Source organism: Asanoa ferruginea, from assembly GCF_003387075.1.
GTDB classification, from domain to species: domain Bacteria; phylum Actinomycetota; class Actinomycetes; order Mycobacteriales; family Micromonosporaceae; genus Asanoa; species Asanoa ferruginea.
In genome coordinates this window covers 7,929,758-7,984,749 of the sequence record NZ_QUMQ01000001.1, presented here as the reverse complement: position 1 = coordinate 7,984,749, position 54,992 = coordinate 7,929,758, and the positions used below count along the sequence as shown (strand labels likewise).

Here is a 54,992-nt window from a genome sequence, read left to right as displayed (position 1 = left end):
AACCCATCCAGAAAGGCGTGGTTATCGTGACGAACATCGCGGGCAAGGCCGTGCTCATCACCGGTGCCAACCGGGGCATCGGCCAGGCGCTCGTCGCCGAGGCGTTGGCAAGAGGAGCGAGCCAGGTGTACGCCGGAACGCGTGCGCCCATCGAGCACAGCGACAGCCGGGTCAGGCCGGTCACGCTCGATGTCACCAGTGCCGAGCAGATCCAGGCGGCGGTCGACGCGATCGGGTCGCTCGACCTTCTGATCAACAACGCGGGCATCGCGGGCTACGACGACCTCAGCGACGCGGAGGTCATCGCCCGCCACCTCGAGGTCAACCTCTACGGCACCCACGCCGTGACGCGGGCGTTCACCCCGCTGCTGGCCCGCGCCGGGGGAGCGGTGGTCAACAACCTGTCCATCACGGCGTTCGCGCCGCTGCCGCTGATCCCGTCCTACTCGATCTCGAAAGCGGCCGCGTTGGCCCTGACCCAGTCGTTGCGGACGTTGCTGGTGCCGCAGGGCGTGCGCGTCCACGCGGTGCTCACCGGCTTCGTCGACACCGATATGACCCGCGGCGCCAACAGCCCGAAGGCGACTCCGGCCTCGGTGGCGGCGGCCATCTTCGACGGCGTCGAACACGGCCAGGACGACATCTTCCCCGACGCGATGTCGCGCCCGATGGCCGACGGTTGGCGCACCCTCGCGGGCAGCGCGCTCGAAGGCCCCTACGCGGCGCTGGCGGCGGAACTGCGAGCGGCCGCCTAATGGCGCGGTCCATCCGCGGCCCCGCACCGCTGGGTCTGGTGCTCGCCCTGACCGTGGTCGGCGCGCTCGTGGTCGCGCTCGACCAACTCGTGGTGGCCACCGCGCTCCCGACCCTGCAACGCGACCTCGGCGCCTCGCTGACCAGTCTGGAGTGGACGGTCAACGCGTTCAGCCTGAGCCTGGCCGCCCTGATGATCCCGGCCGCGGAACTGGGCGACCGGCTCGGCCGCAAACGCACCTATCTGCTGGGCCTGGTGGTGTTCGCGCTGGCCTCCGCGGCGTGCGCCCTGGCCCCGAACATCGGCGTGCTGATCGCGGCCCGGGTCGTGCAGGGCGCGGGCGGTGCGATCATCATGCCGGCGGCGCTTGCCCTGCTCACCGCCGCGGCCCCGCCAGCCCGGCGCGGCGCGGTGATGGGGATCTACGCCGCGTTCATGGGACTCGCCGTCGCCGGCGGACCACTCGTCGGCGGCGCCGTCACCGAGGGCCTGGCCTGGCAGTGGATCTTCTGGATCAACGTACCCGTGATCGCATTGGTGTTGCCCTTCATCGCCACGAGGCTCACCGAGATGAAGGGCGTCCCGCGCCGCCCCGATGTCCTCGGGCTGCTGCTCGTGGCCACGTCGACGTTCGGCATCGTGTGGGCGCTGGTCCGCTCCGGTCCGGCCGGCTGGGGCAGCGGCGAGGTGCTGACCACCCTGATCGGGGGTGTCGTTCTGCTGGCCTTCTTCGTGGCCTGGGAGCTGCGCACGACGCACCCGATGCTCCCGATGCGACTGTTCACGGTGCGCGAGTTCACGGCGGGCAACGCGTCGGCGCTCATGCTGACGGCGTCGCTGATGAGCACCGTGTTCTTCCTGGCGCAATACCTCCAGGTGGTGGGCGGCTATTCGCCGCTCGAAACCGGGGTGCGCTTCCTGCCGTTCACCCTGCCCCTGTTCTTCGTGGCGCCGGTAGCCGGCCGGTTGCAGGACCGGATCGGGCCGCGCTGGCTGATCTCGGTGGGGCTGAGCCTGCAAGGGGTCGGGCTGCTCTGGCTGGCGGTCAACGCCGATGCCGACCGTGGCTATCCCGCCTCGGTCGGGGCGCTGTTCGTCGCGGGCCTCGGCGCCACGATGGCCATGCCGGCACAGCAGAGTTCGGTCATGACGTCGGTGCCGCCGGCGTCGATGGGCAAGGCCGCCGGAACGTTCAGCGCCATCCGTCAGCTCGGCGGGGCGCTGGGGATCGCGATCCTGGCGGCGGTGTTCGCGGCCCAGGGGGACGACCGGTCGGCGCAGGGGTTCGCCGATGGGTTCGCTGCCGCGATGGTCACGGCTGCCGGTCTCGCGTTTGTGGGTGCGGCCGTCGGGCTTCTCGCTCCCAGCCGTCGGCGGGCGCCCACGCCGCCGCCGCGCGGCGCCGCGGTCACCGAAAAGGTCGGCGTCGGCTGAGGCCGGTTTACTTGAGGGCGGCGGTGGCGCTCTAGTGGCGCTGCCGGGCGGCCAGGTCGCGGAAGCGGTCGACCGCGCGGCCGCGCACGGCCGAGCCGTGTCCGAACACCGCCACGTCGAAGTCGAGGTCCGCCAGCCGCGCGACGCTCGCCCGCGCGGCTGGCGGGTCGTCGGTCATCGCGCGCGGGGTCGCGCGGACCTTGCCCGCCACGCTGCCGGCCGCGTCGCCGGCGAACAGCACACCACCACCGCGGTCGAGCAGGTAGGAGACGTGACCGGGCGTGTGGCCCGGGGTGTGGAAGGCGCGCATCCCCACGACGGGCACCGGGCCATCGGCGAGGAGCACCTCGTCGACCGGCGCCGGCTCGGGATCCTTCACGACCAGCCCCACGATCTTCTGGATGGTCGACGGTGCTGGCCGCTGCGCCCCGGTGATGACCGGAACGTCCAACGCGTGCGCCACCACCTTCGCCCCCGACTGCCGCCGCAGTTCGGCCAGGCCGCCGACGTGGTCCATGTGCTGGTGCGTGACGAGGATGGTGGTGATGTCGCCAACCGCCCGGCGCGCTTCGGTCAGGGCCCGCACAATGGTCGGTGCCCGCCCCGGCAGGCCGGTGTCGACCAGCACGAGCCCGTCGTCGACCACGATGACGTGCAGGTTGACGAACCCGACCCGAAGTTCCAGGACCCCGTCAGCGACCTCACGCATGCGCTCATCGTCCCACCAAAAAATTCTTGACGCCCGGTGTCGAACCGCGAGCTCCTTGTTCGACGCGTGAGGGACAGGAGCCATCACAGAAAACAGGAGCACGCGATGCAGAAGATCACTCCGTACCTCTGGTTCAACGGCCAGGCCGAGGAGGCCGCCGCCCACTACGTGTCCATCTTCAAGAACGCCCAGGTCGTCGACGTGGTCCGGATGGGACCGGATGGCCCGGTGCTGACGGTGACGTTCGAGATCGACGGCCAGCGGTTCATCGCCCTCAACGGCGGCCCGCAGTTCACCTTCACCGAGGCCGTCTCGCTCTACATCAGCTGCGCCGACCAGGCCGAGGTCGACGAGCTGTGGGAGCGCCTGTCCGAGGGCGGCGAGAAGGGCCAGTGCGGTTGGCTCAAGGACCGCTACGGCCTGTCCTGGCAGGTGGTCCCCGACGCACTCGGCGAGCTGATGAGCGACCCCGACCCGGAAAAAGCGGGCCGCGTGGGCCAGGCGATGATGGCCATGACCAAGATCGACATTCAAGGACTCCGCGACGCGTACGACGGAGTCGCATAACCCCACCCGGGCCGCGAGCGTTTCCGCGCTCGCGGCCCGGTCTTGTTTCAGGTTTCCTGGTCTGGCCAGGGATCGTCGACCAGCCCGTCAGCGATGGCACGCCGCGACTGTCCATCGTTGCGGTAGCGCAGCGGAACCACCGACAGCGGCAGCGGCCGCCCCGTCGATCGCGACCGCGCCCGCACGGGCCGAACAAGCCGCCGAGGACCGGGCCCGGTGGCGATCCAGTCCGCCAACGGGACCTCGGCGTCGCCGAACGGGTGCCCGATCACCACCAGCACATCATCGATATCGCTTGGCTCTCCGGCGACGTCCACGGCCCGATGCTACGACCGCCCGCCCGTGGGCAGCGACGTGGTCCGCCGGCGTGATCGCTAGGCGGGGTTCGAGGCGGCGGTGAGCACCGCGAGGATGTCCTGTTCGCGGGCCAGGAACCGACGGGCCGCCAGACGGCCAAGGCCGACGGCCAGCGCAACCCCGGTGGCGATGCCCACGGGAACCGCGAGCCAGCGCAACCAGCCGAGGTGCCCGACCGTGCCGCTGATGAGCAGCGCCACCGGAGGCAGGGCGGTGGTGACGATGAGGATGATCGTCGCGTAGACCTTGACCACCCACGTCGGGGTGGGGCCGCCGTCTTCCCCGGGCGGCTGCACCGCGGTCACCGACGCCAGCGGAACCAGGCCGGCGGCGCCGCCGATCAGCGCGGGCAGGGCGCCCAGCAGCCACGGCCACGCCCAGGTCTGGCCGCTGACCGCGGTGAGGATCGCGCTGATGCCCACCGCGTAGGGCCCGACGAGCAAGAGCCACGCCGCCTGCCGGCCGCGGACGTCGGGCCGCCCGCTGCCGGGGGTCAGCACGGTGAGGCGCAAGGCCAGACCATCCGAGCCGTAGAGGTTCGCGCCGGCCGCGCCGGCGATGGCCACCGTGATCGCTCCGGCGAAGGGCAACAGGATGCTCGTGCCCTGGGTGGCTTCCGGGACCACGCTCACGCCCAGGCCCACCAGGAACGCGATCATGAGGAAGGTCGCGCGGGCGGGGTCGCGTACCCATTGGCGGAGTTCCTTGCCCATCACCGCGCCGGTCGGGGTGGCCGGGAGCAGGCGACGGCGCGGACGCCGGGACCGGCGTGCCCGTCCCGCGCCGACCCGGCCGTCGAGGCGGCGCGACAGCAGCGCCGGCCAGATGGCCACCAGGGCGGCGACGAGACCGGCCAGGCCGAGCAACGGCAGCACGGTCAGCGTCAGGTTTCCGGCGCTGGCGGCCGAGACCGCGTCGGCGGCCCAGCCGGTCGGCAGCGCGCGCACCGCGACGGTCAGTGCCGGCGCCGTGCCGTGCGTCAGCGCCGAGGTGATTGTCGGCAACAGCGTGCCGCCGATCGCGACCAGGCTGATCGCGAGGGCGACCACGGTGGTGCCGATGTCGCGTGTGCGCCGCGAACCGGCCGGCAGCAACGCCCGCACGACGGCGACCAGCACGCTGCTCAGCACGACGGTCAGCAGCACGCCGACCGCGCCGACGACGGCCGCGCCCGCGCTGTGTCGGGCGCCGATCACGACCAGCGAGCCGAACGCTGCGAGCAGGAACACCTGGGCGGGATCGAGCAGACCGAGGATCAGCAGGGTACGGGCGAGCTTGGCCCGCGGCACCGGCAGCAACCGGAACATCTCGTAGGGCACCGTGGCCCCACCGCCGGCGAATGCGGCGAAGCCGACCCGGCCGACGATCCACACGAACATGACGGCGGCGATCGCGTCGCAACCCGCGGCCGTGTCCGGATAGGTCGCGAAGCCGAGGAGGAACGACGAGCCGGCCGACAGCAGCCCGAACAGGAGGAGCACGATGCCGGCCGCGATGCCCAACCGGGTCGCGGCCTGGTGCGCGAGCATCGCGGCCCGCATGCGGATCAGGAGGCGAACCACGACAACGCCCCCGTCTCGTGTCCGGCGCCGACCAGGTCCGCGAACGCGTCGTCGAGGCTCGCGCCGCCCCGGATCTCCTCGAGCGAGCCGGCCGCCACGATCCGGCCGCGGGCCAGGATCGCCAGGTGGTCGCAGAGTTGCTCGACCAGGGCCATCACGTGGCTGGAGAACACGACCGTGCCGCCTGACCCGGTGAAGCCCCGCAGGATCGACCGGATGGTGGCCGCGGACACCGGGTCGACGGCCTCGAACGGCTCGTCGAGCACCAGCACCTCAGGCCCGTGCAGCAGCGCGACGGCGAGGGCGATCTTCTTGCGCATCCCGGTCGAGTAGTCGGCGACGAGCCGGCCGCCGTCGGCCTCCATGTCGAGCACCCGCAGCAGCTCTTCGGTCCGCGACCGGACCAGGCCCTCTTCCAGGCCGCGCAGCAGGCCCATGTAGGTCAGCAGTTCGGTGCCGGTCAGCCGCTGCGGCAACGACTCGCCGTCGGGCAGGACGCCGAGCCGGGTCTTGGCCTCGACCGGTGCGGTCCAGATGTCGTGACCGAGCACAGTGGACGTGCCGGCGTCGGGGCGCAGCAGCCCCACGGCCATCGACAACGCGGTCGTCTTGCCGGCGCCGTTGGGGCCGACGAGGCCGAAGAAGGATCCGCGCTCGATCCGCAGGTCGACGCCGTCGACCGCGAGCTTCTCGCCGAACGCCTTGCGCAGCCCACGCAGCTCGAGCGCCGCACTGCCTGTGTCCATGCTGTCCCCGCTGTTCATCGTTGCCGCGCCGCCTTCACGAAGAAGTCGACGAGTTCGGTGCTGAACGCCGCGACGTCGAACGCGGCGTTCTGCTGCATCAGCCCGGTGGAGGAGTCGATCGCGCCGCGCAGCGCGACCGCGGCCGCGCGGCCCGAGAAGGCGCCGAACTCGCCAGCCTGCTGGCCGCCCTCGAGGAGCTTCTGCAACGCTGCCACGGCCTCGTGCTGGGACTGGCCGAACAGCTCGGGGACGCCGGGTGTCGAGCGGGCGTTGGCGAGCACCTCCGTGAGCGCGACCATCTCGTCGCGGTGATTGTCGAGAAACGCCAGATTCGACGTCACGTAGATCCGTAGCGCCGCCGTGAACGACCCGGCCGCCGCCACGCGCGGGGTCATCCACGCCTCGGCCTGCGCCAGGACATACCGGACAACCTCGTGGAGAACCTCGGCCTTGCCGGCGAAATGGTAGGAGATGACCCCTTTGCTGATCCCGAGATGGTCGGCGATCGCCTGTAGCGAGGTGCCGCCGTAGCCCTTTCCGGCAAGCACCGTCACCGCGCCGCGGACGATCTGCTCCCGCCGCGCGGCCTCGGTGAACGATCCAGACCGTTGACCGGCCGGCTTAGAATCTGACCGCATGGCCAAAATCTAGCACGCGCGGCCTGGTGACGGCCCTGTGCAGCGCGTCACCTGGCTACGGCAGCGTTTAGCCGCCGTCAGTGGTTGGGAAAAAGATCGGACACCAACGCGAGGAGGGGCCACGGTGGGTGTGCAGGACTACGTTGTAGCGATCGTCTCCGGCGCCGTGATCGGGATCGTTGCCCGCATCCTGCTGCCGGGCCGCCAGCGCATCGGCCTCATCCTGACCGTGCTGATCGGAGTCGGTGCGGCGCTGGCCGGCACGTGGGCGGCTGACCATTGGGATCTGCACAGCACCAACACCTTCGACCTCGCCGGTCGAAGCTTCGACTGGCTGGTTCTCGCTGTCCAGGTCGGCATCGCCATCGTCGGTGTCGCCGTCGCCGCCTTGTTGGCCCGCGCGTTCTCGACCGACCGCCAAGACGACTAGACCGTTCCGCAGGCGACCCGACCCCGACTCAGTAGGGGAGCGCGCGACCGAGATGCCGGGCGTACGCGAGATGGGCCGTGAAGATGGCCGTCAACCAGCGGGCCATCATCTCGTCGGCGCGCAGCAGCTCCGACGTCTCCGCCTCGAAGGACTCCCGGTCGTAGTGGAACGCGGACGCGACGCCCGGCTGCTCGGCGAGCGCCTTCTCCAGCACATCCTCGGGGATGCTGCCGAGGCTCGGCTGGACCAGGAAGCCCACCTCGTCGGCGAATCCGAGCCCCCACTCCAAGCCATTGCCGGTCGAGACGTAGACCTGCGCCGTCAGCGCCTCGCGGCTGATCGGGTATTCCTCGCGGGTCTCGGCCGGACCGGCCAGCGCGATCAGCTCCGCCGGGAGCCGGTCGACGACGGCCGCGACCGCGGGAAGGCCGGCGAGCTGGTCGCCGCGGTAACCGACGCTGCCCTGGTCCGCTGAGCCGGACCTCGGCTCGACGCCCGGCACTGCGAACGGCGAAGAAGTCATTCCTGCGTCCTCACATACGGGGTCCGGAGGTGCGGGCCGGGCACCAGGCCCGGCCCGCAACGCCGCGATCAGTCCGCCGGGAAGTGGATAGTGTAGGGGATTTTGTTGGCCTTCAGGCAGTCGTAGAGCTTCTCGGCCATGCCGAGATCGTTGACGTTGGGCTGACCGCTGCCACTCGCCACGAAGTGCCAGTGGATCTTCTTGATCCCCTTGCCTTTCATCTTGTCCTGGTTGGCTTCCTTGATCGCGTCCTGGTTGGCGGGATCCTGATACCAGGCGTCCTTCTCGCACTGGTCGACCTGCTCCAGGATCCGGTCATCGGCGAACGCGAAGCCGGCCTTGACCTCGTGGAAGATCCAGCCCTCGTCGGTCTCCTCGGCGTAGTCGACTTCGCGGGGGCCCTTGAAGTCGGGGCTGTCCGGCTTCTTGATGCCGAACTTCCGCTGGCCGGGGCGACCGATGCCCGCCATCATGGCCGCGAAGTTGACCTCGCCGCTCTCCCAGCCGTAGGCCCAGTCGACCTTCGGGCCGTTCTCCTGCAACCCGTCGGTCATCATCTCGTGCAGCCGCTTGAGGTCGGTCCGCTTGCCGTTCAGCAGGCGGTCGAAGTTGGCCTTGGAGACCCGGCTGCCGGCTGCCGCCGCGACGAGCCCGGTTGGTTGCTCGACCTGCTCGACGACGAGGTAGTTCCAGACCTCCGGCATGATGAGCTCGTAGGTGAGCTCCTTGACGGTGTCCGGGATCTTGTCGTACTTGGCGACGTAGCGCGCCGCTGCCATGAGCCGGTGCGCGTATTTGTTGACGAACTTGGCGACCTTGGCCGGGAGCGAGACCGCGTCGCCGACGTAGGGGATGACGCCGAGGATGCTCAGCCCGGCGCTGACCCAGTCGGCGTGGATGAGCGCGGCGATGGTGTCGCGGATGTCGGCCAGGCCGCCGAGAATCCAGCCGACCACCGGGATGACGCTCAGTCCGCCGCCGCAGAGGTTGCCGGCGAGCCACGCCATCGAGTCCTTCTCGGCGAAGTCGCCGGCGAACATACCGAGCAGGAAGTCGCTGACGTAGGACCATTTGCTGATCTGCTCGTCGAACTGGCTCGGGTGCAGGCCCTGCGACTCGGCGTTGGCGATCTCGTAGTCGTCGCGCAGGCCGTCGTTGTCGGTGTCCTGGAAGAGCGCGCTGATCAGGTAGTCGAGTTCGGTGCCGTCGGAGAGGCCGTCGCCGTCGGTGTCGGCCTTGGTCGGGTCGGAGCCGTTGTCCTCTTCGGTGAGGTCCGGGACCCCGTCGCCGTCGGTGTCGACGTCGGTGGGCACGGGTTCGATCGGTGGGACGTCACCGGGCGACGGCGGCGCACGCGGCTGGTCGGCCACCAGGGGGTTGCTGCCCCGGCTCACCTCGGTGCCGTCGTTGACCCCGTCGCCGTCGGTGTCGGGATTCGTGGGTGTGGTGCCGATCCGCTGCTCGTCGAGGTTGGTCAGGCCGTCCTGGTCGACGTCTTCAGCGGCGTCCGAGATCGTGTCGACGTCGGTGTCGTAGGCGTTGGGTCGGGTCCAACCGACGAGCTCGGTGATCTCGAACTTGTCGGTGAGCTGGTCGCTGTCGGAGTCGATCAGCAGCGGGCTGGAGCCGAACCGCAGCTCCACGCCGTCGACCACACCGTCGGCGTCGTGGTCTCCGGTGTAGGTGATGCCGAACTGCTTGAGAACCTTGAAGCCGCTTGCCCACGCCTCGGCCGCGTGCTCGATGGCGTCTTCGACGTCGGCCTCACGCAGTTCCTCGTCGGTCTCGGCCAGGTTCTCCCGGGCCTCGCGCAGATCCTTGAACGCCTTGTCCAGCCCCGGCGGGACCGGGGTCGGCTTCGGGTTGGCGCGGAACGGGCCGATCGTCGCCTCGGCGTCCTGAATGGACGCGTCGGCGAGCTGCCGGATGCCGGTCAGGCTCTTGACCAGCGCGGCGATGTGGTCCTGCTCCTTGGTGCCGCTGAGCCCGTCGTCGAGCCGCTCCTCGACGAAGTCGCCGAACTTCTCGACGTTGCCGAACGCCTTGTCGGCGTCTTCGAAACCGTTCAGCCGGGCGCCGTCGAAGTAGCGCGTGTCGACGTCGGCCCGCACCTGGTCGATCCGGCTTTCCTGCTTGTCCTCCCCGTCCCTGATGTAGGGCCGCAGCGCCGCGACCGCCTCAGTGACGTAGACCTTGACGTCGCGGGCGTACTTGGTGCCCGGGATCGCCTTGACCGCGACTTCCCAGCGTTCCGTGTTGGCCGCGGCCGGTGCGCCGAAGAACGCCAGCTGCGCGGCGACGGTCGCCGTGACCACGGCGGCCAGTCTTCGGAACGTCTGTCCCCGATGTCGCATGGACTCATTCCCCCATTCATGGAATCCGATGGATCCACAGGGGAACGTAGTGGCCGGGTCGCCGGCGTAGGGGGCAGATCAGGGATCGAAGACTGTCACAATGTCGACCCTGCTGTCAGGCGGGCTTGCGGTGCATGCGGTAGTGGAGGATCAGGAACGGTAGGCCGAACACCGTGAAGGCGTGGTCAGCGACCAGGTCGCCGCCAGGGGTGACGAAAACGTCGAGCCGCTCCGCGAAACCGTGCACGCTCAATGCCGTCAACCGTCGGGTTTCCGGGTCGACGTAGGTCAGGTAGTGGCCCGGCTGGTCGCCCTGGCCGCGGCTGCTCAACGTCAGCCCGCCGTCGGCACGGGCCCGAGGTTCCAGCGTCGCCGTGAAACTCGCCTGCGGCAACGGGAAGCCGACACTCACGTACCCCCTGTTGCCGTGTCGATAGGTGGTGTAAATGCCGACGTAGATCGGCTCGTCGGTGTCGGCGAACGACCGGATCCAACCGCGGACGCTGACCGTCGCGTCGTCCGGGCGCGTGATCGTGTCGATCCGGCTGAGGATGCCGCGTTGGGTCTCGCGCTGGTTCATCGGCACGTTGGCCTGGCCGAGCGGCCGCGCCACCAGCGTGCGGTAGAGCAGGTAGCCGGGGCGCACCCAGAGCCGCCATTCCGGCACGATGTCGAGGGTGAAGCGGGTCGTGTGCTCGTAGAACTCGCGCACCCGCGGGTCCACGTCGCCCGGTGTGAACGCCGGGCCGGCCAGGTCGTCGAGGCTGGCGACGATGCCGACGTCGGGGGTCGCGGGGTGGTAGTCGCCGCCCATGACCGTCGCCAACTCGCGCACGTAGCCGGTGCCGACGTAGCGGGTGCGGGCCTCGAGCGGCACCACGAACGGCAGGTCCGCCGGCTCGACGTTCTCGGCGAGCAGACTCACCTGGGCGTCTCGGAAGATCAGAGCCGACGTGGTACGGAAGACGACCACCGTGACAGCCGCGACCACCGCGGCCGGCACGTCGCCCCAGATCGCACCCAGCGCCCAGCCGACGCCGGCGCCGAGCAGCGGCCCGAGCACGACCTTGTGCGGACGGATGCCGAGCAACCCCACGAGCGCACCGGCGAGGACACCGACGACGACCGGGCCGAGGCCGGTCAGCCGCCCTACCAGCCAGCCGAGCGGGGCGACGAGGGCCGCGCTGGCGACGATGCGTGACCACAGCGCGGGAATCTCGTCAGGCTTCTGGAGGGCCCGGGCGACCACGTCGGTGGCCGCGAGCACCGCGGCGCCGGCCACCGCGCCGACGACGATCGCGGTGGCGCCCCAACCGGCCGTCAGCGCAGCGCCGCCGAGCGCGCCGATCGCACCGGCGAACACCGCCGAGCCGCGCCGGTCCGGGCCCTGGCGCCTACCTTCGGTTTGCATACCCAAGGTCTACCGCACGGCCAGGTCCCGGCCGCGCCCCGGCTCGTCGGACGACCAACTACGCGGCAGGCATTGATTCGGGCCTATAGGTGCCCCTACGCTGAGCGGGTCGGCGAACGCACAGCGCTATCCCCACCGTCCCCTGCTCCGGGAGCGCCCGCATGAGTCGCATTCGCCGTGCCATCGCCCTCATCGCTGCCCTCGTGCTCGCGGTGACCACCGCGATCGTCGGCCCAGCCAGTCCCGCCAGCGCCGCGCCGCGGTTCCGGGTGCTGGTCTTCTCCAAAGTCACGAACTTCTATCACGACTCGATCCCGGCCGGCATCGCCGCCGTGCAGCAACTCGGCGCGGCGAACAACTTCGAGGTCGAGGCGACCACCGACGCCGCCGCGTTCACCGACGCCAACCTGGCCAGGTTCGACGCGCTGGTCTTCAACAACACCAATTCGACGCCGGAGTCGGGCGCGTTGCTCAACGCCGCCCAACGCACCGCCCTGCAGACCTTCGTCCGGGCCGGCGGCGGCTGGGTGGGCCTGCACGCGGCGAGTGCCAGCGAGCGCGACTGGACCTGGTATGACGGCCTGGTCGGCACCATCTTCGACGTACACCCGGATTTCTCCTCGACCGGCGGCGTCTTTCCCGGCCGCATCAAGGTGCTCGATCGCGCGCACCCCTCGACGAAGAACCTGCCGGAGCTCTGGGAGCGCAGCGAGGAGTGGTACAACTGGCGCACCAATCCCACCGGCCGGGTGCACACCCTCGCGCAGATCAAGGTGCGCGACGGCATCAACGGGCTCGACGAGGGCGTCGACCACGCCTACTCGTGGTGTCAAAATTACGACGGCGGCAAGTCGTGGTTCACCGCCGGCGGGCACTCGATCTCGTCGTTCAGCGAGCCGTTCTTCCTCGACCACCTGCGCGGCGGGATCGAGTGGGCGGCCGGCGCGGTCGCCGGTGACTGCAGCGCGACCCAGAACAACAAGTTCCAGCGGGTGCCGCTGGTGACACAGAACCTCGCCGACCCGTTCGAGCTGGCGGTCGCCCCCGACCGGCGGGTGTTCTACATCCAGCGGACCGGCGCGGTGAAGGTGATCGACCAGAGCACGCTCGCGGTGACCACGCTGATCGACTTCGCCTACACCCCGGCGCAGACCAGCCAGTCCGACGGGTTGCTCGGGCTCACCATCGACAACAACTTCGCGACCAACAACTGGCTCTATCTACTGTGGTCGGACAAGACGCTCAACCAGCTCAACCTTTCCCGGTTCACGGTGACCGGGTCGACGATCGCGCTCAGCTCGGAGAAACGGCTGCTCACGATCCCGACCTGGCGTGGCGAGGCGCGGGCCAACTCGCACATGGGCGGCTCGATCGCGATGGGTAAGGACGGCAACCTCTACGCGGGGATCGGCGACAACACCGACCCGTTCGAGTCGAGCGGATTCGCCCCGATCGACGAGCGGTCCGGCCGCCGGGCCTTCGACGCGCAGGGCACCGCCGGCAACACCAACGACCTGCGCGGCAAGATCCTGCGAATCCGGCCGCAGGCGGACGGCACCTACACCGTGCCGGCGGGCAACCTGTTCGCGCCGGGGACGGCCCGTACCCGATCAGAGATCTATGCGATGGGCATGCGCAACCCGTTCCGGATCACCGTCGACCCGCACACCAACGCGGTGCTGGTCGCCGACTACGGGCCGGACGCGACGGCGGCAAACCCCAACCGCGGACCCGAGGGTACGGTCGAGTTCAACCGGATCACCAGCGCCGGCAACTACGGCTGGCCCTACTGCGTCGGCAACAACACCCCGTTCAACGACTTCAACTTCGCGACCTCGACGTCTGGGCCGGTCTTCAACTGCGCCGCGGTGGTCAACAACTCGCCCAACAACACCGGCCTGACCAACCTGCCGCCCGCGCGCCCGGCCCTGGTCTGGTATGCCTACTCCGCCTCGACCCAGTTCCCCGAGGTGGGCACCGGCGGTGGCGGCCCGATGAGCGGCCCGGTCTACGACTACGACCCCGCCAACCCGCGCCTGTCGAAGTTCCCCGAATACTTCGAGAACAAATGGATCGTGTACGAGCTGACCCGCAAGTGGTGGAAGACGCTGTCGATCAACAAGACCGCACAGACGTTCAGTGACCCACGCTTCGGCCCGACCGCTGTCGGCGGCCTCCAGTCGATCAACACGATCTTCACCGGGATGAGCTGGGTCCAGCCCTTCGAGGCGGAGTTCGGCCCGGACGGCTCGCTCTACGTCATGGACTTCGGCGCCGGCTCGGGCAGCGGCCGAGGCGGCACCAACGAGGGCGCCGGCATCTACCGCATCGACTACGTCGCCAACGGCGTGCCACCGGTGGCGGTGATGACCGCGAGCCGCGACTCGGGCGCCGCGCCGCTCGCGGTGACCTTCTCCAGCGCCGGCTCGTCCGGGGCCATCAGCTACGCGTGGGACTTCGACGGCAACGGCAGCGTCGACTCGACGGCGGCCAACCCGTCCTTCACCTACGGTGTCCGCGGTTTCTACACCGCCCGGCTGACCGTTACCGGCGCCGGCGGGCTGACCGCTATCGCCACCACGGAGATCACCGTTGGCAACACCCGGCCGACTGTCACTGTCAACATCCCCAATGGAGGCTTCTTCGAGTTCGGCGACCGGATCCCTTATACGGTCACGGTCACCGATCCTGAGGATACGACCGTCGACTGCAATAGGGTCGTCGTGCAGACGCTTTTGGGCCACGACTCGCACGCGCACCCGCTCGACAACTATGTCGGCTGCTCGGGCACGCTGATCACCGAGTCGGGCGGCGGCGACGGGCACGGGCCGGGCGCCAACCTCTACCAGTTGGTGAGCGCGCAATACACCGACGGCGGTGGGACGGGCGGGATTCCTGCGCTGACGGGTTCGACGCAGGTCGCGTTGCAGCCACGCAGCATGGAGGCCGAGAACTTCGACGCGCAGTCCGGGGTCAGCGTCCTCGACCGGGCGGCGGCCCAGGCCGGTCGGCGCCTCGGTGACGTCGACAACGGCGACTGGATCAACCTCGGTCCGGTCAACCTGACCGGCATCAGCGGCGTCACGGTCGGCGCTTCGTCGGGCGGCACCGGTGGGGCGATCGAGTTCCGCGCTGGATCACCGACGGGCACGCTCATCGGCACGGCGACGATCAACAGCACCGGTGGGTACGACAACCTGATCTCACCGACGGTGGCCCTGACCAACCCCGGCGGCACGTTCCCGCTCTACCTGCGCTTCGTGAAGGCCGGCCAGACGGGTGATCCAGACATCATGGCGTTGGACTGGCTGCGCTTCAACGGCCGCGGCGTGAAGGCCGAGACCGGGGCGACGCTGACCGTCTCCGGCACGCCGACGACCGGCACGCGGCCCTTGACAGTGGCGTTCTCCAGCACGTCGACGCCGCCACCTGGCCGCACCATTGTGGACCGGGAGTGGAGGTTCGGCGACAACACGGCATCCGTCCACGCGGCGACGGCCAGCCATGTCTATTCGCGCGCCGGCACCTACACGGCCTGGATGACGCTGACTGACAGCGTCGGGGCCACCCACTCGAGCAGCCTGACCATCACCGTGAGCTGAGGGGAGCGCTGTCAGGACGGCGCGGCGAGGCGGGGGATGAGCATGGCGAGAACCTCCGCGTAGGCGAAGCCGAGGACGAACGTGGAAAGCAGTCGCTCGACGCGTGGAAACAGGTCTTCGGGCAGGCCGGCGTCGGCGAAGGCACGGTAGACCCCGCGCGGGCCCGCAGCGCCTCTGGCGTGCTGCGCGCCGGGAACTGCTCGCCGGCAAGACGGTGCCGCTCTTCGCCGCGTTGCTGGCGCAACAGGCCGTCGTGCTGGCGTTCGCGGCTGTCGGTTATGGCCCCGACGTCGCCGGCGCGGGTTGGGCGTCCGCGATCGTCGGCGCCGCGTGGGCGGTGTGCGTGCTCGGCTTGGGCACCGCGCTGGCGACGCTGGTCCGCAACCACGGCCAGCTCAGCGCGGTCAAGGACATCGCCGCGCTGGTGCTGGCCGGACTCGGCGGCGCGCTGGTCCCGACCTCTTTGCTCCCGCCGTGGGCCGCCGTTCTCGCCGGCCTACTGGGCTCTGCGGGGGTACGCCGACGCGCTCGCTCCACGGCCCGCCGTGGTGGTGGTCGTGGCAACGGGGTTCGCCGGGTTCGCGCTCGCCACGGCTGGTGCGGCCGTTTGATGCCGGCGACTGTGGCACAGTCCTGGGTGTGCCGGTGGACGGGCTGCCTGACTGGTTGCCGACCTGGTGTCTTGAGCATCTGGGAGGCCCACCTGCCGGCGTGCTGTTCCGGTCGCACCAGGTCTCGATGGTGTTCGGTGTGCGGCTGGCCGATGGCAGGGACGTGGTGGTCAAAGCACGCCCCGACGACGGCCGGACCGCGTCGTGTCTCGCGGCGCAAGCCAGCCTCGCGGAGCGCGGGTTCCCCTGTGCTCGGCCGCTTACGCGGGTGGTCGGCGTCGGTGCGCTGGCCGTGCACGCCGAGGAGTATCGGCCCGGCGGCGAGGTGTTGCAGGGGGACTCGCCGGATATCGCGATGCGCTGCGCCGAGGTTTTCGCCCGGCTGATGGCCCAACTTGCCGGCGTGACCGTCGCGCCGCCGCTGCCGAATCCGCCCTGGGTGCGCTGGGACCACTCCGATGCTGGGGTGTGGCCGGCGATCGACGTTCTCGACCGCCGGCACCAGGGTGTCGTGTCCGAGCACATTGTGCAGACGGCTGAGCGAGCTCGTCGGCGGCTGCTGGCTGCCGGCTTGCCGTGCGTGCTCGGTCACGCCGACTTCGAGGCACAGAACCTGCGGTGGCAAGGTCGGCAGGTGTGGGCGGTGCACGACTGGGACAGCCTGGCGTGGCAGCCGGAGGCGGCTCTGGTGGGAGCGGCGAGCGGGTCGTTCGCCAGTGCCGGGCCGCCCACGCTGGCGCCGGTCGACAGCTCCGAGGCGTTCCTGGTGGCTTATCAACAGCTTCGCGGGCGCCCGTTCACCGTGGTGGAGTTGGATATCGCGTGGGCGGCCAGCTTGTGGATGGCTGCTTACAACGCTCGGGAGATGGCACTGTGCGGTGGCAGCCCAGCAGGCGGCGATGCGCTGCGTGCACAGGCCGCTGAACGCCTCCGCCGGGCCAATGCCTGACGGCTGTCGGTTTCTTGCTCTCGTTAGCGCCGGTTTCCTTGCTCTCGTTAGCCCGGTCGACGGGCTTCGTCGTGTTTGACCGCGGCGTCGAGAAGTGCGCGAGCCGTGGCTTTGACGGTGTCGGTGGCCTGCTCGGGGGAGTAGCCGGCGATGTCGACGAGCCAGATGAGGGTCTCGATGCCCGTCGCTGAGCGGATAGCGGTGGCCAGCCGGCCGATGTCGATGCGCGGGTGGCTGTCGCGCAGCGGTGTCAAGGCTTCGGCGATCCACCCGATGGCGCGTCCCTGCCTCAGCACGGGTTGGTCGGCGCCCGGGTCCAGTGCGAGCCGCAGGGCGGCGCGGAGCTGAGGTTCCCAGGTGAAGTTGTAACGGGCGAACTCGGTCACGAGCAGGTCGAGGCGCGCGGTTGCGTCGGTAGGCGCGTCGGGCGGCAGCAGGCTGTCGGGCGAGATGGTGGGCTGTGCGGCGAGCAGCAGGCTGCGCTGGTTGGGGAAGTATCGGTAGGCGGTCGTGCGCGAGATCCCGGCCCGTTGGGCGGCGTCCTCGACCTGCGGCGTGAGCCCGGTGGCGAGCAGGTCGCGGGCGGCGGCGACCAGCGCGAGTCGGGTGCGTGACTTCTGCGCCGTTCGCCCGGTCGACTCATAGGGCATCGCCATCCCATAATGGTACCGTAGTCCCACGAGTCGCACCGGGAGGAGCCCACGATGGACCCTTACGACCCGACCATCACCGACCCCGCGTTCTACAAAGTGATCTTCGAAAACGCGCGGGTACGCATCCTGGAATACCGCGACGAACCCGGCGACCTCACACACGTCCATCGGCATCCGGACAGCGTGATGGTCACGCTCAGCGCCTTCCGTCGCCAGGTCAGCTCCGGCGCCCGCAGCGTCGAGGTCGACCTGCGAGCCGGCGAGGCCCGCTGGGTCGGCGCCCAGGAACACGTTGGCGAAAACATCGGCACCACCGCGACACACAGCATCTTCATCGAGCTCAAGGAACCGGCGCCGCCCACGGCCGTTGGTTCCCCACTGGGGCCCAACTAGCTCCCTTGTCGGATCGGGGTGGTGGTGTTCGTTGGAGGGGTGAGGCCGCCACGAGGCGCGGCCACTTCCCGCAGGAGACACCGTGACCGCGACGTACACCTTCGACGTCTTCTCCACGCTCGACGGCTTCGCCAACCACAGCGGCGACTGGGGCGGCTACTGGGGCAAGCAGGGCCCGGAATTCCTCGCGCATCGTGCCGCTGCCTACCGCGACCCGCTGCGCATGGTGTTGGGGGCAAAAACCTACTCGTCGAACGCGCCGTTCCTTCGGCCGGGCTTCGACCGCAGCCTGTTCGACGAGTGGATCACGCGGATGTTCGACTCCCCGGTTACGGTGCTGTCCGGCCGGTTGACCGAGCCGCTCGATTGGCCGGACACGACCGTCGAGTCCGGCGATCCGGTCGAGGTGGTCACCCGCCTCAAGGCCGAATCCGACGTGCCGCTGCGTTCGCACGGCAGCCTGACGCTCAACCGCGCGCTGCTGAACGCCGGCCTGATCGACGCCATCGAGGTGACGGTCTTCCCGGTGATCTCCGGGACGACCGGCGTGGACCGGATCTTCGACGGTGTCGACGACTTCGACCTCGAACTGCTCGATGCCCGCACCTTCGACGACCACACGCAGGTGCTGACCTATCGGCCGACCCGACACGGCTGACCGGCGGTTATCCGTACACGAGGCCCATGGTGTCGGTATGGCCTGGCCAGCTGAGGTTCAGGTGCCAGCACCCAGCCTTTGGAAGATCGATGATGGACGGTCCAGGACCGCCCTGAACGCGGCGCGTCACGGAGACGTCCGAGCCGTCGAGCTTCGCCTCGATCACGAGGTCGCCGGGCGTGGGTTGCACCTTGGGCACCCAGAGAATCTTGTTGGACGGTCCCTCGGGTCTGGAGACGGCAAGCGGATAGCCGAAGATCGCGGCGACGAGGTCTCCCCGGTCGCCCATGACGTGCGGCATGCTCGAGTCGCCCGAGAATCCGGTTCTAGCCCATTCAGGCAGCGGGCCGGTATCGACCGGGGAGGCGCAGGCCGCCCGGGTGGCGGCGGGCGTTGCCTGCGCGGGCGACTCGTTACTTTCGCACCCGGCGAGGACGGCAACGGTCGAGACGAGCAGGACGATGGTCAGCAGAGATCTCACACCCGAAAGAGTCGCGGTGGAGGGATCAAGGTTCCCGCCCGCGGCGGGTCATTCCTGCGCGGCGAGGCGGGGGATGAGGACGGCGAGAACCTCCTCCGCGTAGGCGAAGTCAGCGTCGGCGGCCTCCCGGTCGGTGAACCTGCCGCCGGCCTCGGAAGCGGCGAAGCCGAGCACGAACGTGGAAAGCAGTCGCTCGACGCGTGGAATCAGGTCTTCGGGCAGGCCGGCGTCGGCGAAGGCACGGTAGACCCCCGCGCGGGCCCGCAGCGCTTCTGGCGTGGCGGCCCGGCGGGCGAGCAGCAGCCCGAAGACGTTCGGGTGGCGCCGCGCGGTCTCCCGCAGGCCGGCGGCCCGCCGGTGCAGTTGCTCCTCCCACGACGATTCCGCGTCCGGGTCCGGCTGCTCGCCGAGCAGGCGTTCGACCAGGCCGTCGAGCAGCCCCTGCTTGTCGCCGACGTGGCGGTAGAGCGCCATCGGCGTCACGCCGAGCCGATCGGCCACCGCCCGCATGGTGACGGCCTCGAGGCCGTCGCGGTCGGCGATCTCCAGCGTGACGTCGAGGATCGCGGCGCGATCGATCTTGGGTCTTGCGGGCATGCCGCCAGCATAGTATACGTTGTAGATATACGTCGTATATCTTTGTGGGAGGCGACATGCTGCTGGCCGAGGGACTCCATAAGCGCTACGGCCCTGTTTCGGCGCTGGCCGGTTTTGATCTGCGGATCGCGCCGGGGGAGGTGGTCGGCCTCGTCGGCCGCAACGGTGCGGGCAAGTCCACCTTCGCGGCGATCGCGTCGGGACTCGTCCGCCCCGATCGCGGCCGCGTGTGCGTCGCGGGGCACGACGTGACGCGCGAGCCGCGCCTGGTTCGTCCGCTGCTGGGACTCGCCGCGCAGGAGCTGGCGCTCTACCCCGGCGCGACCGTGATCGAGAACCTGCGCTTCTTCGGTGGCGTGCAAGGGCTGCGTGGCCGCCGGCTGCGCGAGGAGATCGAGGAGGTCGGTGTGGCGATGCGCCTGGACGACCTGTGGCGCCGCCGGGTGCGCACCCTTTCCGGCGGTCAGCAGCGCCGGGTGCACGCCGCCGTCGCCCTGCTGCACCGGCCGGCGGTGCTGCTCCTCGACGAGCCGACCGTCGGCGCCGACCCCGCCAGCCGGAAAGCGTTGCTGGACACGGTACGCGGACGGGCGCGGGCCGGGGCGGCCGTCTGCTACACCACCCACTACCTGCCGGAACTGGAGATCCTCGACGCAACCGTCGCGCTTGCCGAGGCCGGTCGGGTGGTGGCCCGTGGCACCCGCGCTGACCTGCTCGCCGCCCTGCCCCGCGCCGCCGACGGCCGGGCACCGACGCTGGACGACCTGTTCCGGCAGTGGACGGGCGCACCGACGGAGGCCCTCGATGCGGCCTGACACCCTCGCCGGCCCGCGCCGTTTCGGCGTCGTCGCGCGCCATCAAGCGGTACTGCTGCGGCGTGCGCCAGGCCCGTTGCTGGCGTACACGGTGATGCCCATTGTCTTGACGATCTTTCTCGAACCGATCCGCGCCAGCGTCGCACCGGCCGGAACCAGCGGCATCGACGCGGCCGCACCTGGCATGCTCGTCATGTTCTCGCTGTTCATGGTGGGCGTCGTCGGCGACAGCCTGATCAACGAACGCGAGTGGCGCACCGGGCAACGGCTGCGCACCACTCCACTGCGCGCTGGCGAACTGCTCGCCGGCAAGACGGTGCCGCTCTTCGCCGCGCTGCTGGCGCAACAGGTCGCCGTGCTGGCGTTCGCGGCTGTCGGTTATGGCCTGGACCTCGCCGGCGCGGGTTGGGCGCTCGCGATCGTCGGCGCCGCGTGGGCGGTGTGCGTGCTCGGCTTGGGCACCGCGCTGGCGACCCTGGTCCGCAACCACGGCCAGCTCAGCGCGGTCAAGGACATCGCCGCGCTGGTGCTGGCCGGACTCGGCGGTGCGCTGGTCCCGACCTCTTTGCTCCCGTCGTGGGCCGCGGGGCTGGCCCCGTTCTCGCCGGCCTACTGGGCGATGCGCGGCTACGCCGACGCGCTGGCTCCACGGCCCGGCGTTTCGGCTACGGCCGTCGTGGTGCTGGTGGCGACCGGGTTGGCTGGGTTCGCGCTCGCGGTCCAATCGCTACTGCGGCCGCACGCGTAGCGTCGACACCATGCCTGCGCCGCACTGGTTCTTTCGCTTCATGTATGACCGTGAAAGTGCGGCGTGGGAGCGGCGACGCGACGAGTCGGAGCAACGTGAGCTGGTCGGGCGGACCGTCGATGAGCTCGCCAACGTGGTCGCCCCGCCGGGACCCGTCGCCGATCTCGGTTGCGGGCCTGGCGCGCACGCGCTCGCACTCGCACTGCGCGGTTACGACGTCGTCGGTGTCGACGGGTCACCTCGGATGGTCGAGGTCGCGCGGACCCGAGCCGCGCGCGACGAGATCGCGGTGAGGTTCGACGTGCACGACGTCGGCGCCCCGCTCCGCTTCGGGGACGCGTCGCTGGGAGGTGTCCTCGCGGTCCTTGTCCTACAGCACCTTGCGCATCCGGCGGCCTTCATCGCCGAGATCCGGCGGTGCCTGCGGCCGGGTGGGCATCTGTTGATCACTGCTCCGGCCCGGAGCAGCACGCCGGTGACGTCGCCGAACCTTTACTGGCGGCTGCGCGCGACGTGCTACCACCTCGTGCCCGGCGTCATCCACTTCTACGACACGTACTCCCTCCCTCGTCTGATCGAGGGCCAGGGCCTGACCGTCGTCGCGTGCAAAGGCGAGCCCGGCCGCGTCAGCGTGTTGGCCCGCGCTTAACGTGCCCGGGCGTACGCGAAGAGGAAGTCCGTCGCCGGCACTGCGAACGCGACCGCGACGACCGCGAGACGTGGGATTGACGGACGGCGGGCCAGGCCGGCATACAACGCGACCAGCAACGGGGCCGCGACCGTCTGCACCAGCCAGGAATCACGCGCGACGAACACGTCAAGGTGGCAGCACGCCAGCCAGACCGCGTTCGCGACGGCCCACGAGACCAGCCCGGCGCGATAGCACGCCGGCGCACTCCAGCGCACGGCCGCGGTCGCGTAGCCGGCCGCGCGGTCAGCGCTCAGGTCCATGACGGTCGTAGGAAGGTAGAGCGCGGTGACGAGGAGGAGCCCCAGCACCACCAGGATGGGCTGGTAGTCGAAGACCGGACGGTGCAGCGACCAACCGGCGAGCGGGCCGAACACGCCGACGACGACCGCGTTGACTGCCACATCCGCGCCGGGCCGGCCCTTGAGCCGGATCGGGGGAACGCTGTACATCCAGCCGAGCACGAGCACGACCGCGGTGCCCGCGACGAACACCGGGCCGGCGACGGCCGCAGCCATGACGGCGCCGATGCCGGACCAGTGGACGCAACGTCGCAGATCGGCTGGGGTGAGCACCCCGGTCACGAGTGGGGCGGCGGACTTGCGCGGGTTGTGCCGGTCGCTCGGCAGGTCGTGCAGATCGTTGAGCGCGAACACAAAAGTCCACACCAGCGGGCCGAGGAGCAGGCCCACCGCGATCGTGGCCGGCACGTCACCGCGGGCGGGCAGCCAGTCGCCCGTAGCGAGCACCGCGCCGAAGGCTGCCCCAGCCCAGCCGAGGGGCCAGAACCACGGCCGCGTCAGCCGTACGACGGCCCATACCCGTACCACGTAGTGGTGTCGAAGAGGTCCAGAAGGGACAGTGACTTGCGGTGTGGCCACGGCGAGGGGCATGCCATCGACGCTAGGCGCGCCGGCCGCGGCCCCACCTCACCCCTGCGAGCCATCCAGCTCCCCTCCGCGGGGGAGATTGGGCAACTAGGATCGGCGCCATGATCCGGACGGAGACTCTGGTGCGGCAGGGTGACGAGTGGATCGTCGACGACGCCACGGAAACGCGATACCAGCTGGCCTCTGTCAGCAAACAATTCACCGCCGCTGCCGTCCTGCTGCTCGTGGCAGACGGCAGGCTGGCCATCGACGACCGCGTGAGCCGTTGGATCGACAGCAGCCCGGAGCAGTGGCGAGACATCACTCTGCACCACCTACTCACCCACACGTCCGGCCTCGGCACCTGGCACGACTACCCCATGATCGACCTCGCTCAGCGAGTTGAGCCCAGCGAACTACTGAGAACCTTCGCCGGAGTACCACTCCAATACCCGCCAGGGCAGAGCTGGAGCTACAGCAGCCCGGCGTACGTGCTGCTGGCGCACGTTGTCGAACGAGCCGCCGATACGCCCTACCGAGAATTCGTGGCAGACCGCATCTTCGACCACCTTGGTTTGGCCAACACGTTCGCCGGAGCGCCCGGCGGCCGGCCGAACCTGGCGCCCGGCCACGACATCGAGGGTCAACCGCGGCCGACCTGGGAACTGGACGTGGTTGGCATGGGGGCAGGAGACGTATGGTCGACGGCCAAAGATGTGCTGGCCTGGATCGATGCCCTCCAGGCCGGCCGTCTGCTGCCCGAGCCATATCGCACGTTGATGCTGACCGAACGAGTGCCGACCGGCAAAGGCCCGGACGAGAGCGGTTACGGCTACGGCGTATTCATTGGTGAGGTCAATGGCAGGCACTGGTGGCACCACAGTGGCGACAACGCCGGCTACAACGCGTTCGCCGCCAACATCCCGGAACTCGCCCGCCGCGTCGTCGTCCTCACCAATACCGACGCGATGGACGCCAGCACCATTGAGCCTCTGCTCGCATAGATCGACCGCTGCGAATCAGCAGTAGATCGACTGGCCGACGCCAGCGCGCATGCCCAACGTCCACGGCGAAGGCACTGCCGAGGGCGACGACGACAGCCCCTGCGAAAAGCCCCACACGCCCGACCCGCCGACCGCTCAGGGCGCCGAACGTCGTCCAAACTGGGACAGGCCATCAGTAGCACGGGCACGGGCTCTTACCACGAGGGCGAAGCCGAGGCCGCTGAAGGCCAGGCCGCCGACGACGATCACCCAGGGCTTCCGGTAACGACTTTGAGGCTCAGGCCGTCCCCATTCCCGCGAAGCCAGGTCGAGAAGGTTGCGGCGGCGGCCGCTGGCGACCGGCAAAGTTGGTCCTGCGGTGCTGGTCATCGCGGTTCTCCCCAACAGAGATGGTGGCAACGCAACCGACGTCGCCACCATCCCAAGCCGCCGGCTCACGGCCTTCCCCCGCCAGCGGGAATCGCCTCCCTCCGGCGGGGGAGCCCCGCAGAGGCACCCCCGCCGGCATCCTGCTTCACCTCGCGGGCACGGCCTGGCCGCGGTGCACACCCCGCCGCCCCAGGCCGGCGATGGTGACCAGGCTGGCGATCACCAGTGCTGTCACCGGCACCAGCAGGCCCGTCCGATAGCTGTCCAGCGTTGCCTCCGGAGCGGTCGTGTCAGTGCCGGCCACCGCGACCACCACCGCCGTCGTCACCGCCAGCCCCAGCGCCGACCCGAATTGAAACGACGTGGTCAGGATGCCGCTCGCCAGCCCCTGCTCGTCCGCTCGACGTCGTCGGTTGCGGCGATCGTCAGCGGCCCGTACGCGAGCCCGAACCCGAGCCCGATTGCCAGCAGCCCGGGCAGGAGCGTCAGGAAGCTCCAGGTCATGCCGAGCGGTAGGAACCACGCGAACGCGAGCGCGACCAGCACGAGCCCGACCGCGATCACCCGGTGGATGCCGAACCGGGCGACGAGTCGAGGCGTCAGGGTCGGGGCGAGGATCGCGTCGATGCCTATCACCGCGAGTGCGAGGCCGGTCTCGATCTCCGACCAGCCGCGCAGCTCTTGCAGGTAGAGCACGGCGAGGAACTGGAAGCCCATGAACCCGCCGACGAGCAGGAAGGCGCCCACGTTGGCCCGTGAAGCGGAAATCGTCGCTTGAACGTAGTCACCGCGCCCGAGAACGCGGCCAGGACGGCCGCCGCGAGGGGTCACGCAGGGTTTGGGTGGGTAGCGTGCCAGGGACAGCGGGCGCGGCATTGCCGCGCCCGCTGGTTTACGTCAGGGCAGGTCGATGGGGCGTAGTACCCGGTCGATGCTGTGCGCGATCTGCCGGTTGCCCTTGTTGATGTCGAACGCGACCACGCGCGGGTCACGGTCGCTGCGGTCGGCGTCAACGAGCCTGATTCGGCGCCAGTAGTAGCCGTAGACGTCGACTTTGATGGAGGACTCCGCGGCGGTCGTCAGAGTCGCGCCGTCGGCCTTCAGCGCTGCGGCACGGTTGATCGTGACGCCCGGCACCACGTGGTAGAGCAGCACGGACTCGACGGTGTCGATGCCCAGGCCAGCCACTGCCGTAAACGATGCCTTCTCGCTCGGTAGGCGCCTGGTGTGCTGGAGGTCGGCGACCAGCGTTTGGAAGGCCCGATCGTTGGGGATGAACGCGGTCAGGGCCGTCTTGCCGTCGGCGAGCACACCGACTGCGCTGGACGGTTTGGCCTCCAATACGGCCAGCACCGCGGCGGTCAGGATGTCGTAGTCGCTGCCGTTGCGATCGAAACCGCCCTTGTCCGCGGTGAGCACCGCGGCCAGCGACCGGGTGCCCAGCGGCTTGGTCTTGCCGTGCGCGTCGGCCGGTGCGGCGACCAGAGCGGAGGCGACGATCGCGATGGCCGCGATGGCCGTGGCTCGATTGAACTTCATCTTCGTGCGTCCTTTCCGGGTACGGAGTGATGGCTTTGACGCCACCACCCCGTACTTCGGACGCATCGCCCAAGATGGATGCACCTAATATGTCAGCGTCCCGCGCAGCAGGCTGTGGCCGGAGTGCCCGGCGTCGCCGTCGTGCGGTTCGTCGCTGATGTCGACCAGTCGATAGCGGTTCATGTCGATGCCGGGCGGCAGCGTCAGCAGCGCGGAAGACTTGTCGGAAAGGTTGCCGATCGCCGTCATCCTGGTGGGGTCGTCGGGGTCGATGAGCCACACCTCGTGGAAGCCGGTGGTCAGCGGCAGGTTACGCACGTCGATGCGCATCTCGCCGTCGGAGAGCACCCGGACGGTGCCGGCAGCCGATCCGGGCACCGTCGGCAGGGGCGACAGCGTCGCTCGGGCGGTCACCCGCTCGGCCGGCGCGCGCAGCACGAACCGGTCGACCGCCACCGTGCCGGCGACCGCGAGGACCGCGGCCGCGGCTGCGGCGAGCACCGGCGTCAGCCAGCGCGGCCGTGCCCGACCCGACCGCTTCACGAGCTCGCGGACCGGCGAAGGCGCGGTGGCACTCCCTGCGATGTCGGCCTCGACGCGCTGCCAGATCCGCTCGGGCGGTGGCGGCAGGTCGCCCATGTCCTGGCTCTCCCGGCCAAGTTCGGCGACGGTGCGCAACGCGTCGAGCTCGTGCCGGCAGACGGCGCATTCGGCCAAGTGGCCGAACTCGCCGGGGCCCTCGTTCTCCTCAGCGAGAGCGAGTAGAACCAGCCGATCGGGATCCAGATGCTGCACCGTCCACCTCCCAACGCTGTCGCAGGTTTGCCAGCCCACGGCGAATATGGCTCTTGACCGTGCCGAGCGGAAGCCCGGTGACGGCCGCTATCTGTGGATGAGTCAGATCGTCGAAGAACGCCAGCTCCAACGTGCGCCGCTGCTCGGCGGGCAGCCGGCCCAGCTCGTCGGCGACGACCAACCGGTCTACGACCCGCTCCGGAAGCTCCGGCTGCTCCGCTGGGGCGACCTGGGCACGCACGGTCTCGGCGACCCGGTCGTCCCGCGCCGTCGACCGGATCCGGTCGATCGCCTTACGCCGTCCGATTCCGAGCAGCCAGCCCAGGATAGTGCCGCGCTGCGGGTCGAACGTGTCCCGCCCGTTCCACGCGGCCACGAACGTCAGCTGCGTGACGTCCTCGGCGTCGGCCCGGTTGCCCAGCAGTCGCTGCGCCAGGTAGAGCACGGCGGAGCCGTGACGTTCGTACGCCGTCCGGAGGGCTTTCTCATCACCCCCACGTAGGCGTTCGGCGAGCTCGTCGTCGGAAATCATCAACCCCCCTCCCGAGCAGCGGTCCTCCCTGTATTTCGCTGTGCAGCCCGACCGTAGTGCCTGTCCCGCTTCGATGAACGGGCAAATGAGTCTGGGGTACCCCGCGATCATTGGCCGAGTCGAAGACAGCCATAACGACGTCAGCTACTTGTCCTTCGCTGCCGCTGGCGTGGATGGATGCGCCGGCCGGCCAACATGACCCAAACCTCTCCACAGCTGCCAGGTGGCATGGGGGTCGGCTCAAGCGCCCGACAACGTAGGCACGGCGGTTACCACGATGTTGTCGCGGTAGTGGCGGGTTGCTTGGTCGAACGGACCTCCGCAGGTGATCAGGGAAAGGCGAGGTTTTCCGTCTCGGGCGAAATAGCGGTCGAGTGGGATTCGGGATTTGCGGTACTCCTCGCGCCCGACGACCGTGTACCGCCGGTGTTTGCCGTCGTCTCCGGTGACGGTGATCAGATCGCCGTCGCTGAGCTGGCGCAGGCGGAAGAACGCGCCTCTGCCCTGGCTCGCACTGTCGACGTGGCCGGCGATCACGGTCGACCCAGCTGAGGCGTCCAGGCCGGGGCCGAAGCGATACCAGCCGACCCGGTCGACGCTCGGTGGCACGTCGAAGTCGCCGGTGCGGGGGTCCACGCCGGTCGGCACGACGGTGGCGGTCACGCCGATCGCCTCGATGGTCATCTTGACCGGAGCGATCGGAGAGTCGCGGCGAGGTAACGCACCGTCGTTGACCGGCACCTCGGTCGTGGGCCGGGCCGCGCTCGGGGTGGCCGACAAGGACCGCACCGTGTCAGCACCTTCGTCGGGTTCGGGTTGTGCGCCGCATGCGATGACGGCGGTTGCCACGAGTAGTGCGGCGCCGGCGGCCATGGCCGCCGGCGCCCACCGGGATCGGTATGTCATTTGCGCGCGGTGGCGTAGCGGACGCCGCCGGCCGCGAGCAGCAGCACACCGGCCGCGACGGCGATGTACCACCACGCGGGCGTGCTGGTGTCTGCGAGGCCGCCGGTGCCGCTGGGCACGCCGCCGGGTGCGGAGTGCAGGCCGTCGATGGTCTGGGAGACCAGGGTCAGGGTCTGCTGTTCGGCTGACCCGATGGCGTAGACGATTGTCGCGGTGCCTTCGGCGAGGTCAAGGTCGGCCGGGCCGATGACCGGCTCGGATTTGCCTGCCAGGACGACGTCGGACTTGACGGTCCCGGCGGCGATGTCGGCCTTGGCTTCCTTGGGGTTGGTCAGGTTCTCGAAGACCGGTTCGCCGCCTGCGCGCACGTCGACGGCTGGTGCGGCGGCGGTGTGCCGGACGATCAACCGGGCCTTGCCGGCGCCGGTCTTGGACGTGTCGTTGACGAACGGCGTGATCGTCGGGTCGCCGTCGGCGGTGAGGTGAGCGACGATGCTGATGTTGGCGCCGCCGGGCACCTTCGCGCCGTCGGCCTTGACGATCGCCTGGCCGATCGGCTCGCCCGGCTTGGTGAGGGCGAGATCGTAGCTACCGGCCGGAAGTTTCAGCGGACCGGCGACCTTGCCCGGCTGGAAGTTCTCCAGGGTCTTGTCGCCGTTGACGTACACATCGACGGGCTGACCCGGGATGCCGTGCACGACGAATACCGACGATTCCGCCGCCGCCATGGCGGGCATGGCGGTGCCGGCGGCGAGCGCGCCAAAGGCCAACGCGGTCGCGGCGGCAGCCGCGGCGAGCCGCCGCGGCAGGATTGTGGTCATGCTGGGTTTCCTCTCGATAGCCAGGCTGACGAGAAGGACTTCGTTCTAGAGCGGCCGGCCGGATGCACGGGCTGCGGAGAAAGTTTGTCGCCGGTGAGGTAACGGCCTGGCCCACAGGTGCCAGGCGGCCGACAACGCTCACCTCCTAGAAGGCTTCAACGAAAGGGAGAGACGGATGTCCGAATCGCGAATCCACGCTTTGCTTCGGCGCACCGTGTAACCGACCTGCGGCCACCACCTTGATGCCGTTCCGGGTGCTCGGGCAGCAAAGAGATGCGGTCTAAGCTGATCCCACCATGAAAAGCACCAGCTCCATCCGGGTGGCGATGCTCGGCACCGGTGCGTGGGCCCGCCGCGCGCACCTGCCTACGCTCACGGCGCTGCCCGGTGTCGAGGTCGTCGCCTGCGCGGACGCCTCGCCCGACCAGGCCGCCGAGGTCGCCCGATCCTTCGGTATCCCGTCGGTTTACCCGGGACTCGACGAGTTGCTCGACGCCACCCCCGAACTCGACCTGCTCGTGATCGCCGCGCCCGATGACGTGCACGCCCCCGCGATGCGGACCGCGCTGGCCCGCGGGATCGCGGTCTTCTGCGAAAAGCCGCTGGCCAACGACTACGCCACGGCAACGGAACTGGCCGACCTCGCCGACGCTGCGGCCGCACCGGCGACGGTGGGCTATTCCTTCCGCTACAGCCCGGCCGTCCAGGCCCTCCTGGCCGACCTCGAATCCGGTGTGCTGGGCGATGTCTGGCTGATCGAGGTCGCCGAGCACAACTCGCAGTTCCATCCACTGCTCGGCAAACCCATGAACTGGAAGGGCGACCCGGACTACGCGGCCGGGGGCGCCCTGTTCGAGTACGGCTCGCACGTCCTCGACCTCTGCCTCTGGCTGCTCGGGCCCGTGAGTGCGGTCAGTTCCGACCTCATCCGCGTGCGGCCCGACGCCCGCCTGGACGACATCGCCACCCTGCAGCTGCGTTTCGCCGGCGGTGCGTCCGGCACGCTGCTGTGCAGCTGGCTGTTGACCGGCGGCTACCCGGGCATCCGGATCCGGTTGCACACCTCGATGGGACTGGCCGAGGTGGAGCTGAGCGATACGCTGCCCGATGCCGAACGCTACGTCCGCTACCATCCGGACGGCTCGGCGATCGCGACCCCCGAGCTGTCGCGGCTCGCGGACGGCGACACCGCGTACACCCGCCGGCATCTGATGGACCTGCTCGGCCAACTGACCGGCGACCACGAGCGCGCGAGCACCATTTCACCAACCGCCGGTGTCCGTCCATCGAGGACACTGCCGACCGTACGGCAGTCCGCGCGGGTACAGCAGGTGCTGGAGGCCGCACTGTCGGCTGGCGACCACTGGGTCCACATCCCCTGAGTAGCGGCTTCGCGAGGGGACGAGTTCGGCGGCGCGGTGCGTGCAAGGACTTCGACGGGAGGTGTCGGAACGGCCGACGGTGCCGTCGCTACGCCGGCTTGGCGGCCTTGGCGCCGCCCCAGAGGGCGCCGGGGTTGGCGCGGCGCGGGTAGAGCTCGAGCATCCGGTCGTACAGCTCCGCCGCGGTGCGGGAGTCGTCCGCGGCTGCGGTGAAGCTGCGCAGGTAGGCGGCGGTCTCGGCGAGGATTTTCGGGTCGTCGGCCGCGTCCGGCTTCTTGTGGCCCGCGACGACCGCTACCGGGTCGAGCGTGGCGAGCCGCTCGGTGGCCTGCGCCCACTGCTCGCGCGTCTCCCGCGTCGTTTCGGCCGTGTACTGGTGGGTGTCGTTGTAGACGACGTCGCCGGCGACGATCAGGCGCAGGTCGGGGACCCACAGCGAGGTGGAGTCGGCGGTGTCGGTGAACCCGGTGTCGATCACCTGCAACTGGTGGCCCTCGAGCTCGAACTGGTGGCCGTCGACCGGCTCCGGGAAGACGATCTCCGGGATCTGGCCGGGGAACAGCTTTCCCCAGAATCCGTCGCGCCACCGGGGCTCACCCTGGGCGTGCGCTCCCGCCACGGATCCGGCTGCGGCGATCGCCTTCGCGTCCGGGAACGCCGCCAGGAGTTGACCGATGCCGAAGAAGTGGTCACCGTGGCCGTGGGTGATGAAGACGTAGGTCAGGTTGCGGCCGAACGACTTCACCCAGTCCACCAGTTCGGCGTTCTGGTCGATCGACGTGTACGTGTCGACCAGAACCGCGTCGTGTTCGCCGTAGACGAGGGTGGCGCTGTTGGCGACCCACTGCAGATCCTGCGGCCCGTGCGGCAGGTCGCGGGTGACGCCCTGCCGGGTTGCGGTGCGCACGGCGTACGTGAGGCTTGTGTTGTTGGTCATCGGTATCTCCTGGATGTGAGGCCGGGTCAGGCGCCGCTGACGGTGAGCGTGTCCCGCAGGACATCGGCGAGGTGGGTGCCGGCCAGCTCACGACGGATCGCGTCGTCGACGCGGGCATAAACGGGTGTAAGTGCCGGGCGGATGCCGCGGGCGACCGGGCAGGACTCGCTGGGTTCGTTGCGGTGCAGCGCGAACGCCGCTTCCGCACCGAGTGCCTCGTTGATGTCCCACAGGGTGATGTCTTCCGGAGCCCTGGCCAGACGCCAGCCGGCGCCCGGGCCGCGCTGCGTCTCGATCAGCCCAGACTTGGCCATCTCGCTCATCAGCCGTCGGATCACCACCGGGTTGGTCGCCACGCTCTTCCCGATCTGCTCGGAGGTGGTGAACTTGCCGCCCATGCGCTCGTTGAGAGCCATCCACGCGAGGGCGTGGGTGGCGATCGTCAGCTTGCTGTTGGCACTCACAGGAGAAATGTAACAGGATCAGTTACATTTGCCCAACGCGGTCCCCACGCAGCAAGGCGGCAGACCCGGATCTCCGGGTTCAGTAGTAGATCGACTGGCCGACGCCGCCGCCCGCGGCGATGACGTCTCCGTTGACCGCTACGGATAACGGCGACGCCAGGAAGGTCACCAGGGCGGCGATGTCGTCCGCGTGGATGACCCGCCGCAGCGCGTTGTCGGCCAGCATTCGGCGGGTGGCCTCGTCCTCGCTGATGCCCTGGCGTTCCGCCGCCGCCTTGACCAGCGCCGGAATCCGCTCCGTATAAGTCGTCGACGGGTGCACGGCCGTCACATTGACGCCAAAAGGACCCAACTCCTCCGCCAAGTTCCGGGTCATCGCGACCACAGCCACGTTCCGCATGCTCGCGATCGTGTCGCCGGTGCGCCGGGCCGCCAACCCGGAGACGGAGATGATGCGGCCCCAGCCCGCCCGCTGCAGGTGCGGCGCCACCGCGCGGGCGCAGCGCAGATAGCCCAGCGCCTTCGTGTTCATCTCCTCGTGGAACCGCTCGTCCGTGATGTCCGCGAGCGGCAACGCCCCGCCACCCCCGGCCGGGCGGGCCGCGCAGTTGACCAGGATGTCGATCCCGCCGAGCAGTTCCATCGCGCCAGTCACCATGTTGTCGACGGCCTCGCGATCGCCGATGTCCGCGACCAGCGGCACCACCCGAACCCCGACGGAGTCATGAAGCTCCCGCGCCGCGCCACCGAGGGTTTCCCGACCGCGGGCCACCAGGCCGATGTCGCAGCCCTCCCTGGCCAGCGCCCACGCGATCGCGTTCCCGATCCCTCGGCTGCCGCCGGTGACGACCGCCCTCTTCCCGGCGAGCTGCAGGTCCATGCCGGACATTCTGCCGGCATAAGCCACGACCAAGGCAGCGACAATGGTCGGCATGTCGTTCCCGGTCGCCTTGCAGGACAGCGTCCACCGGTTCGCTCGCTCGCTGGAGGTGCCGCGACGGCTCGCCAGCCTCCACCCACGCACAGCAGGCAACGCCGGGAACTATTCGGCGCTACCACCGGCCATCGTTCTCGGCGTCATCTCCGCGTTCGAAGGATTCGTCGAGGACTTCCTGGCCACCGCGTTACACCAACGGGGGTACGGCCTCGGACAGATCGCCAAGCGCGTCTCCATGAACAACCCGACCCTGGCCGACTTCCGGCGCAGAGCCGCCGCCGACTTCCCGGACACGGCGAAGTGGATCAGCGCCGCGCCCGGTGTCCAGGTCTGGAACCGGCCCACGGGAAGCAGCCGCCCGGAGATCGAGACGATCAGCTTCGACGAGGCGGAGCGGCGCGCGGACGGGTGGATGCAGGTGCGGCACTGCCTGACCCACGGCCTGGTCTCCGGCTGGCGTGCCGAGGTCTGGCCCGGCCCGTTGCGTGGCACGACCTCGGCCAGCAGCGTGCTGCGGCCAAGGCCGGGCGGCCGCCACGCGATCGGTCTCATCGGCGCGATCTCGTGTGCCCGCATCCACCTGCACGGCGCCCGGGTGGTGGCCGACGCGGTCGCGGCCGAGCTGGACACGACGCTCGTCTGGGATCGACTGCCCGAGTTCCCGCTCGACAAGGAGGGGGCGGTCAGTCCACGAGGACCAGTTCCGGCTCAACGGGCGGCGGCGACACGGGCGAGGCAGAAGGACGCCGGCGGAAGGTCCACCAGCGATACAGGACGTAGTTGAAGATCAGGTTTGTGCCGCCCGAGGCCACCCGGGCCACGACCAGGCCCATCCCGAGCGCCCCGAACAGGGTCACGCCGATCAGGGTGAGGAGATAATCACCCACGACCTGCGGCGCGAACCGCACCAACTGGCCCCGCACACTCTGCCGCTCCGCGTGGAACGCGAACTTGCGGTTGAGGGCGAAGTTCAGCGCGTACGTCACCCAGAACGCGATGCTCACCGTCGCCGCGGTCGGTAGTGGAGTGACCGCGTGCAGCACGGCCAGCAGCGAAAGGTCGAATGCGAAACCGAGCGCCGCCAACGCCAGGAACCGGGTCAAAGAATGGCGATAGATCTTCGAGGCCCGACCCACGCCGCACACCCTAGCCGCGCAAACTGTGGATCACCGGCGCGGGTCGACGTGAACTTTTGGTGCCGCGCCCCATGCGGGGGAGCGCCGGCCGGCCAGCACGTCGGCCGCCTCGGCCAGGCCGACCGTCGCCGCGACCAGCGGCCGCGGGTCCACGACGCCGGTCGCATACAGCTCGATCGTTCCGGACAGCCCGCCCGACGCGCTCAACACGCCCACCGCGGTCACGTCCCGCAACACCAGGTCGCGCGAGTCGACCAGCGACGCCTCCTCGGCGATGCCGATGTAGACGACCCGGCCGCCGGGCTCGACCCGACGCGCCGCGAACGCCGGCATCGAGGCCGCATTCGTCGCGTCGACAACGGAGTCAAAAGCCAACGAAGACGGCAGATCAGCAGAGGTCCAGGTGTGTGCGAACCCCAACCCGCGCGCGAACGCCAGCGACGGCGAATCCTGGCCCAGCAGGTGGACCTCGGCACCCCGCGCCGCCGCGATCTGCGCCACCAGCAGGCCGATCGTGCCAGGACCCAGCACGAGCAACCGGGTGGTCGCCGTCACCGAAGCCGCGTCGACCACCCGCAGCGCGTTGCCGCCCGGCTCGACCAGGGCGCCCAACGTCGCATCGACCGAGTCGGGCAGTGGGTGCAGCGCCCGCACCGGCACCGGTAGTTGCTCGGCCAAGGCCCCCGGCCAGCCGCCCCGGATGCCGATCTCGAAGCGGTCCGCGCACAGGTGCTGCCGCCCGCTCAGACACCGCAGGCACTCGCCGCAGCCGAGCATGGTGTCGCCGATGACCCGCCGGCCCACCCACGAACTGTCAACGCTGGCGCCGACCGCGGAGACGACCCCACACCATTCATGACCGATTCTGATCGGGTACGCGGCGTCGCCGGTGTGCAGGTAGGCCATGTGGCCCGAGTAGAACTCGGCGTCGGTGCCGCACACGCCGGCCCGCTCGACATCGACGATGACCTCGCCGATCCGGGGTACCGGAGGAGCCACGTCGCGGACTTCCGCCCGGCCCGGCCCGACGACGACGAAAGCGCGCACGGCCACCCCCTGCCACCCGATCAGGCGAATCTTGATAATGGGCAGTATGCCTGCCCCCCTCCGCTCCGACGCGTGGTATGCCGGCCAGGACCGGAACTCCTACATCCACCGCGCCTGGATGCGCCGCGGCTCACCCGATTCGGCGTTCAACGGCAAGCCGCAGATCGCCATCGCCAACACCGCGTCCGACCTCACGCCCTGCAACATGCACCTCACCGAGGTGGCCAGGAGCGTCTCCGACGGCATCTGGGCCGCCGGCGGCGTACCCCTGAATCTGCCCGTGGTTTCCCTGGGTGAGACGCAGGTCCGGCCGACCGCGATGCTCTGGCGCAACATGGCCGCGATGGCCATCGAGGAGATGGTCCGGGCCAACCCGATCGACGGCGTGGTGCTGCTCGGCGGCTGCGACAAGACCATCCCGTCGCTGCTGATGGGCGCCGCCTCGGTCGACCTGCCGGCGCTGGTCGTGCCCGGCGGCCCGATGCTCACCGGCACGTTCCGGGGAGTGCCCCTCGGTTGCGGCACCGACGTCTGGCGGCTCTCCGAGGAGGTCCGGGCCGGCACGCTGTCGAACCGCGACTTCCAGGCGTCGCAGTCGGCCATGATCAGGAGCAAGGGGCATTGCAACACGATGGGTACGGCCTCGACGATGGGCCTGCTCGCCGAGGTGCTCGGCACGACGCTCCCGGGCACCGCCGGTCTGCCGGCACCCGACAGCCGGCTGCTGGCGCAGGCGCACGAGTCCGGGCGCCTTGCGGTCGAGATGGTCCGTGAGGGCCGGCGACCGAGTCAGATCATCACCAAGGCCTCGTTCCACAACGCGATCGTGGCGCTCGGCGCGCTCGGCGGTTCGACCAACGCGGTCGTGCACCTGCTCGCGATCGCCGGCCGGCTCGGCGTGCCGCTGACCCTCGACGACATCGACCGGGCCGGGCACGGCATCCCGCTGCTGGTCGATCTCCAGCCCGCGGGCCGGCACCTGATGGAAGACTTCCACCGCGCCGGTGGCCTGGCGGCCGTGCTGCGCGAGATCTCCGACCTGCTCGACCTCGACGCGCTGACGGTGACCGGCCGGCCCCTCGGCGAGTATCTCGAGGACGCCACCATCCACGACCCCGAAGTGATCCGGCCGCGCACCCTGCCGATGATGGCCGACGCCGGCATCGCGGTGCTCCGCGGCGACCTGGCGCCCGACGGCGCGATCATCAAGCCGGCGGCGGCGACCGAGGCGCTGCTCCAGCACCGCGGCCGGGCCGTCGTCTTCGACTCGGTCGAAGACCTGCACCACCGGATCGACGACCCGGCTCTCGACGTCGACGCCGACTCGGTGCTGGTGCTGCGCGGTTGCGGGCCGAAGGGCTACCCGGGCATGCCGGAGGTGGCCAACCTGCCGCTGCCGCGCAAGCTGCTCCAGCAGGGCGTGCGTGACATGGTGCGGGTCTGCGACGGGCGGATGAGCGGCACCGCCTACGGGACGGTCGTGCTGCACGTCGCGCCCGAGGGCGCGGCCGGCGGCCCGCTGTCGAAGGTGCGCGACGGCGACCCGATCGTGCTCGACGTCGAGAGGCGGCGGATCGACGTCGACATCCCGGCGGCCGAGTTCGCGGCCCGCGAACCCGCGCCCGCGATGGTGGCCGCGCTGGCCCGGCCGACCCGCGGCTGGGAAAAGCTCTACGTCGATACAGTTCGCGGCGCGGAAACTGGTGCGGATCTGGACTTTCTGACCGGCGGAAGTGGCGACCGCGTACCCCGTGACTCGCATTGATAACGGTTGGCGACTGGCCTGTCGCTTTGTGCACCAGTTGCGACGGGATCTCCCTTGGGTATGCTCGTGCGCGGTTTGACGGAGGGAAACGACGAGTATGACCGCCGCGCGACGACGCTGGCTCGCAACTGCCCTGGCCCTGGTCGCCGCCGCAACGGTCGCCGTGCTGCCACCCGGCGTGAGCTACGCCGCGCCCAACCCCTCGCCGACGCCGACGACGCCGCCCGCGCCGAAGGAGAAGGCGGTCCCGCTGCTCGGCGACGTGCTCGAGTCGACCGGCAAGCAATACGTCAAGGCGAAGAACGTGCTGGAGAGGTCGCGCAAGCGCCAACTCCAACTCGACGTCCAAGTGCGGCAGGCCGAGGCGAAGGTCGCGCAGTTGCGCCCGCAGGTGGCCGAGTTCGCCACCGAGTCCTACCGGGCCGGCCGGCTCACGCCGATGGTCGCGATGCTCAACTCGACGAGCGAGGGCGGCGGCTTCCTGGAGAAGGCGACCGTCCTCGAGCGGCTCAACCAGTACAACGCCGCCAAGCTGAACGAGCTGGTCGAGGCCGAGCGGCAGGTCGCGAACGCGAAGGCGGAGATCGACGCCGTGGTGGCCGAGCAGAAGGCCGCCGCCGACTCGATGGCCAAGCAGAAGCGCACCGCCGAGAAGGAGCTCGACAAGGTCGGTGGCCTGCTGCTCACCGGCGGCGACGTGGTGGCGACCTCGCCGAAGGCCCGCCCGGCGCCGCGCTCGGCCGACGGCAGCTTTCCGGACGAGTCGTGCAGCGTGAAGGACCCGACCACGAGCGGCTGCATCACGCCCCGCACGATGCACGCCTACCAGGAGGTCAAGCGGGCCGGATTCAACCGGTTCGTCGGTTGCCACCGCAATGGCGGGCCCTACGAGCATCCGAAGGGCCGCGCCTGCGACTGGTCGCTGCTGAAGAGTGGCTTCGCCAGCGCATCCAACAGAGACATGAAGGTGTACGGCAACAACCTGGCCGCCTTCCTGGTCCGCAACGCCGACGCGCTCGGGATCCTCTACGTCATCTGGTACAAACGCATCTGGTTCCCGGCCACCGGCTGGAAGTCCTACAGCGGCGACAGCGACCATACGGACCACGTACACATGTCACTGCTGTAGTTCGAGTTCCCGCTCCTGGGCTCGTTCCTGGCCCACGGGCGGGAGCTGTCGCAGCGTCCGCAGGCAGACCACCGCGGTGATCGCGATGGCGACGGCGCTGATGGCGGCGACGACATGCAAGCCATCGGTGTACGCGGCCCGCGCCTGGTCGAGCAGCCCCGCCGGCGCGGTGGCCAGTGAGTCACCGGCGCCGGCCGGGGCGGCGGCGCGATAGACGGCCGCGGCGACGCTGCCGAGCACCGCGACACCGAGGGCGAAGCCGAACTCGTTGGCCGTCTGGGCCAGCGACGCGGCGGACCCGGCCTTCTCCGGCGGCACCGCACCGACCACGATCCCGGTGCCGAGCGTGACCAGCGGCCCCGCGCCGATGTTGAACAGCGCGAACCCGGTGATCACGGTGGCCGGGTCGCCGGCTGCCGCCAGCAGGAGCAGCCCGGCGACCGAGACGACGAGCCCACCGGCGATCAGCGGCGCCGGCCGGATCCGGCGGGCGGCGAGCGGCGCCACCTGGGTCGAGACGATCCCGGCGGCGACGGCCGGCAGCATCGCGAGCCCCGCGTGCAGCGGCGCGTAGCCGGCGACGAGCAGCAGGTACTGCGTGATCAGCACCATCGTCGTGCCGGGCAGCATGGTGTTGACGAACATGCTGCCGAGCGCGGTGCGGAACGTCGGCTTGGCGAACAGCCGGAAGTCGACGAGCGGGTTGTCGAGGGTCTGCTGGCGGCGGACGAAGAGCACCGCGACCAGCACGCCCAGGGCGAGGACGGCGGCCGGAACCGGCTCGAAGCCGTGCCGGGCGAGTTCCTTGATGCCATAGACGCTGGGCAGGATCGCGGCCAGCGAGAGCGCGACGCTGACCAGGTCGAGCGGCGCCTCGGGTTCCTGGCCGGTGCGCTCGTCCTTGGGCAGCAGCGCCGGGCCGAGGGTCAGGAGCAGGACCATCGCGGGTACGGCGATCAGGAAGACCGAGCCCCACCAGAAGTTGGCGAGCAGCACGCCGCCGACGACCGGGCCGATCGCGGCGCCGCCCATCAGCGACATCAGCCAGACGCCGATCGCGGTGGCCCGCTGCTTCGGCTCGCGGAACATGCCGGTGATCAGGGCGAGCGTCGTCGGACCGAGGGCCGCGCCCGCGATGCCGAGCAGTGCGCGGGCCACGATCAGCATGATCGGGTCCGTAGCGTAGGCGGCGGCCACGGAGGCCACCCCGAACACGGCGGCACCGCCGAACAGCAGCCGCCGCCGGCCGAGCCGGTCGCCGACCGCGCCCATGGTGATCAGGAAGCCCGACAGCAGGAACCCGTAGATGTCGATGATCCAGAGCTGCTCGGTGCTGCTGGCGGCGAGGTCGCCGCTGAGCCGCGGCACCGCCAGCAGCAGCACGAACAGATCGATTGAGACGAGCAATGACGGCATGGCCAGGACAGCGAGTCCCACCCATTCCTTCCGCCCCGCACGCGTTTTACTCATTGCGCAAGTTCCCTCCGGTCGTGTTCGCTTCACCCCGGAGGTCGGAGCCGCGTCGCGGTCTTCGACAGCGTTCCGAACCGAATTTCCGGAGGCACCGTGACCACCTACGTCAGCGACGACGAGATGCGCGCCGGCATGACCACCACGAAGACCTACACGACGGTCATCCTGCACGCGGGCCCGAAATACGGCACGCCCGAGGCCCGCCCGATCATCTGGGAGCACGGCCGGCGCAACTTCGGCCTGCGCGCCGACGGCGACCTGAGCATCGTCTGCCCGGTCGCCGACGACACCGACGTGTGCGGCATCGGCATCTTCAACCGCGACCTCGACGCGACGGTCGCGCTGATGGAGGAGGACCCGGGCGTGGTCGCGGGCGTCTTCACCTACACGGCCCACCCGGTCCGCAGCTTCCCCGGCGACAGCCTGCCCTAGCCCTCGGCGACGCGGTCGAGGCTTTCGACCGGTGCCGGCGGCGGCCGGGTGATCTGCTCCAACTCGGCCGTCAGGTCGTCGTTCCCGGCGAAAGCCTCGACCACCGTGTCTAGGTATTCCTTCCGGATCCGGGCCGACCCGCGCAGGATGGCGGCGCGCGCTGTCGCAGCCCGGTCCGCCTTACCGACGTAGGTCCAGACGACGTTGGGCCTGGCCGTGGCGCGCATCGTGATCTGGTCGGTCACCACGACCCGGTCGTAGTTGCCCTCGCGGGCGTCCAGCGCCGCGAGGCGGTGCGCGTCGACGACGATGACGTAGCCGGTGACCGTGGCCGCGGCGGCCCGTTCCAGGTTGAGGAACAGCACCTGCACCGGCGGGCGCTCCTCGCTACCGGGCGTGTAGTAGCGGACCTTGCGCGAGGTCGTGTTGTCGGTGCAGACGTTCCAGGTCCGTCGCCAGCCGGACAGCGTCGCGAGGCCGTGGTCGACACCCGCCTCTTTGCCCAGCACGCCGGTGATGTCCTGGGGTGAGATGAGCGAGCCGTAGACGAACACCCCGTGGTCGGCCGGTCTCCGGATCGGCATGGGCGGTCAGCAGGTGCCGGCGTCGGCGGTCCGGATGACCTGCCGCTGAGCCAGGACTTCGCCGGGCAGGGTGGGCACGGCGGATGGGCCGCCAGCGGTGCTCTGGAGAGCAGCGGCCTCGGCCGGGGTCACCGCGACCGCCGCGAGAACGAACGCCCTTCCGACATCCTCCGGGCCGCCGAGCCTGACCGTCGCCGTCCATCGGCCGCGGACGTCGAACGTGACCACCTGCTCGTAGTAATACCCCAGGTCGGCCGCGGACCGGACGAAGAGGGCGACCTCGCCGTCGGCGGGCCGGGTGCCGGTGCCGGTCAGGGTTGCGCACATCGGCAGGCTGGTCGAGGCGCTGAACGCGATTGGTGCGGTGACGGTCCACGCGACCAGGCGGAGCGTGAGCGAGCCATCGGCTCCCACATCTTCCACGGTGATGTGGACGACGAGGCTAAGGGACTCGTCGGTCGCCGGGAGGTGGAGGCAGAAGCGCCCGCCGCGTTTTCCCGAGACGGGCTGGCCGCCGGCGAACGGCGCGGCCTCGATCGCCCGGAGGCAGTCGGCGGGCTGGTCCTGGTCGGGTGACAGGTTCGCGCCCGCGATCTGACGCGCGGCCGTGATCGTGGTGGTGGTCCCTCTGGCTTCGACCGTCAGGTCTCGCGCGGCGGCTCGGATCACGCCCTGGTGGAGGTCGACATGGGTGGTTCGGGGCTTGCCGGCGTCGGCGCCCGGGATGACGATCCGGGTGTCGTACTTCGGTTGGAACCCTGGGTCCGGTGGCACGTCGACCTGAGGCGGGCTCGCCGTCGGGAGTGCGGGGCCGCCGACGCCGCCCGGCTCGTAGACGCTGTCCCGCAGTCCCCACGCGAACGCGGTCGGCACGACCAGCATCGCGACCACCACGGCCATGGCGACGGCGAGACCACCCCGGGCCGGCATCCGTAGCGGGACGCGCCGGCCGGCGGTGTGCCCGAACGCGGGCGTGTCGCGGGTGACGGCCGCGGACAGATCGGCCGGCCACCCGCCCACCGCGCCGGACCGACCGGCGAAGGCACGGCTGGTCCGGGTCAGGCTCACCAGCCACGCCGGGAGCGGCCGAGCCGCGGATGCCCGGGTGAACGGCTCGTCGACCCGCGCGACGCTGGCCAGGACATCGTGGACGAAGTCGCGGACGGACATCTCGTCAGTCCTCCGACCTGGTGACGTCGACCCGTCTTGTTCGCGGTGCCCGGCGGCTGGCCGGTGGCCGGGCGGCGGCCGCGGCCGGTCCGTCGTCGTTGGACGGCGCCACGGTCAGGAGGGCCTGCTTGGTGATCCGTTCCAGGATGAGCGGCGCACCCGCTCCGACGACCAGCGCGCTCAACGGCCCGCCGAGTTGCCCCTCGCCGCCCAGCCCGGCCGCCAGCCCGGCGCCCGCACCGACCCGCAGCACGACCGCGACCAGGTAGGGACCGAGCTTCGGCTCGCCCCGGCGGCGCCACGGCCAGGTGCCGGCCCGCCGGATCGCGCCGGACAGGTCGAGCGCCTCGACGATCAGCCCGCCGATCAGGCCCCACCCAGCCCAGAACAGGTACAGCATCGGCTCAGGCTATCGGCGGCCCGGTCGCAGGCACATACGCGGTCACAGTTCGTCGAACGCATGTGGACTGTGCTCGGCGGCGACGATGCGCCAGTTGCCGGGGCGCCGCGACCACGTGCGGGTGGCCGGGTCGCGCTCGAGCGTCGGCGTGAGGTCGAGGGCGACGTCCACCTCGGTCTCGGCGCCCGTGTCCAGTGCGACCCGGCGGAACCCGACGAGCTGGGGCATGGCGTCCGCTACGGCGTACACCTGGACGACGGTCGATCCGGCGCGCGCGCCGGTGTTCCTGACCCGGACCGTCGCGACATCATCCACATGCGACACCAGCGTCAGCGCGAAGGTGGTGTAGCCCAGACCGAAGCCGAAGGGGTACGCCGCCCGGCGGCCGTCCCGGTCCAGCTTCCGCTGGCCCCACCAGGCGTCGTATTCGATGCGGCGCGCGTCCGGGTCGAAGAACGGCAGGTGGTCGGCGCGCGTGGGAATGGCCACCGGCAGGCGACCGCCCGGCTCGGCCGCGCCGGTGAGGATGTCGGCGATCGCCCGGCCGCCGGCCATGCCCGGATACCAGGCCAGCAGGATGGCCGGCACGCGATCCTGCCAGGCGGTCATGATGATCGCGCTGCCGCCGATGACGACCACCACGGTGCGCGGATTGGCCGCCGCGACGGCGGTGATCAGCTCCTCTTCGTGCCGGTGCAGGGTCAGCGAACGGCGATCGCCGCCGGGGCTGAGCCGGGCCGCTCCCCAGCGGGTGATCATGGCGGCCAGCCGCTGCACCGGCCGGAGGGTGAACGGGAAGCCGAGGAAGGCGAAGGCGTCGGGGTTGTCGTTGGTGATCCGCTCGCCCTCGTCGGCCGGCCCCATCCCGACCACGACGACCGCCACGTCGGCGTCGGCGGCCGAGGCCGGATCGGTGGCATGCACGACCGAGGCATCGGGCAACGCGGCGCGCAGGCCGTCGAGTGGCGACGACGTCGAAGGCGGATCGACCCGCGACGAGCCGCGGTCGCCAAGGTTGGCGGCGGTCGCGAGCCGGCCAAAGACCGCAACCCGCCGGACCGACGGCGGCAACGGCAACAGCGGCAGACCGGTCGTGGGCTCGTTGCGGTCCATTGGGCGATCGGCCAGCGGTCCGTCGCGGAGCGGCGGGCCATCAGCCGCCGGCTCACTGCTGAGCAGCGGACCATCGGCCTTCGGCTCGCCGCCGAACGGCGGCGGACCACCCACCGGCTCGCCGCCGAACGGCGGCGGACCACCCACCGGCTTGCCGCCGGGCGGCGGCGGACCACCCACCGGCTCGTTGCGGAGCAGGACGGCACCGCGGACCGCGACCTCGTAGGCCAGCGCCTGCTGTGCGGCCGGGTCCGGGGTTGGCTCCTCGGGGTCGCGGGAGGCGTAATGGCGCAGGGTGGTCGCGAGGATCCGGCGTGCGGAGCGGAGCACGAGATCGCTCGGGAGGTGCGGTGTGCGGGCCCGGTGCATCCGCAGCGGCATCTCGATGTCGAGGCCGGCCGCCAGACCGGCCACCGGGTCGTGCGTGCCCCACACCCAGTCGCTGGTGACGAAGCCGGTGAATTCCCACTCGTCGCGCAGGATGGTGGTCAGGAGGATCGGGTTCTGGTCGGCGTACGCGCCGTTGACCGAGTTGTAGGCGGTCATCACCGACTCCGCGCCCGCGTCGAGCACCGTCTTGAAGTGCGGTAGGTAGACCTCGTGGAGGGCGTGGTCGTCGACCACAACATCGACGATGAATCGTGCATTCTCCATTGAGTTGAGTGCGAAATGCTTTACGCATGCCATCACATTGCGGCGCAGGCCGCGGGTCAGGGCCGCGCCCATCCGGCCGGTCAGCACCGGGTCCTCGCCGTAGCACTCCTGGGCCCGGCCCCAGGCCGGGTGGCGCAACAGGTTGACGCACACGGCCGCCGAATAGTTGGCGCCCGCCGCACGGGCCTCGCGGCCCATCGCGAGCCCGACCCGCTCCTCCAGCTCCGGGTCCCAGGTCGCCGCCCGGGCCATCGTCACCGGGAACGCCGTCGAACGCCCGATGACCACGCCGCGCGGGCCGTCAGAGAAACGGACGCCTGGGATGCCGAGCCGGGGGATCGCGCCCGCGACCACCGGGCCCGCCTTGACCAGGGCCGGCAGCCGGATGGCGGCCCGCACCGGCAGGTCGCCGTCGAGCAGCCACCGCTGCTCCGCGGAGCTCAGCTCGGCGATCAGAAAATCCGCGGCGGCGGACGAGCCGGAAGCTCCGACCAGCCGCACGGCCTCGTCGAACGTCGTCATCCGGCCATGATCCCCCAGCCCAACAAGTTGACAAGCGTCACTGTCTGGAGTGGGGTGGGACACATGCGACGGTTCCTCACACTGCTCACCGCGGCCCTCGTGACGACGCTGACCCTGGCCGGTTCGGCGGACGCGACCGGCACGGGCACGGCCTGGGTCGGCACCTGGGGCACGGCGGTGACCGGCGCGGCGACGCCGCCGCAGCCCGCGACGACCTTCGACAACCAGACGGTGCGCCAGGTCGTCCACGTCAGCACAGGTGGAGCGGCGCTGCGGGTGCGGCTGTCCAACGAGTACGGCGCGGGCCCGCTGACGATCGGCGCGGCCCGGGTCGCCAGGAGCGCGGGTGGCTCGGCGATTGCAGCCGGCACCGACCGGCCACTGACCTTCGGCGGCCGGACCGAGTTCACCATCCCGCGCGGCGCCCCGGCGCTCAGCGACCCCGTCCGGCTGGCCGTGCCGGCACAGACCGACCTCGTGATCAGCATCTTCCTGCCCCGGTCGACGCCGGCCGCCACCCAGCACAGCTCGGCTTTCCAGCGCACGTTCATCGCGACCGGCGACGCCACCCGGGAAGCCAACCTTGCCGGCGCACAGGAGACCACCTCCTGGTATTTCCTGTCCGGCGTCAGCGTCACCGGCAACGCCCGGGCCGGCAGCGTCGTCGCCTTCGGCGACTCGATCACCGACGGCGCGGTCACCACCGTCGACGCCAACCACCGCTGGCCCGACTTCCTCGCCCGGCGGCTGCACGCCGACCGCGCGCTGCGCGACGTCGGCGTGGTCAACAAGGGCATCGGCGGCAACCGCCTGCTCTACGACGGCAACACGCTCCCGGACCCACCCTTCGGTGGCCTCGGCCCGATCTTCGGCGACAGCGCCCTGTCCCGCTTCGACCGCGACGTGGCCGCGCAGGCCGGCGCCCGCCACGTCATCGTGCTGCTCGGCATCAACGACATCGGGCAACCCGGGTCGATCTCGCCCGAAAGCGAAGCGGTCAGCACCGACGACCTGATCTTCGGGCACCGCGAGCTCATCGCCCGGGCCCACGAGCGCGGCCTAAGGATCTACGGCGCGACGCTGACGCCGTTCCAGGACACGACGATCCCGGGCTACTACACCCCGGCCAACGAGACCAAGCGGCAGGCGCTGAACGCGTGGATCCGCACCAGCGGCGAGTATGACGCGGTGATCGACTTCGACCGGGCCGTGCGCGACCCGGCGCAGCCCGGCCGGATGCTGCCCGGATTCGACAGTGGCGACCACCTGCACCCCAACGACGCCGGCATGAAGGCCATGGCCGACGCCATCCCGCTGCGACTGTTCCGCTAGAAGGAGCTACTGGGCAGCCACCCAGTTCAACCACGTGTCCAGGCCTTCGCCCGTCGTCGCGGAGAGGGTCAGCAGCGTCAGGTCAGGGTTGACCGACCGCGCGTGCTTCACGCACAACTCGAGGTCGAAGTCGACATAGGGGAGCAGGTCGAGCTTGTTGACCACGACCAGGTCGGCGGCCGCGAACATGTAGGGATACTTCAGCGGCTTGTCGGTGCCCTCGGTCACCGAGATGACGACGACCTTGCGCTGCTCGCCCAGGTCGAACATGGCCGGACAGACCAGGTTGCCGACGTTCTCCACGAAGACCACCGAGCCGGTCTTCGGGTCGAGTTGGGTCAGGGCCGAGCGCACCAGGGCCGCGTCGAGGTGGCAACCGGCGCCGGTGTTGACCTGCACGACCGGCGCGCCGGTGCGGCGCAGGCGTTCGGCGTCGAGCGAGGTGGCCTGGTCGCCCTCGATGACCGCGGCCGGGCGGCTGCGGGCCAGCGCGGTCAGCGTCCGCTCCAGCAGCGTGGTCTTGCCCGAGCCGGGTGAGCTCATCAGGTTGAGCGCCACCGCGTCGCGCTTGCGCAGCCAGGCCCGGTTGTCGCGGGCGATCGCGTCGTTCTTGGCCAGCACGTTCTGTTCGAGGGTCACGTGCTCATGAGAGCCCGAATCATCAGCGCAACCGCAGGTTCCGCACACCGGTCAACCCACCTCCATCGAGACGATCTTCAACTCGCGGCCGGCGAGCACCGACACGTCGGCGCTTCCGCACGCGCACAGCAGCACGGGATCGGGCAGGTCGAACGACACGCCGCAGGAACGACACGCCGCGCGGCCGGGGGTGACGTCGATGTCGAGGGCCGCGCCTTCGAGGACGGTCCCCGCGGTGACCAGGTCGAAGCAGAAGAGCATCGACGAGGGTACGACGGCCGTCAGCGCGCCGACCTCGAGCCGGACCCGGTGCACCCGCCGTTCCCCGGCGCGGGAGCGGACCTCGTCCACCACGCTCTGGGTGATCGACAGCTCGTGCACGCGGCTCCGTCCATTCGAGATTTGTCAGCGTTGCGCCCTCTTGAGGCCTAGGTCCGATATTACTCTGAGCACCGAGCTAAGTACGTTCAGCGACGCCGGACGCGCTCGGGAAGGCGGACACCATGCCGACAGAGGAAGCGATCAAGGCCGAGGACACCCTCATCCACGTTCTCTGGATCAACGCCGGCCTGAGCTGCGACGGCGACTCGGTGTCGCTGACCGCCGCGACCCAGCCGAGCATCGAGGAGATCGCGCTCGGGGCGCTGCCGGGTCTGCCCAAGGTCGCCGTCCACTGGCCACTGATCGACTTCGAGTGCGGCCCCAACGGTGGTGCCGACGACTTCCTGGAGTGGTTCTTCAAGGCCGACCGCGGCGAACTCGACCCGTTCGTGCTCGTGGTCGAGGGCTCGATCGCCAACGAGGAGTTGCACAGCGAGGGCTACTGGACCGGGTTCGGCAACAACCCGTCGACCGATCAGCCCATCACGATGAGCTCGTGGCTCGACCGGCTCGCGCCGAAGGCCACCGCGATCGTGGCGACCGGCACCTGCGCGACCTACGGCGGCATCCACGCGATGGCCGGCAACCCCACCGGCGCCATGGGCGTGGCCGACTATCTCGGCTGGGACTGGAAGTCGAAGGCCGGCATCCCGATCGTCAACGTGCCCGGCTGCCCGATCCAGCCCGACAACATGTCCGAGACGCTGGTCTACCTGCTCTACATGGCGACCGGCCAGGCGCCGATGATCCCGCTCGACGACGCGCTGCGGCCGACCTGGCTGTTCGGCGCCACCGTGCACGAGGGCTGTGACCGTGCCGGCTACTACGAGCAGGCCGACTTCGCGACCGAGTACGGGTCGCCCAAGTGCATCGTCAAGCTCGGCTGCTGGGGCCCGGCGGTCATGTGCAACGTGCCCAAGCGCGGCTGGATGAACGGCATCGGCGGTTGCCCCAACGTCGGCGGCATCTGCATCGGCTGCACGATGCCCGGCTTCCCCGACAAGTTCATGCCGTTCATGGACGAGCCGCCCGGCGGCAAGCTCTCCTCGACCACGGTCGCGGCCTACGGCAACACGATGCGCCGCCTCCGCAAGATCACAACTCACACGCTCGACCGCGAGCCCAAGTGGCGCAAGCGCGGCCGCGAACTGACCACCGGCGCGCAGCGCACCTGGTGATCCGACGAGAGAGGCCGAACCGATGACGGTGACGCAACCGCAGCGCGCTGCGGGCCAGGGCACCGAATCCCTGGTGGACATGGCGTGGGACCCGATCACCCGCATCGTCGGGAGCCTGGGTATCTACACCAAGATTGACTTCAACCAGCGCGTGGTCGCCGAGTGCCACAGCACCAGCTCGATCTTCCGCGGTTACTCCATCTTCATGAAGGGCAAGGATCCCCGCGACGCGCACTTCATCACCAGTCGCATCTGCGGGATCTGCGGCGACAACCACGCCACCTGTTCGTGTTACGCGCAGAACATGGCCTACGGGGTCAAGCCGCCGGCCATCGCCGAGTGGATCGTCAACCTCGGCGAGGCCGCCGAATACATGTTCGACCACAACATCTTCCAGGAGAACCTGGTCGGGGTCGACTACTGCGAGAAGATGGTCGCCGAGACCAACCCCGGCGTGCTGGAGATGGCCAACCGCACGGAGTCGCCCAACGCCGGAGCCCACGGTTACCGCACCATCGGCGACATCATGCGCGCCCTCAACCCGTTCACGGGTGACCACTACCGCGAGGCGTTGCAGGTCAGCCGGATGACCCGGGAGATGTTCTGCCTGATGGAGGGGCGCCACGTGCACCCCTCGACGCTCTACCCGGGCGGCGTCGGCACGGTCGCGACCATCCAGCTCATGACCGACTACCTGAGCCGGCTGATGCGCTACGTGGAGTTCATGAAGAAGGTCGTGCCGATGCACGACGACCTCTTCAACTTCTTCTACGAGGCGCTGCCCGGCTACGAGATGGTCGGCAACCGGCGGATCCTGCTCGGCTGCTGGGGCTCCTTCCAGGACCCCGAGCACTGCAACTTCGAATACAAGGACATGACGGACTGGGGTCGCAAGATGTACGTGACCCCCGGCGTCGTCGTCGACGGCAAGCTGGTCACCACCGACCTCGTCCGGATCAACCTGGGCATCCGCATCCTGCTCGGCTCGTCCTACTACCAGGACTGGGAAGGCCAGGAGATGTTCGTGACCGAGGACCCCCTCGGCAACCCGGTCGACCGGCGCCACCCGTGGAACCAGCACACCAACCCGCAGCCGCAGAAGCGCGACCTGGACAACAACTACAGCTGGGTGATGTCGCCCCGGTGGTATGACGGCAAGGACTATCTCGCGCTGGACACCGGCGGCGGCCCGCTGGCCCGGCTCTGGTCGACCGCGCTGGCCGGCCTCGTCGACATCGGCTACGTGCAGTCGACCGGGCGCAGCGTGAAGATCAACCTCCCGAAGACCGCCCTCAAGGGCCCGGTCGAGCTGGAGTGGCACATTCCCCAGTGGAGCAACACGCTGGAGCGCAACAGGGCAAGGACCTATTTCCAGGCGTACGCGGCCGCGTGCGCGCTGCACTTCGCCGAGCAGGCGCTGGTCGAGATCCGCGGCGGCCGCACCAAGACCTGGGAGAAGTTCGACGTGCCCAAGGACGGTGTCGGCTGCGGGTTCACCGAGGCGGTGCGCGGCGTGCTCTCGCACCACATGGTGATCCGGGACGGGAAGATCGCCAACTACCACCCCTACCCACCGACGCCGTGGAACGCGAGCCCGCGGGACAGCCTCGGCACGCCCGGCCCCTACGAAGACGCGGTGCAGGGTCAGCCGATCTTCGAGGAGAACGACCGGGAGCACTTCAAGGGCATCGACATCATGCGCACGGTACGCAGCTTCGACCCGTGCCTGCCGTGCGGCGTACACATGTATCTGGGTGATGGCAAGAAGCTCGAGATGTTGCACTCGCCGACGCAGACGGCCGGCGCCGAGTGACCACAGTGGAATCGCAGATCCCGGCCGCCGCCCAGTCCGACTGGGCGGCGGCCGGCGACCGCATCGACGCACTGGTCACGGCGAGCGCGGCCGGCGGTGCGGTGGCCCGCGAACGGGCCGAGGAACTCGTCCGGCTCGTCGTCGACCTCTACGGCGCGGGCCTGGAACGGCTGCTCGAACTGCTGCACGAGCGCGACGCCCTCGGTGACGACGTGCTCGAGGCGCTGGCCGCCGACGGACTGGTCTCCAGCCTGTTGCTGGTGCACGGTCTGCACCCGGAGAGCGCGTCGACCCGGGTGGCCAACGCGCTCGCGGCGGTCGCGCCCGGCGGCGAGGCCACGCTCATCGAGATCACCCGCGACGGGATCGCCCGGGTACGCATGACCGCCAGCGGCTGCTCCTCGGGCGCCCTGAAGGCCTCGGTCGAGTCGGCGATCGCCGACGCCGCACCCGAGGTGGTGACCATCGAGATGGTCGAGCCGGAGCGGTCGGCCGGCACGGTCATCCCGGTCGACTCGTTGTTCAGCCGGGTCGGGCCGGCGGCCTCGTGAGCCCGCCGCTCGGCGCGCTGCGCCGGATCAGCCGCGACCGGCCGGCGCCGCGGGTCGCGGGGGAGCGCTGCGACCTGTGCGCCCAGCCGGTCACGGACCAGCATGCGCACGTGGTGCACCTCGAGGGCCGGGCGCTGATGTGCGCGTGCCGGCCCTGCTACCTGCTCTTCGCCGGCGACGCCGACCAGCGCTACCGCGCCGTGCCGGACCGCTACCTGCGGTTCCCCGACGTCGCCGTCGACGGTCCCGCGTTCGACGCGCTCGACATCCCGGTCGGGCTGGCGTTCCTGTTCTTCAACTCGGTGCAGCAGCGGCTCGTCGCCTTCTACCCGGGCCCGGCCGGCGCGACCGAGTCGGAACTGCCGATGGCTGGCTGGGATGGGGTGCTCGCCGCGCACCCGGGGCTGGCGACGCTGCGCCCCGACGTGGAGGCGCTGCTGGTGCGGCGCCCGACGCCGGGCGCCGCCCACTCCGGCTCGTGCCACCTGGTGCCGATCGACGTCTGTTACGAGCTGGTCGGCACGCTGCGGCAGGGCTGGCGGGGCTTCGACGGCGGCACCGAGGCGCGGGCCGCGCTGGCCGCCTTCTTCGCGCTGGTCGACGAGCGGAGCGTCGACGGATGAGCGAGCTTGCGAGCGAATCATTCGGCTCAGTGGCCGCGGGCTTATGCCCGACTTCGCGAAGCGAGGTTGGCGCATGAGTCTGCGTTTTTCTGTTCGCGACATCGTCGCCGAGCCGCACGCCGTGACACCGCAACTGACCGCGAAGCTGCGGATCGACGACGACGCCGGCCGGCGGGTGCACGCGATGGTGCTGCGCTGCCAGGTGCGGGTCGAGCCGCAGCGGCGCGGCTACGACGACGCCGAGGGCGAGGCGCTGCGCGGGCTGTTCGGCGGCCGGGAGCGCTGGGTCGACACCGTGCGCTCGTTCCCGTGGCTGCGCTGCGACACCACCGTGCCCGGCTTCGCCGGCGCCACCGAGGTCGACCTCGCCCTGCCGTGCACCTACGACCTCGACGTGGTCGGCTCGGCCTACCTGCACGCGCTGCATGCCGGGTCGGTGCCGCTGACCCTGCTGTTCTCCGGCACCGTCTTCGTGCCCGGTGCGACCGGGTTCGCGGTCGAGCCCGTGCCATGGGACCAGACGGCCACCTACGAGCTGCCGGTGCTGGTCTGGCGGCAGATGATCGAGCAGTACTTCCCCGGCACCGGCTGGATCCGGCTCGACCGCGACGTGCTCGACGCGCTCGCCGCCGTGCGGGCCCGGCGCGGGCACGTGAGCTGGGACGAGACGCTCCGGTCGCTGATCCCTGCCCACGACGGGGTGGTCACATGAGGGAGCTTGCGACCGAATCATTCGGCTCAGTAGCCCGGGGCTCATGCCCCACCTCGCGAAGCGAGGTCGGCGCATGAGCCTTGACGCTGTCCGCGCGGTCGCCGACGCCGTGCTCTACGAGGGCTACCTGCTCTATCCCTACCGCGCCAGCTCGCGGAAGAACCAGTCGCGCTGGCAGTTCGGCGTGCTCGGCCCGCCCGGTGCGGCCGAGCGAGGGCTGGGCGAGGAGTCCAGCATGGCGACCCAGTGCCTGCTCGGCCCTGGTGTCGCCAGCGTCGACATCCACCTGCGCTTCCTGCAACTCCAGGTGCGCAAGGCGCAACGACTGGGCACCGACGGGCGGTACGCCGACGTCGAGGCGCTGAGCGTCGCCGGGCGGACGGTGCTGAGCTGGGACGAGGCGGTCGAGCGGGAGGCCGTGTTCAGCGGGCAACCGGTCGGGCCCGCCGCCGAGCTGCGGGTCGAGATCTCCGGCGGTGAAGACGTCGAGGAACTGCACGACGAGGCCGGCACCGTGGTCGGCCGGGTGGTCCGCCGCCGCTGGCCGGTGCGCGCACACGTCCGGCTGGGTTCCGAGCCCGACGGCGACTACACCCGGGTCACCGTCGCGGTGGAGAACGCCCACGACGGCCCGGTGTCCACGAAGGACGACGCGGTGCGCACCTCGCTGCTCGGCGCACACCTGGTGCTGCGGGCCGACGGCCCGGGGTTCGTCTCGCTCGTCGACCCGCCCGGCGACGCCGCCGAGGCGGCCGCCCGCTGCGCCCAGCACCGCTGCTGGCCGGTGCTGGCCGGGCCGCCCGGCACGACCGACCTGGTGCTCGGGTCGCCGATCATCCTCTACGACCACCCCGAGGTGGCCGAGGAGAGCCCGGGCGCGCTGTTCGACTCGACCGAGATCGACGAGATCCTGGTGCTGCGGATCATGACGATGACCGAGGCCGAGAAGGCCGAGGCCCGGGCCACCGACCCGCAGGTCGCGGCCATCATCGACCGGTGCGATGGCCTCACGCCGGAGGACCTGCAACGGCTGCACGGCATCTTCCGCGACCCGGCGCCGGTTGACCTGCGCGACCTGGCGCCCGCGGATCTGCGCGACCTGGAGCCGCCGTCGTTCGACACCGGCGGGGCGCCGTGGTGGGACCCGGCCGCCGACGCCGCCGTGTCACCGGAGACCGACTCGGTGATGGTCGACGGTGTGCGGGTCGCCAAGGGCAGCCTCGTGCGGGTCCACCCGCGCCGCCGCGCCGACGCGCAGGACATCTTCTTCGCCGACCAGGTGGCCCGGGTGACGGCGGTGCTGTCCGACGTGGACGGTGGCGTACACGTGGCCCTGGTGCTCGTCGATGACCCGGCGGCCGACCTGCACGACTGGTACGGCCGCTACTTCTACTTCGCGCCGGACGAGATCGAACCGTTGGCCGGCGACGAGGAACCGACCCAGAGAGAGGAGAGCCGGTCATGAGAAGACTCGGCATGGTGACAGCGGGATTCGGCGCGGCACTCGCGGTGGCGGTGCTCGTGCTCACGGTGCGGTCGGTGCCCGACATCCGCCGCTACCTGAAGATCCGCTCGATGTGAACCCGGTCGACGGTCAGGTCCTCGTCGCCGGCATCGGCAACGTGTTCCTCGGTGACGACGGTTTCGGCCCGGCCGTCGCCCGCGCGCTGGTCGAGCGGGGCGACCTGCCCGACCGGGTGCGCGTGGTCGACTACGGCATCCGCGGCCTGCACCTGGCCTACGACCTGCTCGACGGCGTCGGTGCGCTGATCCTGGTCGACGCGCTGCCCGGCGACGCCATGCCGGGCACCATCAGCGTGCTCGAGGTCGGCGCCGGCGACCTGCCCGCCGGTGCCGGCGTCGACGCGCACGCGATGGACCCGGCGACCGTGCTGGCCACGCTGCGCCGGCTCGGCGGCACGCTGCCACCGACCTATGTGGTCGGTTGCCGGCCGGCCAGCCTCGACGAGGACCTCGGCCTCAGCCCCGCGGTCACCGCCGCCCTGCCCCTGGCGCTCGCGGCCGTCGACGCGCTCTTCGACAAGCTCTGCCCGCCCATCACCGAAGGGACCTGACATGTGCCTGGGCATCCCGGGACAGGTCGTCGAACTCGTTCCCGGGTACGAGGGGCAGGTCGCCCTCGTCGACGTCGAAGGCGCCGCCCGCCGGGTGAACGTCGGCATGCTCGACACGCCGCCGGAGCCGGGCGCCTGGGTGCTCATCCACATGGGCTTCGCGGTCGAGCTGATCGACCGCGACCGGGCCCGCACCGCCATGGAAGGGCTGGAGCTGATCGGCCGCGGTCGCGACTCCGCCGCGCGGGCCCGCCGGCGCTACGACGTGACCGGCGTCGTGCAGGGCGTCGGCTTCCGCCCGTTCGTCTACGCGACCGCCACCGCGCTGGCCCTGACCGGTCGGGTGTCCAACACCGCCGCCGGCGTGACCGTCGAGGTGGAGGGTGCGCCGGACGCGCTCGACACCTTCGGCCGGCGGCTGCGGACCGACGCGCCGCCGCTCGCCGTGGTGGAGGAGATCGCCGAGTCCACCGTGGACGTCGTCGGCGGCACCGGCTTCACCATCGACTCGTCCGGCCCGGCCGGGCGGGCCCGCACACTGGCCTCGCCCGACGTGGCGACCTGCGCCGACTGCCGCGCGGAGCTGCGTGACCCGGCCGACCGCCGCTACCGGCACCCGTTCATCACCTGCACCAACTGCGGGCCGCGGTTCACCATCATCACCGCGCTGCCCTACGACCGGGCGACCACGACGATGTCGGGCTTCCCGATGTGCCCGGCCTGCCGCGCCGAGTACGAGAACCCGGCCGACCGGCGCTTCCACGCCCAGCCGATCGCCTGCCACGACTGCGGGCCGCGGCTCCAACTGGTCACCGGCGACGCGGGGCGGCACGCCTGGCCGCCGGTGCACGGCGAGCTGGCCCTGCGCACCGCCCGGGACCTGCTCGCCCGCGGCCAGATCCTCGCCGTCAAGGGGCTCGGCGGCTACCACCTGGCCTGCGACGCCCGCAACGAGCTCGCGGTGGCCACCCTGCGGGCCCGCAAGCGCCGGGGCGGCAAGCCGTTCGCGGTGATGGCCGCCGACCTCACGGTCGCCCGCCGGATCGCGTCGCTCGGGCCCGACGAGGAGGCGCTGCTCGCCGGCGCCCAGCGGCCGATCGTGCTGGCGCCCAAGCGCGAGCCACTGGCCGGCGGGGTCGCGCCGGGCAACCCGGACCTCGGCGTGCTGTTGCCCTACACGCCGCTGCACGAGTTGCTGTTCGGCCTCGACGGCGACCCGCAGACCACCGATGTGCTGGTGATGACGTCCGGCAACGTCTCCGGTGAGCCGATCGTCACCGACGACTCCGACGCCCTGCGCCGGCTGGCCGGTATCGCCGATGCCTGGCTGCGGCACGACCGGCCGATCCAGGTGCCCTGCGACGACTCGGTCAGCCGGACGGTCGGCGGCGTCGCGCTCCCCGTGCGGCGGGCCCGCGGCTACGCGCCGTTGCCGGTCGCGCTGCCGGTCGAGGTGCCGCCGATGCTCGCGGCCGGGGCCGACCTGAAGAACGCGGTCGCGGTGGCCGAGGGGCGCTACGCCTGGCTGAGCCCGCACATCGGCGACATGGACGACCTGCGCACCGGGTCAGCGCTGAGTGATGTCGCCCGCCATCTTCAGGACCTTACCGGGGTACGCCCCGAGCGGCTCGTCGTCGACGCGCACCCCGGCTACCGGAGCACGAAGTGGGCGCTCGACCACGCCGACGGGCGGCCGGTGCTCTCGGCACAGCACCACCACGCGCACATCGCCTCGGTGATGGGCGAGCACGGGCTCGCACCGGGCGAGCAGGTGATCGGGATCGCGTTCGACGGGACCGGCTACGGCACCGACGGCGCGGTCTGGGGTGGCGAGGTGCTTGTCTGCGACTACAAGTCGGCGGACCGTTTCGCGCACCTCGGGTATGTGCCGCTGGCCGGCGGCGACGCGAGCGTGCGGCGGCCCTACCGGATGGCCCTGGCACACCTGCGGCACGCCGGGATCGGGTGGGTCGACGACATCCCGGCGGTGGCGGCGTGCCCGCAGGCCGAGCGGGACGTGCTCGCACA

General features: G+C 70.4%; 58 protein-coding genes (1 of these 58 cut by a window edge). 27 read left to right on the top strand and 31 right to left on the bottom strand.

Annotated features, from left to right (window positions below):
* Positions 1-26: 26 nt before the first annotated feature.
* Both DFJ67_RS37255 and DFJ67_RS37250 read left to right on the top strand, forming a co-directional pair.
* Positions 27-755, top strand: a complete 729-nt coding sequence (locus DFJ67_RS37255; RefSeq protein WP_116073698.1) for an SDR family NAD(P)-dependent oxidoreductase — start codon at positions 27-29, stop codon at positions 753-755.
* Positions 755-2,188, top strand: a complete 1,434-nt coding sequence (locus DFJ67_RS37250) for a DHA2 family efflux MFS transporter permease subunit (RefSeq protein WP_116073696.1) — start codon at positions 755-757, stop codon at positions 2,186-2,188. The genes DFJ67_RS37255 and DFJ67_RS37250 overlap by 1 nt, the downstream gene beginning before the upstream one ends.
* Before the next feature lie 31 nt (positions 2,189-2,219).
* On the opposite strand, the gene DFJ67_RS37245 is transcribed toward DFJ67_RS37250, so the two are convergent.
* Positions 2,220-2,897 carry an MBL fold metallo-hydrolase gene (locus DFJ67_RS37245; protein WP_116073694.1) on the bottom strand — a complete coding sequence of 226 codons (678 nt, stop codon included), beginning with the start codon at positions 2,895-2,897 and terminating at the stop codon, positions 2,220-2,222.
* A gap of 105 nt (positions 2,898-3,002) precedes the next feature.
* Between DFJ67_RS37245 and DFJ67_RS37240 the strand changes: the two genes are divergently transcribed.
* Positions 3,003-3,464, top strand: a complete 462-nt coding sequence (locus DFJ67_RS37240; protein ID WP_116073692.1) for a VOC family protein — start codon at positions 3,003-3,005, stop codon at positions 3,462-3,464.
* A gap of 47 nt (positions 3,465-3,511) precedes the next feature.
* Here the strand turns inward: DFJ67_RS37240 and DFJ67_RS37235 are convergent, their stop codons facing one another.
* The 4 genes from DFJ67_RS37235 to DFJ67_RS37220 are packed head-to-tail and all read right to left on the bottom strand — an operon-like array spanning position 3,512 to position 6,767.
* Positions 3,512-3,781 (bottom strand): hypothetical protein, encoded by a 270-nt coding sequence (locus DFJ67_RS37235; RefSeq protein WP_147315762.1) that lies wholly within the window; start codon positions 3,779-3,781, stop codon positions 3,512-3,514.
* A 57-nt stretch (positions 3,782-3,838) separates the two neighbouring features.
* On the bottom strand, positions 3,839-5,383 hold the full coding sequence (locus DFJ67_RS37230) for a hypothetical protein (RefSeq protein ID WP_147315761.1): 1,545 nt from the start codon (positions 5,381-5,383) through the stop codon (positions 3,839-3,841).
* Positions 5,368-6,129 (bottom strand): ABC transporter ATP-binding protein, encoded by a 762-nt coding sequence (locus tag DFJ67_RS37225; RefSeq protein ID WP_116073686.1) that lies wholly within the window; start codon positions 6,127-6,129, stop codon positions 5,368-5,370. Before DFJ67_RS37225 ends, DFJ67_RS37230 begins: the two co-directional genes overlap by 16 nt.
* A gap of 14 nt (positions 6,130-6,143) precedes the next feature.
* On the bottom strand, positions 6,144-6,767 hold the full coding sequence (locus DFJ67_RS37220; RefSeq protein WP_116073684.1) for a TetR/AcrR family transcriptional regulator: 624 nt from the start codon (positions 6,765-6,767) through the stop codon (positions 6,144-6,146).
* A 124-nt stretch (positions 6,768-6,891) separates the two neighbouring features.
* On the opposite strand from DFJ67_RS37220, the gene DFJ67_RS37215 reads away from it, so the two are divergent.
* The gene (locus DFJ67_RS37215; RefSeq protein WP_116073682.1) at positions 6,892-7,197 is read left to right on the top strand and encodes a GlsB/YeaQ/YmgE family stress response membrane protein; all 306 of its coding nucleotides are present in this window, start codon (positions 6,892-6,894) and stop codon (positions 7,195-7,197) included.
* A gap of 28 nt (positions 7,198-7,225) precedes the next feature.
* Here the strand turns inward: DFJ67_RS37215 and DFJ67_RS37210 are convergent, their stop codons facing one another.
* The 3 genes from DFJ67_RS37210 to DFJ67_RS37200 form a co-directional block, all read right to left on the bottom strand.
* On the bottom strand, positions 7,226-7,720 hold the full coding sequence (locus DFJ67_RS37210) for a hypothetical protein (protein ID WP_147315760.1): 495 nt from the start codon (positions 7,718-7,720) through the stop codon (positions 7,226-7,228).
* Positions 7,721-7,788: 68 nt separating this feature from the next.
* Positions 7,789-10,074, bottom strand: a complete 2,286-nt coding sequence (locus DFJ67_RS37205) for a hypothetical protein (RefSeq protein ID WP_147315759.1) — start codon at positions 10,072-10,074, stop codon at positions 7,789-7,791.
* A gap of 115 nt (positions 10,075-10,189) precedes the next feature.
* On the bottom strand, positions 10,190-11,485 hold the full coding sequence (locus DFJ67_RS37200) for a hypothetical protein (RefSeq protein ID WP_116073677.1): 1,296 nt from the start codon (positions 11,483-11,485) through the stop codon (positions 10,190-10,192).
* A gap of 161 nt (positions 11,486-11,646) precedes the next feature.
* Here DFJ67_RS37200 and DFJ67_RS37195 point away from each other — a divergent pair, with 161 nt between their 5' ends.
* Together DFJ67_RS37195 and DFJ67_RS37190 are read left to right on the top strand one after the other, a co-directional pair.
* Positions 11,647-15,087 carry a ThuA domain-containing protein gene (locus DFJ67_RS37195; protein ID WP_116073675.1) on the top strand — a complete coding sequence of 1,147 codons (3,441 nt, stop codon included), beginning with the start codon at positions 11,647-11,649 and terminating at the stop codon, positions 15,085-15,087.
* A 645-nt stretch (positions 15,088-15,732) separates the two neighbouring features.
* Positions 15,733-16,647, top strand: a complete 915-nt coding sequence (locus DFJ67_RS37190; RefSeq protein ID WP_203783520.1) for a phosphotransferase — start codon at positions 15,733-15,735, stop codon at positions 16,645-16,647.
* A gap of 47 nt (positions 16,648-16,694) precedes the next feature.
* Here the strand turns inward: DFJ67_RS37190 and DFJ67_RS37185 are convergent, their stop codons facing one another.
* Positions 16,695-17,303 carry a TetR/AcrR family transcriptional regulator gene (locus tag DFJ67_RS37185; protein WP_116073671.1) on the bottom strand — a complete coding sequence of 203 codons (609 nt, stop codon included), beginning with the start codon at positions 17,301-17,303 and terminating at the stop codon, positions 16,695-16,697.
* 48 nt (positions 17,304-17,351) lie between these two features.
* Here DFJ67_RS37185 and DFJ67_RS37180 point away from each other — a divergent pair, with 48 nt between their 5' ends.
* Together DFJ67_RS37180 and DFJ67_RS37175 are read left to right on the top strand one after the other, a co-directional pair.
* Positions 17,352-17,693: a cupin domain-containing protein gene (locus tag DFJ67_RS37180; RefSeq protein ID WP_116073669.1), complete on the top strand. Its 342-nt coding sequence runs from the start codon at positions 17,352-17,354 to the stop codon at positions 17,691-17,693.
* 82 nt (positions 17,694-17,775) lie between these two features.
* Complete coding sequence (locus tag DFJ67_RS37175) at positions 17,776-18,351, top strand: dihydrofolate reductase family protein (protein ID WP_116073667.1); 576 nt, start codon at positions 17,776-17,778, stop codon at positions 18,349-18,351.
* A gap of 7 nt (positions 18,352-18,358) precedes the next feature.
* On the opposite strand, the gene DFJ67_RS37170 is transcribed toward DFJ67_RS37175, so the two are convergent.
* A complete protein-coding gene (locus DFJ67_RS37170) occupies positions 18,359-18,832 on the bottom strand; it encodes a hypothetical protein (protein WP_239097132.1) in 474 nt (157 codons plus the stop codon).
* Positions 18,833-18,880: 48 nt separating this feature from the next.
* Positions 18,881-19,429: a TetR/AcrR family transcriptional regulator gene (locus DFJ67_RS37165; protein WP_116073665.1), complete on the bottom strand. Its 549-nt coding sequence runs from the start codon at positions 19,427-19,429 to the stop codon at positions 18,881-18,883.
* 56 nt (positions 19,430-19,485) lie between these two features.
* Between DFJ67_RS37165 and DFJ67_RS37160 the strand changes: the two genes are divergently transcribed.
* The 3 genes from DFJ67_RS37160 to DFJ67_RS37150 are packed head-to-tail and all read left to right on the top strand — an operon-like array spanning position 19,486 to position 21,641.
* Complete coding sequence (locus DFJ67_RS37160) at positions 19,486-20,244, top strand: ABC transporter ATP-binding protein (RefSeq protein ID WP_116073663.1); 759 nt, start codon at positions 19,486-19,488, stop codon at positions 20,242-20,244.
* Complete coding sequence (locus tag DFJ67_RS37155) at positions 20,234-20,992, top strand: ABC transporter permease (protein ID WP_116073661.1); 759 nt, start codon at positions 20,234-20,236, stop codon at positions 20,990-20,992. Before DFJ67_RS37160 ends, DFJ67_RS37155 begins: the two co-directional genes overlap by 11 nt.
* A 10-nt stretch (positions 20,993-21,002) precedes the next feature.
* On the top strand, positions 21,003-21,641 hold the full coding sequence (locus tag DFJ67_RS37150; protein WP_116073659.1) for a class I SAM-dependent methyltransferase: 639 nt from the start codon (positions 21,003-21,005) through the stop codon (positions 21,639-21,641).
* Here the strand turns inward: DFJ67_RS37150 and DFJ67_RS37145 are convergent.
* Positions 21,638-22,573 (bottom strand): UbiA family prenyltransferase, encoded by a 936-nt coding sequence (locus DFJ67_RS37145; protein WP_116073657.1) that lies wholly within the window; start codon positions 22,571-22,573, stop codon positions 21,638-21,640. The genes DFJ67_RS37150 and DFJ67_RS37145 overlap by 4 nt on opposite strands.
* 98 nt (positions 22,574-22,671) lie before the next feature.
* Between DFJ67_RS37145 and DFJ67_RS37140 the strand changes: the two genes are divergently transcribed.
* On the top strand, positions 22,672-23,553 hold the full coding sequence (locus tag DFJ67_RS37140; RefSeq protein ID WP_116073655.1) for a serine hydrolase domain-containing protein: 882 nt from the start codon (positions 22,672-22,674) through the stop codon (positions 23,551-23,553).
* A 514-nt stretch (positions 23,554-24,067) separates the two neighbouring features.
* Here DFJ67_RS37140 and DFJ67_RS43500 read toward each other — a convergent pair.
* The 7 genes from DFJ67_RS43500 to DFJ67_RS37110 form a co-directional block, all read right to left on the bottom strand.
* Positions 24,068-24,250, bottom strand: coding sequence for a hypothetical protein (locus DFJ67_RS43500; RefSeq protein WP_203783522.1), 183 nt, complete (start codon positions 24,248-24,250; stop codon positions 24,068-24,070).
* Between the two features lie 38 nt (positions 24,251-24,288).
* Positions 24,289-24,669 (bottom strand): MFS transporter, encoded by a 381-nt coding sequence (locus DFJ67_RS43495; protein WP_203783524.1) that lies wholly within the window; start codon positions 24,667-24,669, stop codon positions 24,289-24,291.
* Positions 24,670-24,819: 150 nt separating this feature from the next.
* Complete coding sequence (locus tag DFJ67_RS37130; RefSeq protein WP_116073653.1) at positions 24,820-25,461, bottom strand: fasciclin domain-containing protein; 642 nt, start codon at positions 25,459-25,461, stop codon at positions 24,820-24,822.
* Positions 25,462-25,545: 84 nt separating this feature from the next.
* Positions 25,546-26,256 (bottom strand): anti-sigma factor, encoded by a 711-nt coding sequence (locus DFJ67_RS37125; protein WP_116073651.1) that lies wholly within the window; start codon positions 26,254-26,256, stop codon positions 25,546-25,548.
* On the bottom strand, positions 26,210-26,788 hold the full coding sequence (locus tag DFJ67_RS37120) for an RNA polymerase sigma factor (RefSeq protein ID WP_116077092.1): 579 nt from the start codon (positions 26,786-26,788) through the stop codon (positions 26,210-26,212). Before DFJ67_RS37120 ends, DFJ67_RS37125 begins: the two co-directional genes overlap by 47 nt.
* Positions 26,789-27,028: 240 nt before the next feature.
* Positions 27,029-27,694 (bottom strand): class F sortase, encoded by a 666-nt coding sequence (locus tag DFJ67_RS37115; protein ID WP_116073649.1) that lies wholly within the window; start codon positions 27,692-27,694, stop codon positions 27,029-27,031.
* The gene (locus DFJ67_RS37110) at positions 27,691-28,515 is read right to left on the bottom strand and encodes a DUF4397 domain-containing protein (protein WP_116073647.1); all 825 of its coding nucleotides are present in this window, start codon (positions 28,513-28,515) and stop codon (positions 27,691-27,693) included. The genes DFJ67_RS37115 and DFJ67_RS37110 overlap by 4 nt, the downstream gene beginning before the upstream one ends.
* Positions 28,516-28,811: 296 nt before the next feature.
* On the opposite strand from DFJ67_RS37110, the gene DFJ67_RS37105 reads away from it, so the two are divergent.
* The gene (locus DFJ67_RS37105) at positions 28,812-29,897 is read left to right on the top strand and encodes a Gfo/Idh/MocA family protein (protein ID WP_116073645.1); all 1,086 of its coding nucleotides are present in this window, start codon (positions 28,812-28,814) and stop codon (positions 29,895-29,897) included.
* Positions 29,898-29,985: 88 nt separating this feature from the next.
* Here the strand turns inward: DFJ67_RS37105 and DFJ67_RS37100 are convergent, their stop codons facing one another.
* The 3 genes from DFJ67_RS37100 to DFJ67_RS37090 all read right to left on the bottom strand — a co-directional run bounded on the left by DFJ67_RS37100 (position 29,986) and on the right by DFJ67_RS37090 (position 32,178).
* Positions 29,986-30,834: an MBL fold metallo-hydrolase gene (locus tag DFJ67_RS37100; protein WP_116073643.1), complete on the bottom strand. Its 849-nt coding sequence runs from the start codon at positions 30,832-30,834 to the stop codon at positions 29,986-29,988.
* Between the two features lie 26 nt (positions 30,835-30,860).
* Positions 30,861-31,298: an Rrf2 family transcriptional regulator gene (locus DFJ67_RS37095; RefSeq protein ID WP_116073641.1), complete on the bottom strand. Its 438-nt coding sequence runs from the start codon at positions 31,296-31,298 to the stop codon at positions 30,861-30,863.
* 79 nt (positions 31,299-31,377) lie between these two features.
* Positions 31,378-32,178 carry an SDR family NAD(P)-dependent oxidoreductase gene (locus DFJ67_RS37090; RefSeq protein WP_116073639.1) on the bottom strand — a complete coding sequence of 267 codons (801 nt, stop codon included), beginning with the start codon at positions 32,176-32,178 and terminating at the stop codon, positions 31,378-31,380.
* Positions 32,179-32,230: 52 nt separating this feature from the next.
* Between DFJ67_RS37090 and DFJ67_RS42450 the strand changes: the two genes are divergently transcribed.
* Positions 32,231-33,019, top strand: a complete 789-nt coding sequence (locus DFJ67_RS42450) for a hypothetical protein (RefSeq protein WP_147315758.1) — start codon at positions 32,231-32,233, stop codon at positions 33,017-33,019.
* Here DFJ67_RS42450 and DFJ67_RS37080 read toward each other — a convergent pair.
* Both DFJ67_RS37080 and DFJ67_RS37075 read right to left on the bottom strand, forming a co-directional pair.
* Positions 32,919-33,371, bottom strand: coding sequence for a GtrA family protein (locus DFJ67_RS37080; RefSeq protein ID WP_170216148.1), 453 nt, complete (start codon positions 33,369-33,371; stop codon positions 32,919-32,921). The two genes, DFJ67_RS42450 and DFJ67_RS37080, sit on opposite strands and share 101 nt — an antisense overlap.
* A gap of 30 nt (positions 33,372-33,401) precedes the next feature.
* Positions 33,402-34,418, bottom strand: a complete 1,017-nt coding sequence (locus DFJ67_RS37075; RefSeq protein WP_116077090.1) for a zinc-dependent alcohol dehydrogenase — start codon at positions 34,416-34,418, stop codon at positions 33,402-33,404.
* Positions 34,419-34,464: 46 nt separating this feature from the next.
* Between DFJ67_RS37075 and DFJ67_RS37070 the strand changes: the two genes are divergently transcribed.
* Entirely contained in the window at positions 34,465-36,183 is a 1,719-nt protein-coding gene (locus DFJ67_RS37070) for an IlvD/Edd family dehydratase (protein ID WP_116073633.1), read from the top strand.
* Between the two features lie 97 nt (positions 36,184-36,280).
* Positions 36,281-37,312, top strand: a complete 1,032-nt coding sequence (locus tag DFJ67_RS37065) for a coiled-coil domain-containing protein (RefSeq protein WP_116073630.1) — start codon at positions 36,281-36,283, stop codon at positions 37,310-37,312.
* Here the strand turns inward: DFJ67_RS37065 and DFJ67_RS37060 are convergent.
* Positions 37,301-38,749 (bottom strand): MFS transporter, encoded by a 1,449-nt coding sequence (locus DFJ67_RS37060; protein ID WP_239097133.1) that lies wholly within the window; start codon positions 38,747-38,749, stop codon positions 37,301-37,303. The genes DFJ67_RS37065 and DFJ67_RS37060 overlap by 12 nt on opposite strands.
* Positions 38,750-38,878: 129 nt before the next feature.
* Here DFJ67_RS37060 and DFJ67_RS37055 point away from each other — a divergent pair, with 129 nt between their 5' ends.
* A complete protein-coding gene (locus tag DFJ67_RS37055) occupies positions 38,879-39,217 on the top strand; it encodes a hypothetical protein (RefSeq protein ID WP_203783526.1) in 339 nt (112 codons plus the stop codon).
* On the opposite strand, the gene DFJ67_RS37050 is transcribed toward DFJ67_RS37055, so the two are convergent.
* Genes DFJ67_RS37050 through DFJ67_RS37035 form a run of 4 tightly spaced genes read right to left on the bottom strand, consistent with a single transcriptional unit; the run spans position 39,214 to position 43,660 of the window.
* Complete coding sequence (locus DFJ67_RS37050; RefSeq protein ID WP_116073626.1) at positions 39,214-39,801, bottom strand: gamma-glutamylcyclotransferase family protein; 588 nt, start codon at positions 39,799-39,801, stop codon at positions 39,214-39,216. The genes DFJ67_RS37055 and DFJ67_RS37050 overlap by 4 nt on opposite strands.
* A gap of 6 nt (positions 39,802-39,807) precedes the next feature.
* Complete coding sequence (locus DFJ67_RS37045; RefSeq protein WP_116073624.1) at positions 39,808-40,971, bottom strand: hypothetical protein; 1,164 nt, start codon at positions 40,969-40,971, stop codon at positions 39,808-39,810.
* Positions 40,972-40,975: 4 nt separating this feature from the next.
* On the bottom strand, positions 40,976-41,371 hold the full coding sequence (locus DFJ67_RS37040) for a hypothetical protein (RefSeq protein WP_116073622.1): 396 nt from the start codon (positions 41,369-41,371) through the stop codon (positions 40,976-40,978).
* A gap of 42 nt (positions 41,372-41,413) precedes the next feature.
* Positions 41,414-43,660 carry a beta-glucosidase gene (locus DFJ67_RS37035; RefSeq protein ID WP_116073620.1) on the bottom strand — a complete coding sequence of 749 codons (2,247 nt, stop codon included), beginning with the start codon at positions 43,658-43,660 and terminating at the stop codon, positions 41,414-41,416.
* Between the two features lie 63 nt (positions 43,661-43,723).
* On the opposite strand from DFJ67_RS37035, the gene DFJ67_RS37030 reads away from it, so the two are divergent.
* The gene (locus DFJ67_RS37030) at positions 43,724-44,992 is read left to right on the top strand and encodes an SGNH/GDSL hydrolase family protein (protein ID WP_116073618.1); all 1,269 of its coding nucleotides are present in this window, start codon (positions 43,724-43,726) and stop codon (positions 44,990-44,992) included.
* A 6-nt stretch (positions 44,993-44,998) separates the two neighbouring features.
* Here DFJ67_RS37030 and hypB read toward each other — a convergent pair whose 3' ends face one another.
* Together hypB and DFJ67_RS37020 are read right to left on the bottom strand one after the other, a co-directional pair.
* Positions 44,999-45,631, bottom strand: a complete 633-nt coding sequence (gene hypB / locus DFJ67_RS37025) for a hydrogenase nickel incorporation protein HypB (RefSeq protein WP_116073616.1) — start codon at positions 45,629-45,631, stop codon at positions 44,999-45,001.
* A gap of 51 nt (positions 45,632-45,682) precedes the next feature.
* Complete coding sequence (locus DFJ67_RS37020) at positions 45,683-46,012, bottom strand: hydrogenase maturation nickel metallochaperone HypA/HybF (RefSeq protein ID WP_116073614.1); 330 nt, start codon at positions 46,010-46,012, stop codon at positions 45,683-45,685.
* A gap of 122 nt (positions 46,013-46,134) precedes the next feature.
* On the opposite strand from DFJ67_RS37020, the gene DFJ67_RS37015 reads away from it, so the two are divergent.
* The 9 genes from DFJ67_RS37015 to hypF form a co-directional block, all read left to right on the top strand.
* The gene (locus DFJ67_RS37015) at positions 46,135-47,190 is read left to right on the top strand and encodes an NADH-quinone oxidoreductase subunit B family protein (protein WP_116073612.1); all 1,056 of its coding nucleotides are present in this window, start codon (positions 46,135-46,137) and stop codon (positions 47,188-47,190) included.
* 22 nt (positions 47,191-47,212) lie between these two features.
* On the top strand, positions 47,213-49,003 hold the full coding sequence (locus DFJ67_RS37010; RefSeq protein WP_116073610.1) for a nickel-dependent hydrogenase large subunit: 1,791 nt from the start codon (positions 47,213-47,215) through the stop codon (positions 49,001-49,003).
* A gap of 5 nt (positions 49,004-49,008) precedes the next feature.
* Complete coding sequence (locus tag DFJ67_RS37005) at positions 49,009-49,554, top strand: NifU-related iron-sulfur-binding protein (RefSeq protein WP_116073608.1); 546 nt, start codon at positions 49,009-49,011, stop codon at positions 49,552-49,554.
* Positions 49,551-50,177 (top strand): DUF5947 family protein, encoded by a 627-nt coding sequence (locus DFJ67_RS37000; RefSeq protein WP_116073606.1) that lies wholly within the window; start codon positions 49,551-49,553, stop codon positions 50,175-50,177. The genes DFJ67_RS37005 and DFJ67_RS37000 overlap by 4 nt, the downstream gene beginning before the upstream one ends.
* A 73-nt stretch (positions 50,178-50,250) precedes the next feature.
* A complete protein-coding gene (locus tag DFJ67_RS36995) occupies positions 50,251-50,889 on the top strand; it encodes a DUF6084 family protein (protein WP_116073604.1) in 639 nt (212 codons plus the stop codon).
* 73 nt (positions 50,890-50,962) lie between these two features.
* Positions 50,963-52,354 (top strand): hypothetical protein, encoded by a 1,392-nt coding sequence (locus DFJ67_RS36990; protein WP_116073602.1) that lies wholly within the window; start codon positions 50,963-50,965, stop codon positions 52,352-52,354.
* The gene (locus DFJ67_RS44845; RefSeq protein WP_409362904.1) at positions 52,351-52,470 is read left to right on the top strand and encodes a DUF6893 family small protein; all 120 of its coding nucleotides are present in this window, start codon (positions 52,351-52,353) and stop codon (positions 52,468-52,470) included. The genes DFJ67_RS36990 and DFJ67_RS44845 overlap by 4 nt, the downstream gene beginning before the upstream one ends.
* Positions 52,467-52,964 carry a hydrogenase maturation protease gene (locus DFJ67_RS36985; RefSeq protein WP_239097134.1) on the top strand — a complete coding sequence of 166 codons (498 nt, stop codon included), beginning with the start codon at positions 52,467-52,469 and terminating at the stop codon, positions 52,962-52,964. The genes DFJ67_RS44845 and DFJ67_RS36985 overlap by 4 nt, the downstream gene beginning before the upstream one ends.
* Position 52,965: 1 nt before the next feature.
* Positions 52,966-54,992, top strand: partial view of a carbamoyltransferase HypF gene (hypF, locus tag DFJ67_RS36980; RefSeq protein WP_116073598.1) — the 5' portion only. Its footprint extends 502 nt past the window's final position; 2,027 of the gene's 2,529 nt are visible here — the first part of the coding sequence; the start codon lies at positions 52,966-52,968; its stop codon lies off the right edge, out of view.

Excerpts from the sequence above, each read along its gene's own strand:
- DFJ67_RS37250 (WP_116073696.1), top strand. The coding sequence starts at position 755 with ATGGCGCGGTCCATCCGCGGCCCCGCACCGCTGGGTCTGGTGCTCGCC.
- DFJ67_RS37245 (WP_116073694.1), bottom strand. The coding sequence starts at position 2,897 with ATGCGTGAGGTCGCTGACGGGGTCCTGGAACTTCGGGTCGGGTTCGTC.
- DFJ67_RS37240 (WP_116073692.1), top strand. The coding sequence starts at position 3,003 with ATGCAGAAGATCACTCCGTACCTCTGGTTCAACGGCCAGGCCGAGGAG.
- DFJ67_RS37225 (WP_116073686.1), bottom strand. The coding sequence starts at position 6,129 with ATGGACACAGGCAGTGCGGCGCTCGAGCTGCGTGGGCTGCGCAAGGCG.
- DFJ67_RS37220 (WP_116073684.1), bottom strand. The coding sequence starts at position 6,767 with ATGCGGTCAGATTCTAAGCCGGCCGGTCAACGGTCTGGATCGTTCACC.
- DFJ67_RS37210 (WP_147315760.1), bottom strand. The coding sequence starts at position 7,720 with ATGACTTCTTCGCCGTTCGCAGTGCCGGGCGTCGAGCCGAGGTCCGGC.
- DFJ67_RS37205 (WP_147315759.1), bottom strand. The coding sequence starts at position 10,074 with ATGCGACATCGGGGACAGACGTTCCGAAGACTGGCCGCCGTGGTCACG.
- DFJ67_RS37200 (WP_116073677.1), bottom strand. The coding sequence starts at position 11,485 with ATGCAAACCGAAGGTAGGCGCCAGGGCCCGGACCGGCGCGGCTCGGCG.
- DFJ67_RS37195 (WP_116073675.1), top strand. The coding sequence starts at position 11,647 with ATGAGTCGCATTCGCCGTGCCATCGCCCTCATCGCTGCCCTCGTGCTC.
- DFJ67_RS37185 (WP_116073671.1), bottom strand. The coding sequence starts at position 17,303 with ATGGCGATGCCCTATGAGTCGACCGGGCGAACGGCGCAGAAGTCACGC.
- DFJ67_RS37180 (WP_116073669.1), top strand. The coding sequence starts at position 17,352 with ATGGACCCTTACGACCCGACCATCACCGACCCCGCGTTCTACAAAGTG.
- DFJ67_RS37165 (WP_116073665.1), bottom strand. The coding sequence starts at position 19,429 with ATGCCCGCAAGACCCAAGATCGATCGCGCCGCGATCCTCGACGTCACG.
- DFJ67_RS37160 (WP_116073663.1), top strand. The coding sequence starts at position 19,486 with ATGCTGCTGGCCGAGGGACTCCATAAGCGCTACGGCCCTGTTTCGGCG.
- DFJ67_RS37155 (WP_116073661.1), top strand. The coding sequence starts at position 20,234 with ATGCGGCCTGACACCCTCGCCGGCCCGCGCCGTTTCGGCGTCGTCGCG.
- DFJ67_RS37150 (WP_116073659.1), top strand. The coding sequence starts at position 21,003 with ATGCCTGCGCCGCACTGGTTCTTTCGCTTCATGTATGACCGTGAAAGT.
- DFJ67_RS37145 (WP_116073657.1), bottom strand. The coding sequence starts at position 22,573 with ATGCCCCTCGCCGTGGCCACACCGCAAGTCACTGTCCCTTCTGGACCT.
- DFJ67_RS37140 (WP_116073655.1), top strand. The coding sequence starts at position 22,672 with ATGATCCGGACGGAGACTCTGGTGCGGCAGGGTGACGAGTGGATCGTC.
- DFJ67_RS37130 (WP_116073653.1), bottom strand. The coding sequence starts at position 25,461 with ATGAAGTTCAATCGAGCCACGGCCATCGCGGCCATCGCGATCGTCGCC.
- DFJ67_RS37120 (WP_116077092.1), bottom strand. The coding sequence starts at position 26,788 with ATGATTTCCGACGACGAGCTCGCCGAACGCCTACGTGGGGGTGATGAG.
- DFJ67_RS37115 (WP_116073649.1), bottom strand. The coding sequence starts at position 27,694 with ATGACATACCGATCCCGGTGGGCGCCGGCGGCCATGGCCGCCGGCGCC.
- DFJ67_RS37110 (WP_116073647.1), bottom strand. The coding sequence starts at position 28,515 with ATGACCACAATCCTGCCGCGGCGGCTCGCCGCGGCTGCCGCCGCGACC.
- DFJ67_RS37105 (WP_116073645.1), top strand. The coding sequence starts at position 28,812 with ATGAAAAGCACCAGCTCCATCCGGGTGGCGATGCTCGGCACCGGTGCG.
- DFJ67_RS37100 (WP_116073643.1), bottom strand. The coding sequence starts at position 30,834 with ATGACCAACAACACAAGCCTCACGTACGCCGTGCGCACCGCAACCCGG.
- DFJ67_RS37090 (WP_116073639.1), bottom strand. The coding sequence starts at position 32,178 with ATGGACCTGCAGCTCGCCGGGAAGAGGGCGGTCGTCACCGGCGGCAGC.
- DFJ67_RS42450 (WP_147315758.1), top strand. The coding sequence starts at position 32,231 with ATGTCGTTCCCGGTCGCCTTGCAGGACAGCGTCCACCGGTTCGCTCGC.
- DFJ67_RS37070 (WP_116073633.1), top strand. The coding sequence starts at position 34,465 with ATGCCTGCCCCCCTCCGCTCCGACGCGTGGTATGCCGGCCAGGACCGG.
- DFJ67_RS37065 (WP_116073630.1), top strand. The coding sequence starts at position 36,281 with ATGACCGCCGCGCGACGACGCTGGCTCGCAACTGCCCTGGCCCTGGTC.
- DFJ67_RS37050 (WP_116073626.1), bottom strand. The coding sequence starts at position 39,801 with ATGCCGATCCGGAGACCGGCCGACCACGGGGTGTTCGTCTACGGCTCG.
- DFJ67_RS37045 (WP_116073624.1), bottom strand. The coding sequence starts at position 40,971 with ATGTCCGTCCGCGACTTCGTCCACGATGTCCTGGCCAGCGTCGCGCGG.
- DFJ67_RS37040 (WP_116073622.1), bottom strand. The coding sequence starts at position 41,371 with ATGCTGTACCTGTTCTGGGCTGGGTGGGGCCTGATCGGCGGGCTGATC.
- DFJ67_RS37035 (WP_116073620.1), bottom strand. The coding sequence starts at position 43,660 with ATGACGACGTTCGACGAGGCCGTGCGGCTGGTCGGAGCTTCCGGCTCG.
- DFJ67_RS37030 (WP_116073618.1), top strand. The coding sequence starts at position 43,724 with ATGCGACGGTTCCTCACACTGCTCACCGCGGCCCTCGTGACGACGCTG.
- DFJ67_RS37015 (WP_116073612.1), top strand. The coding sequence starts at position 46,135 with ATGCCGACAGAGGAAGCGATCAAGGCCGAGGACACCCTCATCCACGTT.
- DFJ67_RS37010 (WP_116073610.1), top strand. The coding sequence starts at position 47,213 with ATGACGGTGACGCAACCGCAGCGCGCTGCGGGCCAGGGCACCGAATCC.
- DFJ67_RS36995 (WP_116073604.1), top strand. The coding sequence starts at position 50,251 with ATGAGTCTGCGTTTTTCTGTTCGCGACATCGTCGCCGAGCCGCACGCC.
- DFJ67_RS36990 (WP_116073602.1), top strand. The coding sequence starts at position 50,963 with ATGAGCCTTGACGCTGTCCGCGCGGTCGCCGACGCCGTGCTCTACGAG.
- DFJ67_RS44845 (WP_409362904.1), top strand. The coding sequence starts at position 52,351 with ATGAGAAGACTCGGCATGGTGACAGCGGGATTCGGCGCGGCACTCGCG.